50 protein-coding genes (1 of these 50 only partly in view) are annotated in these 57,671 nt (G+C 40.5%); 33 read left to right on the plus strand and 17 right to left on the minus strand.

Annotated features, from left to right (window positions below):
• Positions 1-260 precede the first annotated feature (260 nt).
• Both rpmB and H710_RS01400 read left to right on the plus strand, forming a co-directional pair.
• Positions 261-557, plus strand: coding sequence for a 50S ribosomal protein L28 (rpmB, locus tag H710_RS01395; protein WP_041849076.1), 297 nt, complete (start codon positions 261-263; stop codon positions 555-557).
• Between the two features lie 124 nt (positions 558-681).
• Positions 682-1,329, plus strand: a complete 648-nt coding sequence (locus tag H710_RS01400; RefSeq protein ID WP_041849077.1) for a VUT family protein — start codon at positions 682-684, stop codon at positions 1,327-1,329.
• A gap of 214 nt (positions 1,330-1,543) precedes the next feature.
• Here H710_RS01400 and cobT read toward each other — a convergent pair whose 3' ends face one another.
• From cobT to H710_RS01415, 3 genes are all read right to left on the minus strand, one after another.
• A complete protein-coding gene (cobT, locus tag H710_RS01405) occupies positions 1,544-3,439 on the minus strand; it encodes a cobaltochelatase subunit CobT (RefSeq protein WP_041849078.1) in 1,896 nt (631 codons plus the stop codon).
• 14 nt (positions 3,440-3,453) lie between these two features.
• Positions 3,454-4,440: a cobaltochelatase subunit CobS gene (gene cobS, locus H710_RS01410; RefSeq protein WP_041849192.1), complete on the minus strand. Its 987-nt coding sequence runs from the start codon at positions 4,438-4,440 to the stop codon at positions 3,454-3,456.
• A 270-nt stretch (positions 4,441-4,710) separates the two neighbouring features.
• A complete protein-coding gene (locus tag H710_RS01415; protein ID WP_041849079.1) occupies positions 4,711-5,331 on the minus strand; it encodes a J domain-containing protein in 621 nt (206 codons plus the stop codon).
• A gap of 117 nt (positions 5,332-5,448) precedes the next feature.
• Between H710_RS01415 and H710_RS01420 the strand changes: the two genes are divergently transcribed.
• Positions 5,449-5,727, plus strand: a complete 279-nt coding sequence (locus tag H710_RS01420) for a BolA family protein (protein ID WP_041849080.1) — start codon at positions 5,449-5,451, stop codon at positions 5,725-5,727.
• A gap of 41 nt (positions 5,728-5,768) precedes the next feature.
• Here the strand turns inward: H710_RS01420 and H710_RS01425 are convergent, their stop codons facing one another.
• Positions 5,769-6,737, minus strand: coding sequence for a tyrosine recombinase XerC (locus H710_RS01425; protein ID WP_041849081.1), 969 nt, complete (start codon positions 6,735-6,737; stop codon positions 5,769-5,771).
• A 2-nt stretch (positions 6,738-6,739) separates the two neighbouring features.
• A complete protein-coding gene (locus H710_RS01430) occupies positions 6,740-7,549 on the minus strand; it encodes a SapC family protein (protein ID WP_041849082.1) in 810 nt (269 codons plus the stop codon).
• 131 nt (positions 7,550-7,680) lie between these two features.
• Here H710_RS01430 and rimM point away from each other — a divergent pair, with 131 nt between their 5' ends.
• The 7 genes from rimM (at position 7,681) to H710_RS01465 (ending at position 13,696) form a co-directional block, all read left to right on the plus strand.
• Positions 7,681-8,229 carry a ribosome maturation factor RimM gene (rimM, locus tag H710_RS01435; RefSeq protein ID WP_041849083.1) on the plus strand — a complete coding sequence of 183 codons (549 nt, stop codon included), beginning with the start codon at positions 7,681-7,683 and terminating at the stop codon, positions 8,227-8,229.
• 76 nt (positions 8,230-8,305) lie between these two features.
• A complete protein-coding gene (gene trmD / locus H710_RS01440) occupies positions 8,306-9,004 on the plus strand; it encodes a tRNA (guanosine(37)-N1)-methyltransferase TrmD (protein WP_041849084.1) in 699 nt (232 codons plus the stop codon).
• 205 nt (positions 9,005-9,209) lie between these two features.
• Positions 9,210-9,650 (plus strand): 50S ribosomal protein L19, encoded by a 441-nt coding sequence (rplS, locus tag H710_RS01445; RefSeq protein ID WP_041849193.1) that lies wholly within the window; start codon positions 9,210-9,212, stop codon positions 9,648-9,650.
• A 591-nt stretch (positions 9,651-10,241) separates the two neighbouring features.
• The gene (sdhC, locus tag H710_RS01450) at positions 10,242-10,643 is read left to right on the plus strand and encodes a succinate dehydrogenase, cytochrome b556 subunit (protein ID WP_041849085.1); all 402 of its coding nucleotides are present in this window, start codon (positions 10,242-10,244) and stop codon (positions 10,641-10,643) included.
• A gap of 19 nt (positions 10,644-10,662) precedes the next feature.
• Complete coding sequence (gene sdhD, locus H710_RS01455; RefSeq protein ID WP_041849086.1) at positions 10,663-11,049, plus strand: succinate dehydrogenase, hydrophobic membrane anchor protein; 387 nt, start codon at positions 10,663-10,665, stop codon at positions 11,047-11,049.
• 4 nt (positions 11,050-11,053) lie between these two features.
• Positions 11,054-12,901 carry a succinate dehydrogenase flavoprotein subunit gene (gene sdhA / locus H710_RS01460; RefSeq protein WP_041849087.1) on the plus strand — a complete coding sequence of 616 codons (1,848 nt, stop codon included), beginning with the start codon at positions 11,054-11,056 and terminating at the stop codon, positions 12,899-12,901.
• A gap of 15 nt (positions 12,902-12,916) precedes the next feature.
• Positions 12,917-13,696, plus strand: coding sequence for a succinate dehydrogenase iron-sulfur subunit (locus H710_RS01465; protein ID WP_041849088.1), 780 nt, complete (start codon positions 12,917-12,919; stop codon positions 13,694-13,696).
• Positions 13,697-14,164: 468 nt separating this feature from the next.
• Here the strand turns inward: H710_RS01465 and H710_RS01470 are convergent, their stop codons facing one another.
• Positions 14,165-15,412 (minus strand): ubiquinone biosynthesis hydroxylase, encoded by a 1,248-nt coding sequence (locus tag H710_RS01470; RefSeq protein WP_041849089.1) that lies wholly within the window; start codon positions 15,410-15,412, stop codon positions 14,165-14,167.
• 172 nt (positions 15,413-15,584) lie between these two features.
• On the opposite strand from H710_RS01470, the gene H710_RS01475 reads away from it, so the two are divergent.
• The 5 genes from H710_RS01475 (at position 15,585) to H710_RS01495 (ending at position 23,433) form a co-directional block, all read left to right on the plus strand.
• The gene (locus H710_RS01475) at positions 15,585-18,005 is read left to right on the plus strand and encodes a DNA translocase FtsK (protein ID WP_041849090.1); all 2,421 of its coding nucleotides are present in this window, start codon (positions 15,585-15,587) and stop codon (positions 18,003-18,005) included.
• Positions 18,006-18,288: 283 nt separating this feature from the next.
• Complete coding sequence (locus H710_RS01480) at positions 18,289-18,921, plus strand: LolA family protein (protein ID WP_041849091.1); 633 nt, start codon at positions 18,289-18,291, stop codon at positions 18,919-18,921.
• Between the two features lie 5 nt (positions 18,922-18,926).
• Positions 18,927-19,742, plus strand: coding sequence for an exodeoxyribonuclease III (locus tag H710_RS01485; protein WP_041849092.1), 816 nt, complete (start codon positions 18,927-18,929; stop codon positions 19,740-19,742).
• Positions 19,743-20,194: 452 nt separating this feature from the next.
• Positions 20,195-21,427: an efflux RND transporter periplasmic adaptor subunit gene (locus H710_RS01490; protein ID WP_041849093.1), complete on the plus strand. Its 1,233-nt coding sequence runs from the start codon at positions 20,195-20,197 to the stop codon at positions 21,425-21,427.
• A 2-nt stretch (positions 21,428-21,429) separates the two neighbouring features.
• The gene (locus tag H710_RS01495) at positions 21,430-23,433 is read left to right on the plus strand and encodes a MacB family efflux pump subunit (protein WP_041849094.1); all 2,004 of its coding nucleotides are present in this window, start codon (positions 21,430-21,432) and stop codon (positions 23,431-23,433) included.
• A gap of 481 nt (positions 23,434-23,914) precedes the next feature.
• Here H710_RS01495 and H710_RS01500 read toward each other — a convergent pair whose 3' ends face one another.
• The 5 genes from H710_RS01500 to H710_RS01520 all read right to left on the minus strand — a co-directional run bounded on the left by H710_RS01500 (position 23,915) and on the right by H710_RS01520 (position 29,242).
• A complete protein-coding gene (locus H710_RS01500) occupies positions 23,915-24,523 on the minus strand; it encodes a YdcF family protein (protein WP_041849194.1) in 609 nt (202 codons plus the stop codon).
• A 136-nt stretch (positions 24,524-24,659) separates the two neighbouring features.
• Complete coding sequence (locus H710_RS01505) at positions 24,660-25,634, minus strand: cell division protein FtsX (protein WP_041849095.1); 975 nt, start codon at positions 25,632-25,634, stop codon at positions 24,660-24,662.
• The gene (ftsE, locus tag H710_RS01510) at positions 25,627-26,286 is read right to left on the minus strand and encodes a cell division ATP-binding protein FtsE (RefSeq protein WP_041849096.1); all 660 of its coding nucleotides are present in this window, start codon (positions 26,284-26,286) and stop codon (positions 25,627-25,629) included. The genes H710_RS01505 and ftsE overlap by 8 nt, the downstream gene beginning before the upstream one ends.
• Before the next feature lie 162 nt (positions 26,287-26,448).
• Positions 26,449-28,407, minus strand: coding sequence for an acetate--CoA ligase (acs, locus tag H710_RS01515; RefSeq protein ID WP_041849097.1), 1,959 nt, complete (start codon positions 28,405-28,407; stop codon positions 26,449-26,451).
• A 154-nt stretch (positions 28,408-28,561) separates the two neighbouring features.
• Complete coding sequence (locus H710_RS01520; RefSeq protein WP_041849098.1) at positions 28,562-29,242, minus strand: YggS family pyridoxal phosphate-dependent enzyme; 681 nt, start codon at positions 29,240-29,242, stop codon at positions 28,562-28,564.
• A 323-nt stretch (positions 29,243-29,565) separates the two neighbouring features.
• Here H710_RS01520 and leuS point away from each other — a divergent pair, with 323 nt between their 5' ends.
• On the plus strand, positions 29,566-32,193 hold the full coding sequence (gene leuS, locus H710_RS01525; protein ID WP_041849099.1) for a leucine--tRNA ligase: 2,628 nt from the start codon (positions 29,566-29,568) through the stop codon (positions 32,191-32,193).
• Positions 32,180-32,758 (plus strand): LPS assembly lipoprotein LptE, encoded by a 579-nt coding sequence (gene lptE, locus H710_RS01530; RefSeq protein ID WP_041849100.1) that lies wholly within the window; start codon positions 32,180-32,182, stop codon positions 32,756-32,758. Before leuS ends, lptE begins: the two co-directional genes overlap by 14 nt.
• Before the next feature lie 352 nt (positions 32,759-33,110).
• Here lptE and fsa read toward each other — a convergent pair whose 3' ends face one another.
• On the minus strand, positions 33,111-33,764 hold the full coding sequence (gene fsa, locus H710_RS01535) for a fructose-6-phosphate aldolase (RefSeq protein ID WP_041849101.1): 654 nt from the start codon (positions 33,762-33,764) through the stop codon (positions 33,111-33,113).
• A gap of 538 nt (positions 33,765-34,302) precedes the next feature.
• Here fsa and H710_RS01540 point away from each other — a divergent pair.
• From H710_RS01540 to ispG, 10 genes are all read left to right on the plus strand, one after another.
• A complete protein-coding gene (locus tag H710_RS01540; protein ID WP_041849102.1) occupies positions 34,303-36,540 on the plus strand; it encodes a primosomal protein N' in 2,238 nt (745 codons plus the stop codon).
• Positions 36,541-36,670: 130 nt separating this feature from the next.
• On the plus strand, positions 36,671-37,303 hold the full coding sequence (locus H710_RS01545) for a hypothetical protein (protein WP_041849103.1): 633 nt from the start codon (positions 36,671-36,673) through the stop codon (positions 37,301-37,303).
• A 258-nt stretch (positions 37,304-37,561) separates the two neighbouring features.
• Positions 37,562-38,146 (plus strand): F0F1 ATP synthase subunit delta, encoded by a 585-nt coding sequence (locus H710_RS01550; RefSeq protein WP_041849104.1) that lies wholly within the window; start codon positions 37,562-37,564, stop codon positions 38,144-38,146.
• Complete coding sequence (gene atpA, locus H710_RS01555) at positions 38,146-39,681, plus strand: F0F1 ATP synthase subunit alpha (protein ID WP_041849105.1); 1,536 nt, start codon at positions 38,146-38,148, stop codon at positions 39,679-39,681. Before H710_RS01550 ends, atpA begins: the two co-directional genes overlap by 1 nt.
• 16 nt (positions 39,682-39,697) lie before the next feature.
• Complete coding sequence (locus tag H710_RS01560) at positions 39,698-40,606, plus strand: F0F1 ATP synthase subunit gamma (protein ID WP_041849106.1); 909 nt, start codon at positions 39,698-39,700, stop codon at positions 40,604-40,606.
• 20 nt (positions 40,607-40,626) lie between these two features.
• Positions 40,627-42,237 (plus strand): F0F1 ATP synthase subunit beta, encoded by a 1,611-nt coding sequence (gene atpD / locus H710_RS01565; protein ID WP_041849107.1) that lies wholly within the window; start codon positions 40,627-40,629, stop codon positions 42,235-42,237.
• A gap of 47 nt (positions 42,238-42,284) precedes the next feature.
• Positions 42,285-42,701, plus strand: a complete 417-nt coding sequence (gene atpC / locus H710_RS01570) for an ATP synthase F1 subunit epsilon (RefSeq protein WP_041849108.1) — start codon at positions 42,285-42,287, stop codon at positions 42,699-42,701.
• A 24-nt stretch (positions 42,702-42,725) separates the two neighbouring features.
• Positions 42,726-44,336 (plus strand): MFS transporter, encoded by a 1,611-nt coding sequence (locus tag H710_RS01575; protein WP_041849109.1) that lies wholly within the window; start codon positions 42,726-42,728, stop codon positions 44,334-44,336.
• Between the two features lie 28 nt (positions 44,337-44,364).
• Positions 44,365-45,366: an HlyD family secretion protein gene (locus H710_RS01580; protein WP_041849110.1), complete on the plus strand. Its 1,002-nt coding sequence runs from the start codon at positions 44,365-44,367 to the stop codon at positions 45,364-45,366.
• Positions 45,367-45,907: 541 nt separating this feature from the next.
• Positions 45,908-47,164, plus strand: a complete 1,257-nt coding sequence (gene ispG / locus H710_RS01585; protein ID WP_041849111.1) for a flavodoxin-dependent (E)-4-hydroxy-3-methylbut-2-enyl-diphosphate synthase — start codon at positions 45,908-45,910, stop codon at positions 47,162-47,164.
• 305 nt (positions 47,165-47,469) lie between these two features.
• Here the strand turns inward: ispG and H710_RS01590 are convergent, their stop codons facing one another.
• Entirely contained in the window at positions 47,470-48,372 is a 903-nt protein-coding gene (locus H710_RS01590) for a polyprenyl synthetase family protein (protein WP_041849112.1), read from the minus strand.
• A gap of 137 nt (positions 48,373-48,509) precedes the next feature.
• On the opposite strand from H710_RS01590, the gene H710_RS01595 reads away from it, so the two are divergent.
• Positions 48,510-49,166 carry a biosynthetic peptidoglycan transglycosylase gene (locus H710_RS01595; RefSeq protein ID WP_244875575.1) on the plus strand — a complete coding sequence of 219 codons (657 nt, stop codon included), beginning with the start codon at positions 48,510-48,512 and terminating at the stop codon, positions 49,164-49,166.
• A 187-nt stretch (positions 49,167-49,353) separates the two neighbouring features.
• Positions 49,354-49,539, plus strand: a complete 186-nt coding sequence (rpmF, locus tag H710_RS01600) for a 50S ribosomal protein L32 (protein WP_041849196.1) — start codon at positions 49,354-49,356, stop codon at positions 49,537-49,539.
• A gap of 323 nt (positions 49,540-49,862) precedes the next feature.
• Here the strand turns inward: rpmF and H710_RS01605 are convergent, their stop codons facing one another.
• The 3 genes from H710_RS01605 to H710_RS01615 form a co-directional block, all read right to left on the minus strand.
• Entirely contained in the window at positions 49,863-50,441 is a 579-nt protein-coding gene (locus H710_RS01605; protein WP_041849113.1) for a CarD family transcriptional regulator, read from the minus strand.
• Positions 50,442-50,733: 292 nt separating this feature from the next.
• Positions 50,734-51,072, minus strand: coding sequence for a ferredoxin FdxA (gene fdxA / locus H710_RS01610; RefSeq protein WP_041849114.1), 339 nt, complete (start codon positions 51,070-51,072; stop codon positions 50,734-50,736).
• 21 nt (positions 51,073-51,093) lie between these two features.
• The gene (locus H710_RS01615) at positions 51,094-52,671 is read right to left on the minus strand and encodes a hypothetical protein (protein ID WP_041849115.1); all 1,578 of its coding nucleotides are present in this window, start codon (positions 52,669-52,671) and stop codon (positions 51,094-51,096) included.
• A 488-nt stretch (positions 52,672-53,159) separates the two neighbouring features.
• Between H710_RS01615 and H710_RS01620 the strand changes: the two genes are divergently transcribed.
• Complete coding sequence (locus H710_RS01620) at positions 53,160-54,068, plus strand: RNA polymerase factor sigma-32 (protein ID WP_041849116.1); 909 nt, start codon at positions 53,160-53,162, stop codon at positions 54,066-54,068.
• An 80-nt stretch (positions 54,069-54,148) separates the two neighbouring features.
• Here H710_RS01620 and H710_RS01625 read toward each other — a convergent pair whose 3' ends face one another.
• On the minus strand, positions 54,149-55,573 hold the full coding sequence (locus tag H710_RS01625; protein ID WP_414946129.1) for a M48 family metalloprotease: 1,425 nt from the start codon (positions 55,571-55,573) through the stop codon (positions 54,149-54,151).
• A gap of 259 nt (positions 55,574-55,832) precedes the next feature.
• On the opposite strand from H710_RS01625, the gene H710_RS01630 reads away from it, so the two are divergent.
• The 3 genes from H710_RS01630 to H710_RS01640 form a co-directional block, all read left to right on the plus strand.
• Entirely contained in the window at positions 55,833-56,468 is a 636-nt protein-coding gene (locus H710_RS01630; protein ID WP_041849117.1) for a thiamine diphosphokinase, read from the plus strand.
• 429 nt (positions 56,469-56,897) lie between these two features.
• Entirely contained in the window at positions 56,898-57,272 is a 375-nt protein-coding gene (locus tag H710_RS01635; protein ID WP_041849118.1) for a glycine zipper 2TM domain-containing protein, read from the plus strand.
• 27 nt (positions 57,273-57,299) lie between these two features.
• Positions 57,300-57,671: the start of an ABC-F family ATP-binding cassette domain-containing protein gene (locus tag H710_RS01640; protein ID WP_196295837.1), read on the plus strand. The gene runs 1,461 nt beyond the window's last position; 372 of the gene's 1,833 nt are visible here — the first part of the coding sequence; the start codon lies at positions 57,300-57,302; its stop codon lies off the right edge, out of view.

Raw genomic sequence — 57,671 nt, forward strand, 5'->3', positions numbered from 1 at the left:
AACATGAAGAATTCTTAAAGAAGTATTGTGTATATTTTTTTAAAAAAAGATAGTCGAATGGACTAAACAAGCTGTGAAGAAATCTTGATTTTATAAAAGGCTTGACCTTCTATTACTAACAACTTATAAAAATGCAACTTTCCGACGCTGATTATTTAAGGCAATAGAGTGCTATTCGGAGCAGTGTATGTGTGCGATGTGTCCATTTTATTTTGCTATGTTGGGAATTTAAGGGTTTCTTGAAGTTAAGGGTGAAGTTTATGTCTCGTGTCTGCGAATTGACAGGAAAAACGGTTCAATATGGTAATAATGTAAGCCATGCAAACAATAAAACACGTCGTCGTTTTCTACCAAATCTTTGCAATGTGACGTTGATTTCAGAAGTTATGCAGCAAAGTTATCGTTTGCGTATTTCAGCAAATGCTGTGCGTTCTGTTGAACATCGCGGTGGTCTTGATAATTTTTTGACAAAAGCTGATGATAAGGAATTGTCACAACGTGCACGTTTATTGAAGCATCAAATTGTGAAGAAAAAAGCTGAACAAGCAGCGGCTTAAAGCCCGCGATTAGATTCTAATTCTGAACATTTTCTCATTTAAGTGGTTTGTTCACCTGAGAGACGTGCGTCTTCTCCTTGGTCGTTAGCAACGGCAATTGTGTTTGATACTTCAGGTTAAAAAAATGTCTTCATCAAAGAGATTTTTAGCAAAACAGTATAAGGGCAGGCATATTATTGTTGCTAGTTTTGCTATGTGTTTCACGGTAACGATTTCTAATTTTTTGGTTCAATATCCGGTTCGTTTTGATATGCATGAGCTCTTGACCTACGGGGCTTTTACCTATCCGCTTGCTTTTTTGATCAATGATTTGACAAATCGTTTTTCTGGTCCAACTGTTGCGCGGCGTGTAGTTTATGCTGGTTTTATCGTTAGTTTTGTTGTCTCTTGGGTTGTGGTGACACCACGGCTGGCTATTGCTTCGAGTGCAGCATTTTTATTTGGGCAATTGCTTGATATTATTGTGTTCGCCCCTTTACGGCGTCAAACATGGTGGAAAGCACCGTTAGCAGCAGCGATAACAGGCTCAGCTTTAGATACGGTTTTATTCTTCGCGATTGCTTTTGCAGGCTCTTTTAGCTTTATTGATCAGATGACAGGTTATGTTAGTAGTTCTATCATTGATCATACAGTGTTTTTTGGGTTTGACGTTCCTGTTTGGTTATCTCTTGCTTTTGGTGATTTTTCAATCAAAATCCTGATGAGTTTATTGATGCTTTTCCCTTATGGTGTGATAATAAATGTTTTAACACTTTCTCATTTACTAAAATGAGGTGGAGAGGATAAACTTCTTTGGTCTTCAGCCAATTTTCTCCTTATTTTTCATTGTTATGAGGAATCAAATCTCATATCATGCATGTATAGGCGTTTGAGATATGTGCAAATATTTTGATGGGCTTTTTTAGAGTTTAAAAAGCGTAATATAGGCCGATCATTTATTTTTATGTTTTTCTTTTTTAAAGTTTCTGTCAGCAATTTGGCTTTTGCTAGTCAAAGAGTGTTGCTAATTGTTGAATGATAGCATTGGCGAGTTCTTCAGCATTTGGAATGGTGATTGCGCGTTTATAATGACGCGTTACATCATGACCAATCCCTATAGCCATTAATTCTATAGGAGAATATGTTTGAATTTCTTGAATAACGGCACATAAATGCTTTTCAAGGTAATTGCCAGGATTAACAGACAAGGTTGAATCATCAACAGGAGCTCCATCAGAAATGATCATCAGGATACGGCGATGTTCATGCCGTGAGAGAAGGCGTTGGTGCGCCCAAATAAGAGCTTCACCATCGATATTTTCTTTTAATAAACCTTCTTGCATCACTAAACCTAAATTGCGTCGTGCACGGCGCCAGGGTGTATCAGCACTTTTGTAGATGATATGGCATAAATCATTCAAACGTCCTGGATGAGGGGGTTTATTTTGCTTTTCCCATTCTTCGCGCGATTGTCCACCTTTCCAAGCTTTAGTGGTAAAGCCCAAAATTTCGACTTTAACACCACAACGTTCAAGAGTTTGCGCCAAAATATCAGTACAACTTGCTGCAACCGTGATGGGATGTCCTCTCATGGATCCGGAATTATCAATCAGTAAGGAAACAACGGTATCACGAAATTGTGTTTCATATTCCTTTTTAAAAGAAAGAGGATACACCGGGTCAATAATAAGGCGTGGCAGTTTTGCTGTATCAAGATATCCTTCTTCAAGATCAAAATGCCAAGCACGGTTTTGTTGTGCCATGAGGCGTCGTTGAAGGCGGTTTGCTAAACGTCCAACAATATTTTGAAAATGATTAAGTTGTTGATCAAGAAGATAACGCAAATGGTTTAATTCGCTCTTAGAACAAAAATCTGTTGCTTCCAAAACTTCATCAAATTTCTGCGTAAAAATTTTATAATCAGCAAGTTTCTGCATAGACTCAGATGTGTGGAGAGTCTGTTTGAATTCACTCGGTTTTTTTTGCCAAACACTGGTATGCTCTTGTTCAATACTTTCATCTGTGCTTGATTGAGTAGCGTGGGCTTTTCCTTCATCTTGTACATCATTTGTTTGTTCAGTTGTTTTTTGTTCCTCACTTTGCGTGTATTTTGTCTTCTCGTTATATTCTTCGTTTGTTTGTACGTGTGTATTTCCCTCCTTTGTTTGTTTTTTCACATTGGTATCATCAGACACATCATCTAGTGCTGAGGATATTTTTAAAGAAAACAGTATGTGACGGACAACACGTGCAAAAGCCTTTTGGTTATAAAGATGATGCGTGAGTTCGTGGAGTTCAGCTGCAGCTTGTTGTTCGATAGTGTGGCGCCATAAGTCCAGGATCGGGCCAGCTTCTTTTGGGGGAGAACGCTTTGTTATTTTTTCGCGTAATAAAAGAGCAATAGCTTCTTCTATAGGCGCTTCGTCTTGTGTACTAATTCTTTGATAATGGGCTCTTTGATATTTATCAGCGAGCATGATTTCAAGATTTTGTGCTATCCCTTCCATAGTCAAAGTGCCAATGGCTTCGATACGTGTTTGCTCAAGAGCGTCAAAAATAGCGCGTGCTTTGAGTTCTTGTGGGGTGAACTGGGTGTGAATATGGGGGTCATGCCACGCTTTGCGTAAGCCCATGGAATCACTTAATCCACGGGTTACCGCAACATCTTTGTGGGTTGCTTTGGCTGGGATCTCTGGTAAACGCACATGTGTATGACTCATCGATGGCTTATAATGACCAAAAATAGTCTGAAGAGTGGATGTGCCAGCAATGGCACGCATGCAAGTAGACATAGCTCTTTTAAAAGCTTCAGCATCAAGTTTAAAAGCTTCGCTATTAAGGGAGCTGTTGGGTAAGTGATGTTTCAGATTTTGGCTATTATTATCGCTGGCTTTTGAGGCCATGATCAAGGATTTCCTTAAGGCAAGACAGTGTGAATCAGTGATTCGGGAAGCTCTTCTCCAAAAGCACGCTGATAAAATTCCGCGACAGTTGCTCGTTCCAATTCATCGCATTTATTCAAAAAGGTTAAGCGGAAAGCAAAACCAACATTTTGAAAAATTTCAGTATTTTCTGCCCAAGTGATGACAGTACGCGGGCTCATCACTGTTGAAAGATCCCCATTTATGAAAGCTTGGCGCACCATATGGGCAACATGCACCATTTTTGAAATTGTTTTCTTTCCTTCAGCTGTTTGAAAAGATTTAACTTTTGCAGAAATAATGTCTACCTCATGATCATGGGAGAGATAATTTAAGAGTGTCACAATAGACCAGCGATCCATTTGTGCTTGATTAATTTGCTGTGTACCATGATATAATCCTGTTGTGTCTCCAAGGCCAATGGTATTGGCTGTAGAAAAAAGACGAAATGCCGGATGCGGAGTTATAACACGGCTTTGATCAAGTAAGCTCAGTCGCCCAGAGGTTTCCAACACCCGTTGGATCACAAACATAACATCGGGTCTTCCTGCATCATATTCATCAAAGACAAGAGCGACATTATTTTGGTAAGCCCAGGGCAAAATGCCCTCTTGAAATTCAGTAATTTGCAGACCATCCTTGATAACGATAGCATCTTTTCCGACTAAGTCGATGCGGCTAACATGGCTATCGAGATTAATGCGAATACAAGGCCAACAAAGACGTGCGGCTACTTGTTCAATATGCGTTGATTTGCCTGTACCGTGATAGCCAGAAACCATAACGCGGCGGTTAAAAGCAAAACCTGCCAAAATCGCCAAAGTTGTTTGCGGATCAAAAAGATAATCGGGATCGACATCAGGAACATGTGGGCTTTTTTGACTAAAAGCAGGCACTTGCATATCCGTATCAATCTTAAAGATATCACGAACGCAGAGCGTGATATCAGGCATGTTTTTGTTGGCAAGATTCGTTTGTGTCATTGTTTTTGAAAGGCTCATTATTTTCGCTTTAAAAAGCATACAAAACATAGAGTATTTATGCAATGCTCACTAATAAAATGAGGCTTCAATGCACAAGGAGCCCTTAATATACATAGTAGTAAGGACAAAGGGTAAGAGGGATAATGGGTAAGAACAAAAGGGGAAGAGGCTTTGTATTTTATAGTGTTGGTAGAAATTAATTATTGCTCAACGTGAAAGCAGGACTATTTGCACAAAAATTGTTTTTTAATTTGTTGATTAACTTATTTTTTAACATAAACCAGATTTTTTCAGCAAATTATAGGCGTTCAGAACATCACTAAAACGTTCCTCTGAAGAGCGGTTGCCACCATTAGTATCAGGGTGGTGCTTTTTGACCAGCTCTTTATATTTTATTTTGATATCTTGAGCTGAAGCATTTGCTTGTAAACCTAAAGTTTCAAAAGCTTTAGTTTCTAAGGGTTTTAATTTTCGTGTATTTGTTTTGGCTGCATGGCGTTGATTAAAAAGACTAAAGGGATCACGTATACGATTTTGATAAGCAGCTGTTCCAGAGCGAATCGTTGCATAGTGAGTAGCAGCTTTTTTTGACGTGCTATTGTTCAATCCGCTAGACCATGTTGGGCGATGTCCTGTAAGGGCATCTTTTTGAAATTTTGCGATATCTTTATCACTAAGGCCTGAAAAATAATTAAAATTCTTATTGTAAGCACGTACATGATCGATGCAGAAGAACAAATATTGCCCTTCGCGATTGCGGCCTGCCGGTGCTTTGTGTGCACCTGTTTTTTCACAACTTTCCCATTGACACTGTTGTGTTTCTAATTCAGCCTGTTTTTTTTTATTGGAGCTGATACGAATTGAATCAAATAATTTAGATGTAATTGTCATATTTTTGGTTTATGCAAAATCAACTTGTTTGACAAGAATTGACTTTTAAAAAATTTGTTTTCACATGTATTTTATCTGAAAAAAAATAGCGATAATCTCTATTTTGTGTAGGAAAAGATGTCCACTGAAGTTCAAAAAAGAATCGAAATAAAATTATGTGAGGCTTTTTGTCCACAAAAGCTTGAAGTGATCAATGAAAGCCATCTTCATGCCGGACATCATCATGGAGACCATGCTTTTGATGGCCAAGGTGAAACACATTTTCGTGTGAAAATTCTGTCTTCTTTTTTTTCTGATATGACTCGGGTAGAAATACATCGGGCGATTTATAAAGTTCTACAAAAAGAATTAACGGAAAATATTCATGCTTTGGCGTTAGAGGTTGAAGGTATGTAATCCTCCGTTTGTGCAAAGCTTTTGTTAAGCTAAAATTTTTATTAGGCACGAGGATGCGCTTTTTGATAAATGTCTAATAAGCGGTCTGTGTCAATTGCTGTATAGACTTGCGTTGTTGATAAAGAAGCGTGGCCGAGCAATTCTTGAATAATACGCAAATTTCCTCCACGCGACAAAAGATGAGTTGCAAAAGAATGGCGCAATGCGTGTGGTGTTGCAGTTTTTGGTAATCCAAGGCGAGTACGTAAATTTTGTACGGCGCGTTGAATGATGGCGGGTTGCAAGGGACCGCCTTTAGTACCGCGAAACATAGGTTGATTGTCTCCTAAAGGGTAAGGGCAGCATTTGAGATAAGTCTCGACACTTTCATAAACAGCTTTGATAACAGGGACAAGGCGTGTTTTCCCACCTTTTCCAACGATGGAGAGGCTTGTTACGTTTGGATCAGAAAATTGTTTTGGAGTGAGTGCTAGGGCTTCCGATATGCGCATGCCACAGCCATAAAGTAGTGTTAAGACAGCAGCATTACGTGCCGTGATCCATGGTTCATCTTCTTGTTGATTGCCTTGTTTAACGATATTGAGTGCAGCTTTTATCGTTAAAGTTTTGGGCAGTGATTTTGCATATTTGGGTGTTCGGACAAGTTTAGCAGCAGGGACATCAACAAGATTTTCTCGGGATAAATAATTGAAAAAAGAGCGTATACTTGCCATATTTCGGCTTAAAGAGCGAGAGCTTACCATTTGTTTGCGACGATGGGCCATGTAAGAACGTAAATCAGCTACCTGTAAATTGGCAAGGTCATGATATGTTGGCTTTTGCCCTAAATGTTGACACAGAAAAGATAAAAATTGCCGTGTATCACGCTCATAGGCTGCTACTGTTCGTGTTGCCATGCGGTGTATGTGAACAAGGCTCTCGAGCCAGCTTTGCCTTGCTGCTAAAACAGCGTCATCTGCTGGGACGAGAGAAATATTTTGGCCCTTTTTGCTGTCATTTTTAGGAGTCATTTTTAGTTTAGAATTTTTTTTCTCTGTTCAAATTTTGTATCATAAACATTATTCTGTTGCACGGGATGAGAGGTTTGATTTTCAATCTTTCGCGACAGTATTTTAACAAGATTATTCATTGACATAAGGTGAGCAAAAATTAATCCTAAAAAGCCATTTTTATGCAATTTAGCGAGTTGATGAGCAGATAATTTATTAAGTTTTTCTTCATCAACAATCCAAAAATCTTCTAATTGTGCAGATATCCCTTTGTCGTTTTTAATGTGGATTGTTTTTTGACTAAAAAGATTCATCTCAACGAGAGCGTCAGTAAATTCAGCCGTTTTTTCCATGGCTATTTTAAAACTTTCAAGAAAATGAATACGTTCTTCCATAAAGGGTGAAAGAGATCCATCTGAATTGAAAAGATTGGTTCCTTCAACTTCGTTAAATGTTTCCGGCTGTTGGTCAAAACAAACAGAAAGTTCTTTTTCATTGTGGATTTGTGCAAGAATAAAAGGATAGCGACGAACAAAGGCGGGGATATACATGTTGTGTTGCCAAGTTTTATCGGCTGTAATGAAGTCATTTTCTTCATTTGAAAGGCCTACAAGAGCAATGGATGTGTAGTGCCGTTTTTGTTGTTCATCTTGTGCACTCATAAACAGGATAGGATAGTCTAATGCTGCTTGAAAATATTCACTGCTTGCTAAAGGAAGCCAATGAGTATTCTTTGCGAAAGACATATTGTTTAAACTATTGAATTTAAGGTTTTTATGAGTCACCTTATTGAGAGGAATAATATTTTTATAAAAAAGCATAACGTTAGCCATAAGACTTCTCCTTCTTATTGCTTTATTACCATAGAAAGAGGATTTTTCATAAGGTTATTGAATAACAATAAATCTCATAAAAGGTAACAATTGTATAATAGTTTTTCATTTTTTAATAGATAATATTGCACATGGAACATAACAAAAAAGAACTTAATAAAGCAGTTTTGCTTGCTGTTATTAGAGCTGCACATGGCATAAAAGGAGATGTTATTGTTAACTTATTGGGTACTGAGCCGCAGCGTTTGAGGACTTATGGGGTTCTTTATGATGATAAAGGGCAACTTTATGAAATTGTATCCATGCGTGTTCACAAAAATAACGTGATTGTGCGTTTTAAAGGGGTCAATGATCGTAGTGCTGCGGAGGCTTTAAAGGGAGTTCAGCTTTATATTGAGCGGGACCAATTCGCCGATGATTTAGACACGGATGAATTTTACCAAATAGATTTAATCGGGCTTCGTGTGTATGACAATACTAATCAGCTTCTTGGGAAAGTGAGTGGTTTTTTTAATTTTGGAGCAGGCGATCTTCTTGAAGTGCGTCTGATTTCTCACAAAACAGAATTTATCCCGTTTAGTAAGACAGCTGTGCCGAAAATTTGCGTTGCTTCTGGTTTTCTTGTGGTGGATCCAGTGGCCGCTGGTTTGTTCAGTGATCTTCATTCATTCAATGATTGAGCATCACATGATCTAGAAAAAGGATAAAAGAGGACATGCTTTGAGCAAATTATCAAAGAAGAAGCAGGTATTGGGAATGACATTTCAAGCACATATTGTAACACTTTATCCTGAAATGTTTCCAGGATTGCTCGGGCATTCTTTAGCAGGGCGCGCTTTAGAACGGGGAGTATGGTCTCTGAATACGGTGCAGATTAGGGATTTTGCTTTGGATAAACACCATAGCGTTGATGACACACCCGCTGGTGGGGGAGCGGGTATGGTGATGCGGGCAGATATTTTAACCGCTGCGATTGATCATTGCCCCTCCGATTTACCAAGAATTTTATTAAGTCCGCGCGGGCGTCCTTTTAACCAAGCTTATGCGCGCTCTTTGGCTTCTGATAGGGGTGTGGTTTTGGTATGTGGTCGTTTTGAAGGCGTGGATGAACGGGTGATACAAGCGCGAAAATTGGAGGAAATTTCCATCGGTGATTATATTCTTTCAGGTGGAGAAACGGCGGCTTTGGTTCTTTTAGATGCTCTTGTGCGGCTTTTACCCGGTGTGATGGGGAATCAAGCTTCTGGAGAGTATGAAAGTTTTGAGAATGGATTGCTCGAACATCCTCACTATACACGTCCTCCTGTTTTTGAAGGGTTTGAGATTCCGCTTGTGCTAACATCAGGTCATCACAAAGCAATTGCAGACTGGCGTCAAGAGCAGGCTGAAATGTTAACACAGAAACGTCGGCCAGATCTTTACGCTATTTATAACAAAAATCGCCGGAAAACTTGATTCATTTTAAAAGATAGTGTACCGTGTAATTCATTTTAAGAAATGCTTTATGATAAAAGGCTTTCTGTGTATCCAAAAATCAAGAGATAGTGTATTCGCTCCTGTGAAAGCATAGCCTACCGAATGTCTTTGTTGTGTAAGAAGAATTTTTTCGGCGAGAGTTGAGCGCTCTGACTGTTCGAGAAGAACATGAAGGATGAAAGAAATGAATATTATCGCGCAGCTTGAAGCTGAACAATGTGCAAAAATTGCAGAAAAACGCCAACTGCCAGCTTTTCAAGTCGGAGATACCGTTCGTGTTATGGTGCGTGTGACAGAAGGAACGCGTACACGCGTGCAGGCCTATGAAGGGGTGTGCATTGCACGTTCAGGATATGGCTTCAATGAAAATTTTACTGTCCGTAAAATTTCTTATGGTGAAGGTGTGGAACGTGTATTTCCATTTTATTCCCCTTTGATTGAGGGCGTTGAGCTTGTTCGCCGAGGGAAAGTGCGTCGTGCAAAGCTTTACTATCTTCGTGCTTTAAGAGGGAAGGCTGCGCGTATTGCTGAAAAGAGAGACTACCGTAAGAAAAATGCACAGATAGTTGAGAAAGAGGTTGCTCCAGATATTGAAGCAAATGTTGAAACAACAACAGCCGAATAATTTACAAAAGTTAAATTAGTTTTTTCTAAAAATTGACATCAAGGGCAGTGTTGGCTGCCTTTTTGCTTTGAGAGACAGGGATATTCAAAAAAGGCTTTTAGAAGATAAAGAAAATCCTTATTTCGTACTCTGTGGTGAGTAGTGATCTCATGGTCACGGGGGCAGTTTATCGTTTCATCGAATCGGCATTTTGTAAAGCGATTCAGGATAGCAAGGATGTTATGTTATTTTCGTTGCGAGAGTGGTTATAACTGGAGCTACTGTAATTGTGAGGTATTTTTTGATATTTAAAATGTTCTTCACTGTGTTTTAAAAAGTATTTCTGAAAAAATATATATTTATGTTCAAGAAATAATGTTCATCCTTTGACGTGGAGATAAAATTGTACTAAACAGATTTTGCAGTTTATAGCTGTCTGATAATCGGTTTTTTGTGCGTGACCTTTAATCCCGTCATTTAAGTAGCCGACCTGTAATGTGAGCCTTTTATAGGTATCAAATAAGTGGAAATGGCAATGCACTTGGTTGTGTTGTACGAGTTTTTTCGCTTATGATTGAAGAATGTATTGAAAGCCAGGTCAGGATATATTGTATGACAGAGATAATCACGATGAAGGATCGTCCTCGTTCTCCCCATGTAACTATTTATCGTTGGTCTATCACAATGGCGATGTCAATAGCACATCGTATAACCGGCATAGCGATTTATTTTGGAATTTCTCTCCTTGCGATTTGGCTTATGGCCATTGCTTGTGGAGAGGATGCATTTAAAACAGTTAATGAAATTTATGGGTCTTTTTTTGGGCTTTGTGTCTTATTTCTTTGTACATTTGCTGGGGTTCATCACATGGTGGGCGATATTCGTCACCTTATTGGAGAGTTGAAGCCTTGTCTTCTCGATAAAAAACAGGCCAACTTTATTGCTTGGGCGAATATTTTTATTTCCTTTAGTGCCACTGTTGTTATTTGGGTTATTGGATATAGTGTTGCTTAGCAGGGGTTTAAAGAGAAGTATGAAAAAAAAAATTCGAACAGAACTTGGAAAAGTGCGTGGTTTAGGGAGTGCGCATAAGGGAACAGAGCATTTCTGGGTGCAAAATTTAACAAGTTGGCTCAATATACCGCTTTTAATATTTTTTATTATTTTGATGATTTTATTGGCTGGAGAAGATTATAGCACAATTCATGCTCGGCTTTCACATCCCGTTATTTTGGTTTTTATGGTGTTAATGGTTTTTTCAAATCTTTATCACATGAAACTTGAAATGCAGGTTGTCATTGAGGACTATATTCCGCATAAAATTATCCGGATGTTCTTTCTGATTTTGAATATCTCATATTGTTGTCTTATGGGCAGTTTAATTATTTTTGCCCTGTTAAAAATTGCATTAGGGGTTTAAGAGCATGACAAGCAAGAAGGCATCATCTCAGGGTACCAAAGCGAAAAATGCCCCTTATCGCTATGTAGATCATGAATTTGACGTTGTTGTTGTCGGTGCAGGTGGTGCTGGTCTGCGTGCAACTTTGGGTATGGCTGAGCAAGGTTTAAAGACGGCGTGTATTACAAAAGTTTTTCCCACCCGGTCGCATACGGTTGCAGCACAAGGCGGTATTGCAGCGTCGCTTGGGAATATGGGGCCTGACAATTGGCAGTGGCATTTATATGATACGGTAAAAGGGTCTGATTGGCTTGGTGATACGGACGCCATGGAATATTTGGTACGCAATGCACCTGCTGCTGTTTATGAGCTGGAACATTATGGGGTTCCTTTTTCACGCACGCAAGAAGGAAAAATTTACCAACGTCCTTTTGGGGGGCATACGACGGAATTTGGGGAAGGGCCACCGGTTCAGCGCACATGTGCTGCAGCTGATCGTACTGGACATGCTATTTTGCACACGCTTTATGGGCAAAGCTTAAAACATAATGCGCAGTTTTTTATTGAATATTTTGCGCTTGATCTCATCATGACCGATGGTGTGTGTACAGGTGTTGTTGCCTGGAATTTGGATGATGGTACAATCCACCGTTTTTCTGCCAAGATGGTTGTTCTTGCTACTGGTGGGTATGGGCGTGCTTATTTTTCAGCAACATCAGCTCATACATGTACGGGCGATGGTGGTGGAATGGTTGCGCGTGCTGGGTTGCCGCTACAAGACATGGAATTTGTACAATTTCACCCAACAGGGATTTATGGTTCTGGCTGCTTAATTACAGAAGGAGCACGCGGTGAAGGAGGGTATTTGATAAACTCTGAAGGTGAGCGCTTTATGGAGCGTTATGCACCTTCCTTTAAAGACCTTGCTTCACGCGATCTGGTTTCGCGTTGTATAACGCTTGAAATTCGTGAAGGACGCGGTGTTGGAGCTAAGAAAGATCACATCCATTTGGTGCTTCACCATATTGATCCTGCTATCTTACATGAACGTTTGCCAGGAATTTCTGAATCAGCGCGCATTTTTGCCGGTGTAGATGTGACAAAAGATCCAATTCCCATTCTACCGACGGTTCATTATAATATGGGTGGTATACCTACCAATTATCATGGGGAAGTTTTAAATCCGACATCTGATTCACCTGATCATATTCAACCAGGGTTGATGGCAGTTGGTGAAGCAGGATGTGCATCTGTTCATGGTGCTAACCGTTTGGGTTCAAATTCGTTGATTGATCTTGTTGTGTTTGGGCGCGCAGCGGCAATTCGTGCTGGTCAAGTGATTGATCGTGGTGCAAAGGTTCCTCCTATTAATGAGGAGGCTGTCGACAAAATTATGGCGCGTTTTGATAAATTGCGCTTTGCGAATGGGCATATCCCAACGGCTGAGTTGCGTGAAAAAATGCAACGCACAATGCAGGAAGATGCTGCCGTATTCCGTACGTCTGATTCTTTAAAACAAGGATGCCAGCGAATCAGTAAAATTTGGGAACAGCTTTTTGATCTTAAAGTCACCGATCGTTCAATGATATGGAATTCTGATTTGGTTGAAACATTAGAGCTTGAAAATTTGATGGCTAATGCTGTCACAACTGTTTATTCCGCAGAAGCACGTTTAGAAAGTCGTGGTGCGCATGCGCGTGAAGATTATCCAGAGCGTGATGATAAAGAATGGCGTCGTCATACATTAGCGCACTTGTCCAAAGATGGAGAGGTAACATTATCCTACCGGCCTGTTCATGTTGACCCGTTAACAGCTGAAGAGGATGGTGGGATTGATTTGAAGCGCATTGTGCCTAAAAAACGTGTTTATTAAAGGGGAGAATGAGTCATGGTTCAAATTAAACTTCCCAAAAATTCTCAAGTAAAAGCTGGCAAGGTTTGGTCAAAGCCTGAAGAGGCAAAACAGCTAACAGAATTTCAGATTTATCGGTGGTCACCGGATGATGATGAAAATCCCCGTCTTGATACCTATTATGTAGATCGTTCTGCTTGTGGTCCGATGGTTCTTGATGGTCTTTTATTTATTAAAAACCATATTGACCCGACGTTAACACTGCGTCGGTCATGCCGTGAAGGTATTTGTGGTTCATGTGCTATGAATATTGATGGAACCAATACGCTAGCCTGTACCAAGGGGATGGATGATGTTAAGCATCCGATAAAAGTTTATCCACTCCCTTCTATGCCTGTTGTGAAGGATTTGGTGCCTGATTTAAAGCATTTTTATGCACAGCATCGTGTGATTGAGCCTTGGTTGCAAACGGTTTCTCCTGAACCTGCTAAGGAGTGGTTACAAAGCCATGCCGATCGTCAAAAAATTGATGGTCTTTATGAATGTATCCTTTGTGCGTGCTGTCAAACTTCGTGTCCGAGTTATTGGTGGAATGGGGATCGTTATTTAGGGCCTGCTGTTTTGTTACAGGCTTATCGCTGGATTGCAGATTCACGCGACGAAATGCGTGGTGAGCGCCTGGATAATTTAGAAGATCCTTTCCGACTTTATCGCTGTCATACAATTATGAATTGTATGCAAACATGTCCGAAGGGCTTAAATCCAGCGAAAGCAATTACTGAGATTAAAAAGCTTATGCTTGAACGCCACCTGTAAAATTTTTTGTTACAACATAAAGTTTTTGTCACAATAAAAAACAAAAGGCTAAAATCTTGCTCAAACAAGAATGCTGCGATGGGTAAGTTTATGGCTTAAACAGCTCTCTGTAGGTTTTTTTCTGATTGGTTAAAAATCAGAGGGTTGAAATTTTGCTCAGGCCATTATTGAGCTTAAGAAGCTTCTATTTAAGCATATGCCTTTAAAGCTTTTCTGGCTATATGAAGCTAGAGAGGTCAAATCGTTTTTATGCATGGGCTTGTGTAATGTAGTGTACACATTTTCTTTTTTCTTTTGAGGTCTCATGTTGAGAGACGACACTCAGATTTGTTTTAAGTGGTTCTTTTAGGCCGTATCACACAAGCGTTTGACCCCTCTAATTACAGGCCTTGAATTAATCCTGATGGAGCAGACAGTGTCATGAAATAATAAGGGGAGGTATGAAATGAAGGGATCATTTATGCTGATTTAGAGCGGCAGTCCTTGTAAAAGGCGTGGCATATTGGGGGTAAGACCGGCGGCTTCCTGAATGACCTTTTGTTTTATTTTGGGCATCTGATTAACCAATCCAAGGCCGATATCACGGAATGTGCGCAAGACAAAAATATCATTAGAAAAAAGTTTATTGAGCCAATCATTACTGAAGGCCATCCGCACAATTTTAGAGCGTCGCCAGCTTTGATAGCGCTCAAGAGCGACAATTGATCCGATATCAAGACCCAATCGTGCTGTTTCAATAATGATTTGCGCTAAAGCAGCACTGTCGTGCAGCCCTAGATTTAGCCCTTGTCCAGCAAGAGGGTGGATCGTGTGGGCTGCATCACCGATGAGAGCAAAGCGAGGAGTGATGCAATGGCGTGCTAAGGAAAGAGCTAAGGGAAATCCTTGGCGTTCGCCATTCCAAGAGCTTTTTCCAAAGCAAGACCCAATGCGTTTTTCAAGTTCTATTGCAAAAAGAGGGACTTCCGCTTTAAGATAATATTGAGCAGTTTGATGATCTTCAGTCCATATAATGGTGGATCGATTGCCTTGAAGAGGTAAAAGAGCAAAAGGGCCAGCTGGAAAAAAATGTTGGATGGCTTGACCGTGATGAGGTTTTTCATGGTCAACTGTGCAGAGGATGGCTGTTTGTTGATAAAGGTGAGAAAAGCTTTTAAGCCCTGCTTTTTCACGCAGTTTTGAACGTGCTCCATCCGCTGCAATGAGTAATTGCGTTTGCCAAATATTTCCATTGCTTAAGGTCACAGCCATGTGTTGATCTTTAAGGCGAAAGTCAACAACATTAACATTTTCAATGAAAGGGATCTTCAGGTCTTTTGCGCGTTTTCTCAAAGAATTGATGAGCCTTTTATGCTCAATCACAGCAGCAAAGGCTTCGTTAGGGGCAATATCGCCCTCGAAAGTTAAAAAACTTTGTTTGATGGGATCATTTGGACGTGCATCAGTGATTATCATTGAATGGATGGGTTGAGCGTAGGGTTTGATCGATTGCCAGCATCTTAACTGTTCAAACATACGAATAGAGGAGGCCGTGATGGCTAGTGCCTGTATGTTTCTAGAGGATGTATTTTTTTGAGAGCGTGCATCAACAATGTTAATGCGCAATTCAGGTGCAGTCTGCTTGAGTGCGACTGCGAGAGTTAGACCAACGGCTGCACCACCTGCAATCAGGAGATCGCAATATTGTGTATTTTCATTAACATCAGAAGAGATCATACTCTTTTCCTCTTGTATGCAGCTTGTTAATTTTGAGATTTAAAGTAGGTATTCATATCATTTTTTCGCAGTCTGAAAAAGAAATTGTTATGAGGATGGTTGTGTTTATATTTTTGTGTTATAAATTTTGAGCTAAAATTCTTTGTAAAGGGTTTTGCATTTGGGATTGTTTATGCGCCAAGATTCTTCTTCTCATGATTTATCGGCCAACCAATATGGCCAAAGTTCGCGCCTTGTTAAAATATTACTGTACCAAATTGGTGCTTTCATTGGACTTGGGCTTTTTAGTCTTATCATTTTTTGTGTTGTCTCTTTAGCAACATGGAATGTTGCTGACCCATCATTGACGCGTGCTAATATGCATAAGATTACAAATTTGATGGGATGGCCTGGTGCTGTTTTTTCAGATCTTTTTATGCAATTTTTTGGTTTAGCTAGTCTTTGCGTTTTGTTACCGCCCTTTTTTTGGTCACTTTTGTTGATGGTCTACAAAGATATTCAAAATTTTATGGTTCGCCTTTGCTGGTGGGTGGTTTCAATAATTTGTTTATCTGCTTTTTTCTCTCTCATAACACCTTTATCATCTTGGACGCATTGGCCATTGCCAATAGGCCTTGGGGGTATTGTGGGTGATAAAGTTATACAGATTATCTCTTCATTATTTCCTGTCTTGCCTTCTTTTTTGCAGTATGTGTTATGGAGCTGTTTTTTTGTATTTTCGGGTTTTCTGACAGCTGTTCTTGCTGGCAATGTAGTATGGCGAAACAAAAACAATAAAAGCAAAAAAACTCGGGGGGTTAAAGCTGTAGAGCCAATCTTTGATATGCCAGAAGAAGTTGAGCATACGGCTAATGAGACACGGTTGAGTTTTTTCGCTACAATTTTTGGCGCTATTTTACATTTATTTTATTATCTACAAGCTTGTTATAGCCGTCTTTTTTTGCTTAGCAGAAAGTCTGACGAGAAAAATAAAATATTGAACCGCGTTGACCCCGTTTTCTATGATGAAGAGAAAGAGCCTGATTACAAGAAGGTGCCTGTTTCTGCTTCCAAGAGTTCTGTTAAATCTATAAGGGTTTCTTCAAAAGGTAATTTTACACTTCCTTTTTTGGACTATCTTGCCATTTCTCCATCTGCTGAAAAAAGTACAAAACCTTCCGCTAAAGCGTTAAAAGAAAATTCTCATGAACTTGAAGCGATTTTGTTGGATTTTGGGGTAAAAGGTAAAATTATTGATGCGCGTCCTGGTCCGGTTGTCACTTTATATGAATTCGAACCGGCTGCGGGTATTAAGTCTTCTCGTATTATTGGCTTGGCGGATGATATTGCCCGTTCTATGCGTGCGATTTCAGCGCGTGTTGCTGTGGTTCCAGGGCGCAATGTGATTGGTATAGAATTGCCCAATGCAACGCGTGAAATGGTTTATTTGCGTGATATTTTGCAATCTCAGGAATTTTTACATAGCAAAGCAAAGTTGATTCTTGCTTTAGGAAAAACAATCGGTGGAGAAACAGTGATTGCGGATTTGGCAAAAATGCCACATCTTTTGGTTGCCGGTACGACAGGGGCAGGGAAATCTGTTGCGATTAATACGATGATTTTGTCATTACTTTATCATATGACACCTGAGCAATGCCGTTTAATCATGGTCGATCCTAAGATGCTTGAACTTTCAGTGTATGACGGCATTCCGCATTTGTTAACGCCTGTGGTAACAGATCCTAAAAAGGCGGTGATTGCTCTTAAATGGGCTGTGCGTGAAATGGAAGAACGCTATAGCAAAATGTCCAAAATGGGTGTGCGCAATATTGATAGCTTTAATGCCCGTTTACAAGAGGCAAAAAATCAAGGTGAAACGTTAACACGTACCATTCAAGTAGGGTTTGATCATGATACAGGTCGGCCACTCCATGAAACAGAGACACTGCATTTAAGTCCTATGCCTTATATTGTTATTATTATTGATGAAATGGCCGATCTAATGCTGGTTGCTGGCAAGGAAATTGAAGGGGCGGTACAACGTTTAGCACAAATGGCGCGTGCGGCGGGGATCCATGTGATTATGGCAACGCAGCGGCCTTCGGTTGATGTGATTACGGGGACAATTAAGGCGAATTTCCCAACACGTATTTCTTTTTTCGTTAGTTCGAAGATCGATAGTCGGACAATTCTTGGCGAACAAGGGGCTGAGCAATTATTAGGGCAAGGGGATATGCTTTTCATGATGGGAGGAGGGCGTATTCAGCGTGTTCATGGGCCTTTTGTGGCTGATAATGAGGTAGAACAAGTTGTTGCGCACCTCAAAGCGCAAGCACAACCAGATTATTTAGAAACAATTACACAAGAAATGACAGATCAGAATACAAATGTTACACTTGATTCTTCTTCAGAAAATGACCCCTATACGCAAGCTGTGGCGGTTGTTCTGCGTGATCGTAAAGCTTCAACTTCTTATATTCAGCGCCGTTTAGGGATTGGCTATAATCGCGCTGCTTCATTGATTGAACGCATGGAAGAAGAAGGGATTATTAGTCCAGCTAATCATGCAGGAAAACGAGAGATTTTGGTGCCTCCTGAAGAAGAGATTCTATAAAAGTGTATGGAGACATTTTTAAAAAAATTCTTATAAAATAATGGTAAATCCTTCAAAAGTTGCGATAACAACAGCATAATATTTCCCAAGATCATTCCTAAAGTCTATTGTTATAGCTCTTGTACAATAAGAATTTTTGTGTCATTTTTTAAACACAATTTTTGAAAGATTTATGCTGTATTCATTCCATTCTGCTTAGAGTGAAAGTGGGTCCCTGTTATTGTTAAAAGATGTTATTATTTCGCAGATTATGGCATCATTGAGTAGATTAGGAGAACGATCTATGAAGGTGTCTTGCTTATCCCTAAACAGAGTTTTAATTGTTTCGGGTATCCTTTATTTTGTTTTGTTCCTGTTTCCCGCTTTTTCGCAATCTGCTAATCAAGTGGCGCGTGCGCAGGCTATCGCGAATCATTTTGCTGCCATTAAAACGATGACAGGAGATTTTGTTCAGTTTAGTCCAAAAGGTAAAACGACAAAAGGAACATTTTATCTAGAACGTCCGGGAAAGGTTCGTTTCACTTACCAAGGAGTGCCTTTACAGATTATGGCAGATGGCCAATCTGTAGGGATTCAAAATCGCGCTCTCAATACTTGGGATCTTTATCAGCTTTCGCAAACGCCAATGAAATTATTGCTCGGGGATACAATTGATATCTCATCAGAGAATTTATTGGCTTTTCGTCAAGATTCAAAGGTTATAGAAGTTATCTTGCGTGATAAAAGTCTTGGTAAGGGGCAGATCAGGATGATTTTTGATGCCAACACTCACGCGTTGCTACAATGGACAATTGTTGATCAGCAAAATTTAGAAACTACTGTTCAGGTTATGAATGTGCGCACTGGGGTTCGGTTTGCTAAGGATATGTTCACGATTCCTTATCAAAATATTGCTATGTCACGTCGTCGGAATTGAGATGCATGTTTTTTCGTATTGCGACTTGGAATATTAATTCTATTCGTTTTCGTCTTGAACAAGTTCTTCGTTATTTGGAATTATGTGCTCCGGATATTTTGTGTTTACAAGAAACCAAATGTCTTGATAATTTATTCCCGCGGGAGGTTTTTGTATCCGCAGGGTATAAGCATATTACACTAAGTGGTCAGAAAGCTTACCACGGTGTGGCGATACTGTCGCGCTTGCCTTTTATCAGCGTTGAAAAGCGTTTTTTTTGTCAAAAGGAAGAATGTCGTTACCTTTCGGTTGTTGTTGAACCCTATCAGCAGGCTATACGGATTCATAATTTTTATGTTCCTGCTGGTGGTGATGAGCCTGATGTGCAGGTAAATGAGAAATTTCGTCATAAACTCGATTTTTTAGAGGAAATGTCTTCTATTCGAGCTGATCAAGGGGATGGTTTATCATCTCTTTTAGTGGGTGATTTGAATATTGCACCTTTGGAAGATGATGTGTGGTCTCATAAACAATTGTTAAATGTTGTTAGCCATACACCCATTGAAACTGAGCGTTTAAAAGCTCTCTGTTCTGAGGGGGGATGGGTTGATTTAATGCGCATGAAATTTCCAGTTCCCACAAAGCTTTATACATGGTGGAGCTACCGTGCACGCGATTGGGTATTAGCTAATCGTGGACGGCGGCTTGATCATATTTGGTCCTCTCCAGATTTAGCACCTTTTGTTGAGGATCTTTCGGTTTTTCGTGAAGCACGAGGATGGTCAAAACCTTCAGATCACGTGCCTGTGCAATCTGTATTTAATTTTTCACGCAAGGTTTAAAGTCATTCTGCAAGGCATAGAAATAAGGTAAGGTTTGGAATAAATTGTGTGAAGAAAAAAGAACAGGTTACAATGTAAGACAAGCAAGTGTAAGCCAAATAGCAGAAAGTATAGATCGCTGATGAGTCTTTCAAGTGATGGTTAAAAAAGCTTTTATTTGCGTAGTTTTTTATATTTTCATTTTTATAAGCTAAAGATTTCTATTCACTCTTTAACAGGGGTGTTATGCACAAACATCTTATCTTGGGTGTGGAGGATAGGAGTATTTAAATAATTTTGTTTTTAAAAATTGGTATAGATGCAGTATTTTGGAAATAATATTTTGAAAAATGAAGCTATTGCTGTAATCAAAAATAGTTGTGTAAAATATATGCTGATATAAGATGAGGAATAGGACCTTGTCTTCCGTTAAAGAATTCATAAAACGACAGGTTCGTTCAAAGAGTGAGTGCATGAAATCCAGTTCAATTATACAATCAATCAGAAAATTGATCAAAAAACGCAAAAAACTTTCTTTTTTTGGGGGTGTTTTTCTTTTTATCATCTTTATATCGACGATTAATTCTTTTTTCAGCACAGATACGCCTGTTTATATGACAGCAGTGGTGAGGCGTGGTGATATTGAAGACACTGTTCTAGCCTCTGGTCTTGTTCGCCCTTATCGATTGGTTGCTGTTGGTGCGCGTGTAACAGGGCGTGTGGTAGCGATGCATGTTACACCTGGAGAAATTGTGCAAGAAGGCGATTTGTTAGCAGAAATTGATTCAACAGATCAAGAAAATGATCTGAAGAGAAAAAAATCTGTTTTGTCTAATGCTCAGGCTCGTTTGGCCGAGCAGGAATCTTACCTCAAACAAGCGCAGGAGACGTTGAAGCGTCAAGAAGACATGATTAGGGAACACGCCATTTCGCGTGTCAATTTTGATGATGCTGTTGTGCAAGTGAAGATACGTGAAGCTCAAGTTGCTCAATTACAAGAACAGGTTGCGCAAGCACGCATAGATGTGGATAGCGCAGAGGTCAATTTAAGTTATACGCGGGTAACGGCACCTGCAAAAGGAACAGTGTTAGCAACCGTTGTTGAAGAAGGGCAAAATATTAATGCCTCTCAGTCAGCACCAACAATTGTTATTTTAGGCGATTTGTCTAAAATGACAATTAAAGCGCAGATCTCAGAAGCGGATATTCTCAAAGTTCGCGCTGGACAACCTTTGTATTTCAAAGTTTTAGGCAATTCACAGCGCCGCTATGAAGGAAAGTTAGAGACAGTAGAACCAGCACCAGAATCTATCCGTATGGATGAGAGTATTAATCCTGGTATAGGAACTTCTAGCTCTTTGTCATCACTAGCAGTTTATTATAATGGACTTATACATGTCAATAATGAGGATAATTTTTTACGCACCTATATGACAGCTCAAATGCATATTATCTTAGATAGTGCTAAGAATGTTTTGTTAGTTCCAAGTGATGCTTTGCATGATGAAACACAGGAGCGCAAAGCGTGGGTTCAGGTTCTGGTTGGTGCAAACAAGGTAGTAAAAAAACAGGTTGTTGTTGGCATTAACAATAGAGTTATGGCTGAAATTGTTTCAGGGCTTGATGAGGGGGATACAGTGATTATCGGTTCACGTGACGGGTTACAAACAGCATCTACTCGCTTACAGATTGAAAGAGAAATGTAAGCATGAGAACAGAAGGTGTGGATGCTGTCCTTGTTTTAGAGGATGTAATGCGTGAGTTTCAAGCAGGTGAAACGTCTGTTCCGGTATTGAAAAACATCAATCTAACCATTCAGCGTGGTGAAATGGTGGCGATTGTTGGCGCTTCTGGTTCAGGAAAATCAACGCTCATGAATATTTTGGGGTGTCTTGATCGACCAACTTCAGGCCGTTATTGGGTTTCTGGAAAAGAAATAGCTTCACTTTCAGTCGATGAATTGTCGGCTTTGCGGCGTAATCATTTTGGATTTATTTTTCAACGTTACCATTTATTAGGCGCATTAACAGCGCTTGGCAATGTTGAAATGCCAGCGATTTATGCGCGATGTGCCCCCGAGGCAAGAAAAATACGTGTACAAAGCTTGTTAACTCGCTTAGGCATGAGCGATCGGATGGAGCATTATCCAAATCAGCTTTCCGGTGGGCAGCAACAACGTGTGTCTATTGCCCGTGCTTTGATGAATAATGCAGACATTATTCTTGCTGATGAACCAACGGGTGCCTTAGATAGTCAGAGTGGTGAAGAAGTTTTGCGTATTTTGAGTGAGCTTCATCAAGAGGGGCACACCATTATTATTGTGACTCATGATATGCGTGTGGCTGAAAGAGCAGAGCGTATTATTGAGATTAGAGATGGGGAAATTATTGCTGATAATGTGTCATCAGTTCAAAAGATACAGGAAGAAGATAAAATAACGGATGATGTTCAGTTTTTTAATGCAGTAGACTCTGTGCACACTGATAAACCGCTTGGTTTTGTGCATTTTTTTGTCGATCTTTTTCGTGAAGCTTTTATGATGGCGTTGTTAGCTATGAATGCACACCGGATGCGGACTTTTTTAACAATGCTTGGGGTCATTATCGGTATTTTTTCTGTTGTTGCAATGGTTGCATTAGGAACGGGGACACAACAGCAGCTGCTTGAAACTTTTAAAGGGATGGGGACAAATACATTAACAATTATGCCGGGGAAAGACATATCCGATAGGCAGTCAGGAAAGATCACTAGTTTGGTTGAGGCCGATGCAGAAGCATTGTCTCAGTTACCCTATGTTGCAGGTGTAACACCCCAAATTGCAGCAAATTCAACGGTTAATTATGGTTCTATTGAAGTCAATTCTATGGTGATGGGTGTAAGAGAACAGTTTTTTCTGACACAAGGGTTCAAACTTGTTGAAGGGCAGATATTTGATCGGCAAAGTGTTCATGATCGGGCTGTTGATTTGGTTATTGAAAAGGAAGCTATTGCGCTTCTATTTCCTCATAGTGATGAAAGCCCTATTGGGAAAATAGTCCTTGTGGGGCAAGTGCCAGCTCGGATTATTGGTGTTGTGAAACCGGCTCAAGAGTCTCATTCAGTTTCCAATACAATACAGATTTATATGCCTTATACAGCTCTGCAAACTCGTTTTCTTGGAACGACAGAGGTGCGTGCTATAATGCTTAAGATTGCGGATCATGTTGATACAAAATTAGCGGAGGAAGCTGTCGAACGTTTCTTAACGGGACGGCATGGTCAGAAGGATTTTTTTATTAGAAATTCAGCATCATTTATTGAGCAAATTATGACAGGGACAAGAATTGTTACGGCTTTAATCACCTCCATAGCAACCATTTCATTAATCGTTGGGGGGATTGGGGTCATGAATATCATGTTGGTAACTGTTGCAGAGCGGATCAGTGAGATTGGTGTACGTATGGCTGTTGGTGCACGTCAGAGTGATATTTTGCATCAATTTTTAATCGAAGCTATTTTGGTTTGTGCTATCGGAGGGGGAATAGGAATCTCTTTAGGACTTGCCCTTGGTGGGTTATTTACCTTTTTTAATTCACCTATCCATTTGATGTACACGCCCAGTTCCATCATTATAGCTTTTGTTTTTTCAGCATTTATCGGAATATGTTTTGGTTTTTTCCCAGCGAGGAAGGCTTCTCAGCTTGATCCTATTGTTGCTCTTGCACGTGATTAATCGGCCAATTTAAAACAAGATAACAGGCGGGTGAGTTTTAAATTATAGGGTTGCAAGGATAGGATATATTGGACAGCATTAGGAGTCTTTTTGTGGTGACATGGATAAGAATAAACCCGTATTGCATACCGATATTGTAATATGCGATGCCGACAATATTGTAATAATTGAGTATAAGCATTCCAATAAGAAATTTTGACTAAAATCTGTAAAAATCAATGTCTAAGAGAAGAAGAGTTACGTGGCTTTCTGACACAAACTTGATGACCAAATTTGCTTATTTTCTCAAATAAGGAAAGCAGGGAGCTCTCTTGCTTTTCAAATCATTGCCTCAATAGAGCAAAGGAAAGGATTATTAGTTATAATAGAAGGAAAAAATTCAAGCTTTATAGGAGGTGAAGAAAAAGTTCAACTTTTAGTCTTCTTAAGAGCGTATAAAAGAGTCAGTTCTTAATGTCTTGCAAGAAAAATTCTGGCAAGATTAGTTCTGTGTAGATTGGAAAGCAGATCTGATTTGAAAGCCAATATTTTTTATATATTCAGAGGCCAACATACGTATTTTATTGAGTTGTTTAACCTTGTCTTGGGTAACATTTTCCTTAATAGGGTAAGCAATGAAATTTATATCAGGCATTAAATATCTCAGTTCAAGCAGAGAGCGTGCTATATGATAATCATGAGTGACGATATAGAGCGTTTTGTAATTGTGTTTTTTGATCCAAACAGCACTTTCTTCAGCATTGCTTTTCGTATTGGTTGCTTGGTAGCCCAGGTCAACACAACATTCAAAAAGCTGTGGGTCAACATGCATGTTTTGGACAAATCTGTTGGGATGAAATGTTGCGTTAACCCCGCTGATTAAGAGTCGCGAACCAAGGCCTTGTTTCAGCAGACGCAATCCTGTTTCTATACGTCTCTCTCCACCTGTCAGAACAATAATGGCATCAGCTTTGGATAATGAAACAGGGGGATAAAGTTTGTCGACTTTTTCAGAAAAAATAACGAAATGTGTACCCATGATAAGAAAGAGACTTAAAAGACAAAAAGCTGCTGGTGGGCAATAACGAAAAAAGTGCTTAAAAAATTTCATAATTTCCATGGGATATTAGAGGATATTGAGGATGAGAATCTTTTTAGAATGAAAAAATCTTACTATCAGAACAATGATGGCACCAGCAGGAGTATCGGTTATTGATGAGAGATTTCGTATATTGTGAAGCATGGCATTAAAATAAACTATTTGCGGATTGGTTGATTTTTTTTAGTTGTGTTAAAATGGTAATGCGGCTGGTTAGCATGGTGAGAAGAGACACAACAAGAATAAGGCTAAAAATTTTCCCATAAGTAGTGAAGGTGATAGAAACATAGCCAAATAAAGCGGTGATCTGCTCACTTTCGGCTGTCCCCAAATTGTGATGTGTCCAAAAAGAAAAAATATGAAAGAGCACTAAGCTTGCTACGCCGCCATGAAAGGCACCACGCAATGCAGTTTTAAAGAAATGTCTGTCAAACTGTTTCGCAATGAAGTGGGGTTCAGCACCAATGAAATATAAGACATGGATAATGTGAGAATTTTCTGCAAGAGCATTGCGTGTTGCAAAGATAATCGTGAGCATTAATGAACCCAAGACCAGTGTTAAAAGTGCAAAACCGATAAAAACAGTTGTGTGTGCCATTTTTGTAAAATGATGCACCCAGGAACGATGATCATTAAATTGACCTCCTGGGATTTTTGTTTTAATGGCTTCATTGATTGCGTGAAAATCAATATTTTCACCCTTGTTCAGTGTGACGATAATTAGCCGAGGTAAGGGCAATTGATCAAGCGCTAAGTCTGTTCCAAACCAAGGTTCAAGCAATTTTTCAGTAGCAGCTTGGTCCATAATGATGGCATTTTGTACACCATGAAATGTTTTGACCAATTGAACGGCATCACGTAGATTTTGTTCTATATCGATGGTATCAACAGGGTGTATTTGGATCGTTGCTTCATGACTGATTTGATTGCTCCAATTGTGAGCTGTACGCTGCACCAAATCAACACAGTTTAAGGTAAGACTTGAAAGAAATGTCATGATCGCAATAACAGCAACCAAAGCTTGTCCAGAAATATTGCTGTTAGGAACGATTGGCGATTTTGTTATCTTATCATGTTTAAAAATTGCTTTTTGCAAACCGAAAGTGCGAAGAGATTTATTCATGAATAGTCATCCGTCCCTCATGGAGAATCATGCGTCGTGCTTCAACTTGTTCCATCAAGGAAACATCATGTGTTGCAATGATGATAGCTGTTCCGAAACGGTTTAATTCAATAAATAAACGCAAGAGGCGTTTTGCTAAAGGCAAATCAACATTTCCTGTTGGTTCATCGGCTAAAAGGATTTCAGGTTGATCAATGATCGCACGCGCAATGGCAACTCTTTGTTTTTCACCTCCTGAAAGAACGGGGGGTAAAACATGGATCTGATGACCAAGCCCAACCCATTTTAAAAGATCTTCTACTTCACTGCGATAGGTTGCTTCTTCTTGGCCTTTAATGCGTAAAGGCAAAGAGACATTTTCATAAGCAGTCAGATGATTGAGTAAATGAAAATCCTGAAAGACAACACCAATGCGTTTTCGCAAAGCAGGCAGTTCTTTTTCTTTAAGGAGGGCTGTGTCTTTTCCAAATAAATCAATATGGCCGCGGGTTGGTTTGATGGCAAAAAACATGAGGCGCATCAATGATGTTTTGCCTGCTCCAGAGGCTCCCGTCAGAAACTGAAAGGACCCACGGGGAATGTGAAAGCTCATATCACGCAAAACTTCAGGCCCCATTCCATAGCGCAGGCCAACATTTTCAAAACGAATCACTTTGAGGCCTCATTTTTTTATCTTGAAACATTGTTGGTGTTTCTTTGATTTTTTTCACCATTTTTATTATTTCCATTTCACGGTTTTGAATTTTTTCCCTCTTTTCCTTTTGTTTACATTGTTGAGAGGAAATACTTAATTTTAATTAAGCGTGCTGATGTGTTAAGCGGTTTCCTTTATATTTTGGCGATTGGCAATAAGGTTATCAATAATTTGTGGTTCAGCAAGCGTTGAAATATCGCCTAGATTATAAAAATCATTAGCAGCAATTTTGCGTAAGATGCGTCTCATGATTTTTCCCGATCGTGTTTTGGGTAAGTGAGGCGCAAATTGAATTTTATCCAATGTTGCAATAGATCCAATTTCCTGCCTAACATGCTGAATCAGATTTTGATGTAACGTTACACTCGGTTGTGTTCCGGCCATTAAGGTTACAAAGCTATAAATGCCCTGCCCTTTAATGGGGTGAGGATATCCAACAACCGCTGCTTCTGAAACAGCAGGGTGTGAAATGAGCGCTGATTCAATTTCAGCTGTTCCTAACCGGTGTCCAGAAACATTGAGAATATCATCAACACGCCCTGTAATCCAATAATAACCATCTTTATCACGCTTACACCCATCCCCTGTAAAATATTTTCCTTTATAGGTAGAGAAATAGGTTTCAACAAAGCGTTGGTGGTTATTATAAAGGGTGCGCATTTGGCCAGGCCATGAATCGACGATACAGAGATTGCCTTCTGCTTCTCCTTGTAGGACATTTCCTTGCAGATCAACAAGTTGAACTTGAACGCCAAAGAAGGGGTGTGTAGCTGATCCTGCTTTGAGTTTTGTTGCACCCGGCAAGGGTGTGATAATATGGCCCCCTGTTTCTGTTTGCCACCATGTGTCAAGAATAGGGCAGCGGCTGTCGCCAACTGTGTGGTAGAACCATTTCCATGCTTCCGGATTAATGGGTTCTCCCACTGTCCCCAAAAGACGTAACGATGTTCTTTGAGAGCGTTTGACAAAAGAATCCCCTGCACCCATTAAAGCACGGATAGCCGTTGGTGCCGTGTAGAATATATTGACTTTATGCTTATCCACGATTTCCCAAAATCTTCCTTCATCAGGAAAGGTGGGGGAGCCTTCAAACATTAACGTGGTAGCACCGTTACATAAAGGCCCATAAACTAGATAAGAGTGACCGGTGATCCACCCAATGTCAGCGGTACACCAGTAAATTTCACCAGGGTGATAATCAAAAACATACTGATGGGTCATCGAGGCATAGACGAGATAGCCGCCTGTCGTATGCAAGACACCTTTTGGTTTTCCTGTTGATCCTGAGGTATAAAGAATAAAGAGAGGATCTTCAGCATTCATGTGTTCTGGTGGGCAATCGAGTGTAGCATGGGGCATTTCTTCATGATACCAAAAATCACGTCCATTAACCCAGTGAATGATTTTGCTTGTGCGCCGTATCACCATGACTTGAGTCACATTCACATTTTGGCGTGCTGCGATATGAATGGCACGATCCACATTATCTTTTAAGGGAATCATTTTATCACCACGCAGAGCATGATCAGCGGTAATGATAAAGGTGGATTGTCCATCAATAAGGCGCCCTGCTATTGCTTCAGGAGAGAAACCAGCAAAAATAACTGAATGAATAGCGCCAATGCGAGCACAAGCGAGCATGGCATAGGCTGCTTCAGGGATCATGGGAAGATAGATGCTCACTCTATCACCTTTTTTAACTCCATGGTTTTTTAAAATGTTCGCAAAACGGCAGACATGTTCATAAAGTTCATTATAGGTTATTTTTTTATCAAAATAAGGATTGTCACTCTCCCAAATTAGGGCAATCTCATCACCACGATCCTTTAAATGACGGTCAATACAATTATAGGCAACATTGGTTATGCCATCTTCATACCATTTAATCGAAACAGTGTCGTCAAAAGATGTGTTTTTGACTTTTGTATAGGGTTTAAACCATTCAATGCGTTGGCCGTGCTTTTCCCAGAAACTTATCGGATCCTCGATACTTTTTTGATACCATTTTTGATAAGTATCCTGGTCAATTAAGGCGTTTTTTTCAATATCAACGGGTATTGGATAAATTCTTTCAGACATAATTTTTCCTCCTTGAGGCAATGTAGACTACGCTAGGGAGGTTTAAAAGGTAAATTTTATTGTAATCTGTTAAGGGAGTGTTTTCGTGATATTTCCATATGTTAAAAGATGATCTCATGAATTTATGTTTGATGATCTGATAAACGAAGAATCCTTAGCTAGGGCGTTGCCCAAACAAGGCTGATCCAATACGCAAGACATTTGAACCAAATTGAAGAGCGGTTTGAAAGTCATTGGACATGCCCATGGAGAGTTTTGTCAAACCAGATTTTTTGGCTAATTTTGCTAACAGGGCAAAATAAGGTCCGGGGTTATCTTGGATCGGGGGGATCGCCATCAGGCCAACAATATCAAGCCCATAATGATTTTTGCAGTGCGCAACAAAATCAACCACATCTTCTGGGAAAAGGCCGCTTTTTTGTGGTTCTAACCCAATATTAACTTGAATATAGCAAAGGAGATGCTTCTTTTGTTTGTCCATTTCTTCGCTTAAGCTTTTGGCTATTTTTTCACGATCAACCGTTTGAATAACATCGAAAATTTTGACAGCCTCTGCTGTTTTATTGGATTGTAGGGGGCCGATAAGATGCAGTTCAATGGGGTTAAATTGTTGGCGTAGACGCGGCCATTTTTCTGTTGCTTCTTGTACGCGATTTTCCGCAAAGCGAGACTGGCCTGCTTGCAAAAGGGAAATAATCTTGTTTGCAGGTACTGTTTTTGAAACAGCAATGAGCTCCACACTGTCTAAAGAACGTTGATATTCTTTACAGCTGTTGGCGATTTCTTGTTTAATATTTTTCCACGCGTCAATGGATGTTTCATGCATTTCATTCATGATAGTCTCGTGCTTTTAAATTTTTTTCAAGGTCTAAAGAATTTAGCTTGTCTTTACAGCTCTTAGCAGTCTCTTGTTAAATGTTTTTCCACGCAATGGATGTCGCATGAATTTTGCTTATGGCGATCTCGTGTTTTCATTTTTTATTCAATGGCTGAGAATTGTTTCTATAAAGGCAGTCCTTTGATAAAGGGAATTGTTTTATAAGGGCAATTCTCTCTATAAAGCTTGTAAAATATTCATTGAAAAGGTTGACGATAACGTTAATCCATGGGAAGCATTAAAATACTTTTTAGTTTAATTTTGTAAAGAGTATAATAGAAATGACGATCGAACGCTATAATCCACGTGCACAGGAACAAAAATGGCAAGCGATTTGGGATGAAAAGAAGATTTTTCAAACCTCTCATGAGGATGAGGGAGAAAAATATTATGTTTTAGAAATGTTTCCCTATCCTTCAGGCCGCATTCATATGGGGCATGTGCGTAATTATACAATGGGAGATGTCGTGGCACGTTATAAGCGTGCTAAGGGGATGAATGTGCTACACCCGATGGGGTGGGATGCGTTTGGTATGCCGGCTGAAAATGCAGCGATGCAAAATAAAGTGCATCCAAAGGCATGGACCTATCAGAATATTGCCGCTATGCGTAAGCAATTACAGAAATTGGGGCTTTCTATAGATTGGTCGCGTGAATTTGCCACTTGTGATGTAGATTATTATCACCGCCAGCAAATGATTTTTCTCGATCTTTACCAAAAGGGGCTTGTTGTACGCAAAGTTGCTAAGGTCAATTGGGATCCTGTGGATCAAACCGTTTTGGCTAACGAGCAAGTTATCGACGGTCGGGGTTGGCGCTCTGGTGCTTTGGTAGAACAGCGAGAATTAACCCAGTGGTTTTTCAAAATCACAGAGTTTAGTGAAGATTTATTAGCAAAATTGGACGACTTGACAGAATGGCCAGACAAAGTTCGCGTTATGCAAAAAAATTGGATTGGCAAGTCACAAGGGCTCTACATTCGTTGGGCTTTAGACAAAACACAACTTCCCTGTGATGATGTGTGTGAGGGTTTTGACGAGATCACCTGCTATTCGACTCGTCCGGATACTTTATTCGGTGCATCTTTTTTAGCCCTTTCCGTTGATCATCCAGTGGCACAAGCCTTGGCGCAAAAGAATGAAGAGCTTCGTGCTTTTATTGAAATGTGTCGGTGCGGGAGTACCACAACAGAGGCCCTAGAAACAGCCGAAAAGCAAGGATTTCAGACAGAGATTTTGGCTGTTCATCCGTTAAATCCAGCAGTGCGTCTTCCTATTTACATCGCGAATTTTGTTTTAATGGATTATGGTACAGGGGCTATTTTTGGATGCCCAGCGCATGATCAACGTGATTTGGATTTTGCCCGCAAATATGATCTGCCTGTGCAAGTGGTGGTTGCACCAAAAGAGGCTGAGGAGCAAGATTTTACACTTTTCGACACAGCCTATACCGGTGATGGCGTGATGATCAATTCAGACTTTTTGAATGGTTTAACGCCGAAAGATGCTTTTGAAGTAGTCGCACAACGCCTTGAAAAACAGGTTTTAAATGGTCAACCTCAAGGGCAAAAAACAGTACAATTTCGATTACGAGATTGGGGTATTTCACGGCAGCGTTATTGGGGATGCCCCATTCCTATGATCCATTGTGCGGCTTGTGGGGTAGTGCCTGTTCCGCGTGCTGATTTACCTGTCGTCTTGCCGGAAGATGTGACTTTTGATCGCCCTGGGAATCCCCTTGCACGCCATGAAACATGGCAAACCGTGACCTGCCCTTCTTGTGGTCAGCCGGCAAAACGCGAAACAGATACAATGGATACATTTGTTGACTCTTCCTGGTATTATGCCCGTTTTACTGCCCCTTGGGCACAAGAGCCAACCGATCCAGACATAGCGGCGCAATGGCTGCCTGTGCAACAATATATTGGCGGTATTGAGCACGCAATTTTGCATCTTTTATATGCGCGTTTTTTCATGCGGGCTATGAAATTGGTTGGTCATGTCAATGTGGATGAGCCTTTTACAGGGCTCTTTACCCAAGGTATGGTTGTGCATGAAACCTATCGCGATGCGCAGGGGTGGGCTTCGCCAGATGAGGTATCTATTGTTGAACAAGATGGCAAACGCCGTGCTTATAAGCTGACGGATCAGAGCGAGGTGACAATTGGTTCGATTGAAAAAATGTCGAAATCAAAGAAAAATGTAGTTGATCCTGATGATATTATTTCTTCCTACGGGGCTGATACGGCGCGTTGGTTTATGTTGTCAGATTCTCCGCCTGAGCGTGATGTGATCTGGTCAGAGTCTGGGATTGAAGGGGCGCACCGCTTTGTCCAACGTGTGTGGCGTTGTGTGGCGTTGAGCGCACCAATTTTAAGCACCATTGAGCCTTGTGCAGGGCACCAGGGAGAAGCTTTGGAGCTTTCAAAAGCAGCACATCGCACGCTTTGTGCTGTGGAAGATGATTTAGAAAAGCTGGCCTTTAACCGGGCTGTTGCACGTTTATATGAATTTTTGAATATCATGGCCCCTTTATTAAATACGGTGGCCGATCTTGATGATGAGATGAAGGCTGCTCTGCGTCAAGCGATGGATTTTTTCTGTGCTATGATTGCACCGATGATGCCGCATTTGGCTGAAGAATGTCACGCGGCTTTAGGGGGAAAAACACTCATGTCTGAGTGTGCATGGCCTGTTTATGATAAAGCTTTAACTGTTGAAGATTTTGTCACTTTGCCGGTGCAGATCAATGGTAAAAAACGTGGTGATGTCACAGTTCTTGCGACAGCAGATCAAGCAGAGATTGAACAAGCCGTTTTGGCTCTTTCTTTCGTACAAGCACAGTTGGCAGGAAAATCGGTGAAGAAAATGATTATTGTTCCAAAAAGGATTGTTAATGTTGTTCTTTAATCGGTTGTCATGCGTTGTTTGCACTTTTATGTTGGCACTGCTTTGTGGCTGCACAATTGAACCGCTTTATCGCCAAGCCCCGCAATCGTTGACAGCGATGGGTTTTGGTTTTGCAGGGCGTGCAGAGGAAGTTCCTTCTGGCCTTGCGGCAAAGCTGGCCATGATTGTGGTTGATGAGCCTTCTGATCGTTTTAACCAAATGGTGCGTAATCACTTGCTTTTTTTGATGCATGGGGGTGGGGAAAAGCCTGCTACGCCAAAGTATCAATTATCTTTACACACATCTGTAATGACGCACACATCTTTGCCGGTAGAGAGTGATCCTAGAACGGGAAGAACGTGGCGTTTTTCTGTCGGGACAGTGGTCAGCAGGGCCTCTTATTCGTTAAAAGATATGAAGGATAATGTGATTGCGCAAGGGAAAGGAACCATGCGTGCATCATTTGATCGACCTCATCAGGAATATGCGACACTTCAGGCTGAAAAAGATGCTGAAAAACGTGTCGCTACAGAATTAGCGGAACAAATTTTTATGAGGCTTGCAAAAGATCTGGCGAAACTTTAATGGGGTCTTTAACAGGGGAGTGAAGCGACTTTTTAGCTTAGTGTTCTGGCAGCAGTGCAGAATAGGGTTCGCCTTTGTGAATTGGTTCACCTTTGTCGGGTTTCAAGGGAGTGCAACTAGAGCTTTCAAGAATTTGGCGGCAAAGAGTTAAACGCACAAAGCGTAGTAACTAAGCTTGAAAAGTCGTCTTAAAGATCTTTTGATCTGTTTGTTGCATCGATAAAGAAGGGTGTTAACTTTTGTAGGTTCTAATCAATCCGTATTATAAAATGACTACTATGTGTATAGAGTTCTCAGGGCTTGGAAGGCAAGTTTGAGAGCAGGGTGTGGTAACAAAGCGTGCGGGTATTTTTTAAGCGATCTTTTGGCCCGTTTTTGCCCAATCCGTTAAGAATGTTTGCAAGCCTTTATCGGTTAAAGGGTGTACAGCCAGGCTTTTTAAAACTTTGGGAGGAACGGTTGCAACATCTGCACCACTTAAAGCGGCTGCTTTCACATGGGTTGTTGTGCGAATAGAAGCAGCTAAAATTTGTGTTGCAAATCCATAAGTATCATAAATAGTACGAATTTCATGAAGCAGGTCTATGCCATTTGTGCCACAATCATCAATTCTACCAATAAAGGGGGAAACAAATGTTGCCCCTGCTTTAGCCGCAAGCAAAGCTTGAGTAGCAGAAAAACATAAGGTGAGATTTGTTTTAAACTCTTGTTCGCTAAGGGCTTTACACGCTTTTAAACCATCGAGCGTTATGGGCAGTTTGATGCAAATATTATTAGCAATTTTTGCTAAAACCGCAGCTTCTTTCATCATGGTGTCAAAGTCGGTTGCTGCAACTTCAGCAGAAACAGGCCCTTCGACCAGGGAGCAAATTTCTTGTATAACCTCGAGAATATTGCGCCCAGATTGCAGGATAAGAGAAGGATTGGTGGTGACACCATCGACCAGACCTAAATTTTGTAATTCTTGGATATCTTCGCAATTGGCGCTATCCACAAAAAATTTCATTTCCGATCTCCTCTGTTATGAAAAGCTTTTATACTAAAAGTTTCTAATGATTCACCTTATTTACATTATGCGCTATTGTTGCACGAAAAAACAAGGGATGAGTCGATAATAGATATGCGGAAAAGTCTATGAAATTGATTTAAAAGCAAGTGTAGGGAAAAGCCTGTTATCCAGGATCACTCAAAAATTTCTCAAGGATCACGTAGGATTGCTTAAAGGGAGGCCCCAAGAGTAGTTTAAGGGGTGAAAAGTCGCATAAGAGTAGCCCAAAAGGCAGCCTTGTTCAGGATTATGAATAATTTTAAGCTGATTTTTTCTTTGTAAATTGAAAGAAAATAAGAAAGGGTGAAAGCAGATGGTCTACCAAAGATTAAAGAGTATTTTGCTTTCGCTTCTTATATTGCACGCTTATCATTATTGGGGGCATCTTTTGAGGATCTGATCAGGATTAGCAAGTATGTTGAAAACTAAAGAGTCCTGAGATCAGATAAGGTGCATATGTAAGACTAAACTGAGTGAAAAGATAAGCTATAACAAAATGCAGGAACAAAAGGTGAAATCAAACGGACCAGAAATAAAGAGTGTTTCGGTTTTGGTGCCACTTCCTGTGCCTCACGCGTATCATTATAGGGTGCCGTCTTCTCTGACGGTAGAGGTTGGTTCTTTTGTTCGGGTTCCTGTTGCGGGGCGGACTCTTTGTGGTTTTGTCGTTTCGCTTGATGAGCAGACTTGTGAAAATGAACAGGAGGGGTGTTCTGTTTTCCCAGATAAATTGCGCTTTATTGAGTGTGTTTTTGATTGTCCACCCTTAAAGGCTGAAATGATCGCTTTTCTGCGTTTTGTCAGCGACTATACGATGACACCTTTTGGTCTTGCCGCGCGGTTGGTTTTACGTGTCCCGGCAGCGTTAGAGCGCGAAGAGCCAATGATGGGGTTGCGTTATTGTGGTGGAGAGGTGCATCGCTTAACACCAGCACGATCGCGTGTTTTAGAATTGGCACGCAAGGGAATGGTGTGGACACGTTCTGGTCTTGCGCATGCAGCAGGGGCCTCTGTTTCGGTGGTTGAGGGGTTAAAGGAACTTGGTGTTTTTGAAGAAGCACCGATACCGGTCTCTCCCCTTGTGGCAACGCCTGACCCTAATTATTGCTCACCCGTTTTGGAAGATGCGCAAAAATCAGCAGCTGATTTTTTGCAACAAGGGGTATTGTTAGCAAAATTTCAGGTATTTTTGCTAGATGGGGTGACGGGGTCAGGGAAAACAGAAGTTTATTTTGAAGCTGTGGCGCAAGCGTTGAAGGGCGGTAAGCAAATTTTAATTTTGCTGCCAGAAATTGCTTTAACACAACAATTTTTAGATCGGTTTTACGCGCGTTTTGGTACGGCAGTGGCTGAGTGGCATTCAGATTTAGCCCAGCGTCATCGTGAACGTGTGTGGCGTCAGGTTGCAGAAGGGAAAATCCGTGTTGTTGCTGGGGCCCGTTCGGCGCTTTTTTTACCATTCTCAGATCTGGGATTAATTGTCGTTGATGAAGAGCATGATAGCGCTTATAAACAGGAAGAGCGGATTTTTTATCATGCTCGTGATATGGCGGTTGCACGTGGCTCTTTTGAGCCATGTCCTGTTATTTTGTCTTCAGCAACACCTTCAATTGAAAGCCAGGTCAATGTTTTGTGGGGGCGCTATCAACGGGTGCATTTGCCATCGCGTTTTCGGGCGGCAGCATTACCGCAACTGCGGGTGGTTGATATGCGTCAAGGGGGAGTGGAAAAGGGGCGTTTTATTTCTTCCGCTCTTGAGTATGCGCTTAGACAAACTCTTGAAAAAAGAGAGCAGGCTCTCCTTTTTCTCAACCGGCGTGGTTATGCTCCTTTAACATTATGCCGGATTTGTGGGTATCGTTTTCATTGTACGGAGTGTTCAAGCTGGCTAGTCGAGCACCGGTTGCAAGGGCGCTTAAAATGTCATCACTGTGGCTATCATCAACCTATTCCTGAGGCCTGTCATGAGTGTGGAACTCTTGATCATTTGGTAGCGTGCGGACCTGGGGTGGAGAGAATTGCTGAGGAGACACAAGGGTTGTTTCCACAGGCGCGGCTGCTGATTTTGTCGACAGATTTAAAAGGTGGGATTAGCCAGTTACGAAGTGAGTTGGAAGCTATTGCTAACAGGGATGTTGATATTATTATTGGGACGCAATTAGTGTCTAAAGGGCATCATTTCCCAGGGCTCTCTCTCGTTGGGGTGGTTGATGCTGATCTAGGGCTTGCCAATGGTGATTTGCGCGCAGGGGAGCGTACGTTTCAGCTTTTGTCTCAGGTAACGGGGCGTGCAGGGCGTATGGGCTTAGAAAGTTTGGGATTGTTGCAAACTTATCAACCGGACCACCCAGTGATGAAAGCTTTGCTTTCACAACAGCGTGAGGATTTTTACACGCGTGAGCTTGCAATGCGAGAGCAGCATCATTTGCCCCCTTATGGGCGATTTGCTTCTTTGATTGTGTCGTCAAAAAATCGCCAAGCAGCAGAAAATTATGCGCGTGTCTTACGCCAGGCGGCCCCTGCTGTGCACGATGCTTCCTTGGGGGCATCTTTAATGGGGCCAGCAGAAGCCCCGTTGGCCCTTGTGCGTGGACAATATCGTTTTCGGCTTCTTTTGCATGGGAAGCGTTCTTTTGATGTGCAAGGGTTTATCCGAGCCATGCTAGTGCGAGCTACCAAGAGGCCAAGTTCAGTTCGGGTGCAAATTGATATTGATCCACAAAGTTTTTTATGAAAAAACATAAAATACGCGTTTCTTTGTGAGTTAAAATAAAAGTTTTTTAAATAAAAGGCTCTGTGAGAATAAAAGATACTGTCTTGGATAAAGCGTATTTGCAGATAGGATATTTTGCGGGGGGTGGTTTGTGAAGAAAATCATTATTTATTTTATTTTGAGCGTTGCTTGGCTTTTAGGCGCAAGAGCATACGCATCGGTTGCAGATATCATTAAACATGATGAAACAAAGGAAATGCACAGCATTGATACGACCGTTTTTGCTTTTATCTATCAATTAATGCGCAAAACAGAGAAAATTTTTCAGCCTATGATTGCTGCTCCGCAAGAAACAATGCAATCTCTGTGTGGTTTTCCAGTGCTGTATGCGCGACAAGTCATTTATGATTATGCAGTTTTTCATGATGATAAACTTGCACAAGATGTGATGATTTTTAGCAGAGCATTAAGTCTGCGTGGCACACAGATAGTTGGGCCGTTAACTACACAAATTTTACAGCATTTACGTGCCCATCGTGATTTGATGGAAAGGATTCATAGGCTTGATCTTTCCGCAGATGTTGTACAAGCTCTTTTAATGGATGAAACTTTTAAGGTGGATTTGTTATTGTCTAAGGTGGGAGCAGAGATTACTGCTACAGTTTTTGATACGTTTCACACAGGGGATACAGGAAAATTGGATAATTTGTCTGATGAGATCAAAATAGGACTGCAAAAACGCTGTGTGTCTGTTTCATCATTTGAAGATTTTAGGGATCAATAATCATCAATATACAAATTTCCCAATATTTATGATATTGAAAAGGGTTGTGAGGGAGGATCTGAAGAAGAATTTAAAAGAATTTGCGATTATTTGTCTAAAACTTTCAAAAGCATTATTGCGAGTCAGTTATGTCTATGCTAGAGACAAAAAAGTCTTTTTATTCTGAATTTTAAGAAAAAGTTCTTGAAGTCTGGAATCTGTGGTCCATTTCATTTGGTCAAGCTCAGGGAGCTTCTTAAGGGAAAGAGGCGAGATTTCGTGTCTAATTCATTTTCTCTTCCACCACTTTCGTTGATGAATCAGCGCTATGCACACGCATTGTTTGATTTAGTTCAGAAAGAAGGCTATATTGGAGATGTGGAAAAAGCATTAGCGTCTTTTCAAGTTATTTTAGAGCAAGATAAAGCCTTAAAACACTTGGTGAAGAGCCCATTTTTCTCAGTAAAAGAGCAAGTTAAAGCGGTTTGTGCTGTTTGTGAAAATCTTGGGTTGGCTCATAAAAAGACAGGGCAGATACTTCGTAATTTTTTATGTGTTGTTGCTGCTAACCGTCGGCTTTCCGCTTTATCTGGTATTTTACAAGCTTTTCAGCGTCGTGTTGCCCTTTCTCGTGGAGAGGTGTCGGTGCAGGTTATTTCTGCGCATCCATTGGATGCTGACCAAAAAAAGGAATTATGCGTGGCTTTAGAAAGTGTTATTGGAGGAAAAGTTATGCTTCACTTATCTGTTGATCCAACGATTCTCGGTGGACTTATCGTTCGTTTAGGATTGTATCAGATTGATACGTCCCTTGCGGCGCAATTATCTTCCCTTAAGCTTGCATTGAAAAAAGAGGTTAGCTGATGGACATTAGACCGTCTGAAATTTCAAAAATCCTAAAAGAGAAAATCAAGAACTTTGATCAAGAGGCTGAATTTTCAGAGATTGGTTGGGTTTTATCTGTGGGGGATGGTATCGCCCGCGTTTATGGTTTGGATAATGTTCAAGCGGGTGAAATGGTTTCTTTCTCTAACGGTGTTCAGGGTATGGCACTGAATTTGGAAATGGATAATGTTGGGGTTGTGATTTTTGGATCAGACCGTGATATCCGCGAAGGGGATACTGTTAAACGGCTTGGATCCATTGTTGATGTTCCCGTTGGTCCTGAATTGCTTGGGCGTGTTGTTGACGCATTGGGAAATCCCATTGATGGCAAGGGGCCATTAAATGCAAAAAATCGTCGCCGTGTTGATGTGAAGGCGCCTGGTATTATTCCACGTCAATCTGTGTATGAGCCAATGTCAACAGGTTTAAAAGCTATTGATGCTCTTATTCCTATTGGGCGTGGTCAGCGTGAGTTGGTGATTGGTGACCGTCAAACGGGAAAAACAGCCATTTTGCTTGATACATTTTTGAACCAAAAGCCTTTTCATGAAAATGAAGCTGGAAGCGATCAAGATAAAGTCTATTGTATTTATGTTGCTATTGGTCAAAAACGTTCAACGGTGGCACAATTTGTTAAAGTTTTAGAAGAGCGTGGCGCTTTAGATTATTCAATTATTGTTGCGGCGACAGCTTCTGATCCTGCTCCGATGCAGTTTATTGCCCCTCTTGCTGGGTGTGCTATGGGAGAATATTTCCGTGATAATGGTCAGCATGCTTTGATTGGTTATGATGACCTTTCAAAACAGGCGGTGGCTTATCGTCAAATGTCTCTTTTGCTGCGTCGACCGCCTGGTCGTGAAGCTTATCCAGGGGATGTGTTCTACCTGCATTCTCGTCTTTTAGAGCGGGCTGCAAAGTTAAATGCTGATAATGGCTCTGGGTCTTTGACTGCGCTACCAGTGATTGAAACACAAGCCAATGATGTTTCTGCTTATATTCCTACGAATGTGATTTCGATTACGGATGGTCAGATCTTCTTAGAAACCAATTTATTTTATCAGGGAATTCGCCCTGCTGTGAATGTTGGTTTATCTGTGTCACGTGTTGGTTCTGCTGCGCAGATTAAAGCGATGAAACAGGTTGCAGGGTCGATTAAGGGTGAGTTAGCACAATATCGAGAAATGGCTGCTTTTGCTCAATTTGGTTCAGATTTGGATGCTTCAACTCAGCGTCTTTTAAATCGTGGTGCACGTTTGACAGAGTTGTTAAAGCAACCGCAATTTTCGCCTTTGAAAACAGAAGAACAGGTTGTTACTATTTTTGCTGGTGTGAATGGGTATCTTGATGCGTTGGCAGTTTCTGATGTTGGTCGATTTGAGCGCGGCCTTTTGGCTCTTTTACGCAGTGACCATCAAGAGCTGTTGAATGCGATTGCTAATCAGAAGCAAATCACAGATGAGCTTAAGGGTAAGTTGGTAGCGATCCTTGATCGTTATGCAAAGAATTTTTCTTAATTGGTGGAATGCTTGAATGGCGTCGCTGAAGGATCTAAGAGACCGTATCGCCTCGGTTAAGGCAACACAAAAAATTACCAAAGCCATGCAAATGGTTGCAGCAGCAAAGTTGCACCGTGCGCAAGAGGCGGTGGAGGCAGGGCGTTCTTATACGCGGCGTATGGATGCTATTGTCACCAATATCTCTAAAGATGTAGACCTTGTTGATGCTCCACTGTTAATGCGTGGTACAGGGAATGACCATGTGCATCTTTTGGTGGTTTGTACGGCTGAGCGTGGTTTGTGTGGAGCTTTTAATACGCAAATTGCACGTCTCGCGCGTGAGCATATTCACAAGCTTCATGCTGTAGGTAAAACGGTTAAAATTTTAACTGTAGGCAAAAAGGGAGCAGATATTTTACTGCGTGATTTTAAATCCTTGATGATTGATCATGTTGATTTGCGGTCTGTAAAGAAAATTGGTTTTGCTGAGGCAGCAAAAATCAGCAAGCAGCTTATTGATTTATTTGATGAGGGTGCTTTTGATGTCTGTACGCTTTTTTATTCTCGATTTGTTTCAGTGATTACTCAGCGTCCAATGGCTTTGAGTTTAATTCCAGCAGGGCAAAGCTCTACTGATGAAGGACAAGGTTTTGCTGATCAACTAGAAAATTGTGAGGCTTCGCAATCGGCTGTTTATGAATATGAGTCTGATGTAGCTTCTCTTTTAAATGATCTTATTCCACGTCATATTTCTGTACAGATTTTTCAGGCATTACTTGAAAATGTTGCTGGTGAAATGGGAGCAAAAATGAGTGCTATGGATAATGCATCGCGCAACGCGGGTGAAATGATTAACAAGTTGACAGTGACCTATAATCGTCAGCGTCAGGCGCAGATTACCACAGAATTGATTGAAATTATTGCAGGTGCTGAAGCGCTTTAAATATTAGAAGGTAAGGATTGATGGCAAAAGAAGCGACGTCGAAAAAAGAGGCATCGAAAGTTGAAGCAAAGAAACCAGCTGCTCGTTTGGGCGCAAAGACAACGGTTTCGAAGCCTGCAGAAAGCGCAAAGGTTTCTCAAAGCGTGAAGAATTCTCTTAGTCGCACGGATTCTTCTTTTACTCAAAAAGGGGGTAAAGGAGCGGTTGGTGAAATTAAGCAGGTAATTGGTGCTATTGTTGATGTGCAATTTGAAGGAGAGTTGCCTAATATTCTCAACGCATTAGAAACAGATCGTTTGGGCAATCGGTTGATTTTAGAAGTTGCGCAGCATTTAGGTGAAAATACAGTGCGCACCATTGCTATGGATACAACGGATGGTCTTGTGCGCGGCCAAAAGGTATTTGATACAGGAACGCAGATTTGTGTGCCAGTTGGGGAAGCAACGCTTGGCCGTATTATGAATGTGATTGGTGAGCCTGTTGATGAGGTAGGTCCTATAGTGACGACGAAAACACGCTCCATTCACCAGAAAGCTCCTGAATATATTGAGCAATCAACCGAATCAGAAATTCTTGTTACCGGTATTAAAGTTGTTGACCTGTTAGCGCCTTACTCGAAAGGGGGTAAGGTTGGTCTCTTTGGTGGGGCTGGTGTTGGTAAGACTGTTTTGATTATGGAATTGATCAACAATATTGCAAAAGCTCATGGTGGCTATTCAGTCTTTGCTGGTGTGGGAGAAAGAACACGAGAAGGCAATGATCTTTATTATGAAATGATCGAAAGCCGTGTGAATGTAAACCCGAAAGAAAATGATGGTTCAACCAAGGGGTCCAAATGTGCGCTTGTTTATGGACAAATGAATGAGCCACCAGGGGCGCGTGCACGTGTTGCTCTTTCTGGTTTGACCATTGCAGAAAATTTCCGTGATGAAGGCCAAGATGTGCTTTTCTTTGTGGATAATATTTTCCGTTTTACACAAGCAGGTTCAGAAGTTTCCGCTCTTTTAGGGCGTATTCCTTCAGCTGTAGGATATCAGCCAACTTTAGCAACAGATATGGGTGCTTTGCAAGAGCGTATTACCAGTACCAAAACAGGGTCTATTACGTCTGTTCAAGCAATTTACGTTCCCGCTGATGATTTAACCGATCCTGCACCTGCAACATCATTTGCACACTTAGATGCGACAACAGTTCTTTCTCGTTCCATTGCGGAAAAGGGGATTTACCCTGCTGTTGACCCGCTTGATTCTTTTTCGCGCATGTTGGATCCATTAGTGGTTGGTGAAGAACATTATGCAGTTGCATGTCAGGTTCAAACGATTTTGCAGCGTTATAAAGCTTTGCAGGATATTATTGCTATTCTTGGTATGGATGAATTGTCAGAAGAAGATAAATTGCTGGTTGGACGGGCGCGTAGAATTGAACGTTTTCTTTCACAGCCGTTTCATGTAGCTGAGGCCTTTACGGGTTCACCTGGAAAGCTTGTATCCTTAGAAGATACCATCAAAGGCTTTAAAGGTTTGTGTGCAGGTGACTATGATTATTTACCAGAAGCTGCTTTTTATATGGTTGGTTCCATCGATGAAGCCATTGAAAAAGGAAAACGTTTAATGGCAGAAGCGTCTTCGTAAGAAGGGCTTTGTAGTGAATGTTTATGTAAAGAGAACAAGAGGTTCCTGTGGAAGATAAAAGAGCAGAGCATTTTTTATTCGAACTTGTTTCGCCTGAAAAACTTGTTTTTTCAGAAAAAATTGTGTCGGTTGTTCTGCCTTCGGCTTCAGGATATCTAACAGTTATGGCAAATCACGCACCTTTAGTGGCAAGTCTTATCCCGGGAAGTGTTCGTGTTGTATCTTCTTCTCGGGAATGGTTATTTGCTGTTGGCGGAGGGGTGGTTGAAATTACGCTTTCACGCTGTTCTCTTTTGGCTGAATCGGTTCTTGCTGTTGATCATTTTGCTTTTGAAGAGCTTGAACAACATATTATGAATGTTCGGGCAACATTAGAAAATGCTTTGGGTGAGAGAACTGGCCACACAGCGGAAGATTTTTTACATCAATTAACAAGAGTTTGTGGTGTATCAACAAGTGCATAACAGATATTGATAGGAAGAACAGATATGCACGGCAAGGGGAGCGCGGTTGTATCTGAGGGAGCTAAGTCTTCTTTGGGTTTTGGTGCTGTTTTTGCTGAGCCTTTGCCTAAATGCTTTGTGTATATTTTTGCCTCTTTTATTTTGCAATGGGCCTGTGGCCTTGGGGCGAATATGATTCAGTCCAACATTGGTCAGCTTGCTGGCGATTTTCACGCAACATTGCCTGAGATGACATGGTTGGTCGCTGTTTATATGGCACCTAATGTCAGTGTGACGATTATGTTGGTGAAAATCCGTTATCAGTTTGGGTTGCGGGCTTTTGCTGAGTTATCGATCTTGGGATTTGTTCTGGTTTGTGCTTTGCAATTATTGGTCACGGATCTGCGTTCAGCGCTTATCATTCGCTTTTTTTCTGGAATTGCCGCTGCTCCTATGGCCTCATTGGCATTTATCTATATGATGGAGGTCTTTGTTCCCGAGAAAAAATTCACGATTGGTTTGAGTTTAAATTATATGAATGCAGCTTTAGCGGTTCCTTTGTCGCGTTTAATTTCTCCTCATTTGATAGAAAATGGTGGATTTTCTGGTCTTTCCGCTATGGAAATGGGGCTTGTCTTAATCAGCTTGGGGTGTATCTATTTTCTTCCACTTGCACCTGTTGCGCGCAGCAAAGTAATTACCAAGCTTGATTGGGTGAGTTATGGTTTGATTGCGTTTGGACTTGGTTTAAATGCTATCGTTATGTCGGTTGGCAAGCTTTACTGGTGGTATGAGACACCTTGGATCGGTTGGGGGTTAGCGCTTGCCGTTTTATTTTTAAGTATTGCAGTTATACTTGAGCTTAATCGAGACAATCCATTGATTGATTTACGCTGGCTTGTCAGTAAGGAAATGCTGCAGGTTGTTTTGGTGTTATTGGTTTTTCGAATTTTTTTATTAGAACAATCCACTTTAGCAGCAGATTTTTTTAGTCTTTTTGGTTTGTTAAATCATGATATGGCGCCTATGTATGTCGCTATCACTATCGGAACTCTTTTAGGAGGAGCGGTCTGTGTCTTTTTTTTACGTGCAGGGCGCGAAGATTATTTTTATCTTGTGTCTGTAAGCTGTTTGGCACTTGGGTCTTATTTAGACAGTTATGTGAATGAATTAACTCGTCCAGTTGATATGATGGTGAGTCAAGGGCTGATAGGTTTTGGCTATGCTCTCTTTTTGCCACCTGCTCTTTTTAATGGGTTTGTGACAGCGAATGCACGGGGTCCTCGTTATGTTTTGAGTTTTATTGCTGTTTTCTTGCTAACACAGGTAACAGGTGGACTGATGAGTGCAGCCTTTTTCGGTAGTCTGCAATTTCTTTTTGCTCATAAGCATTTTGAATTCTTAACGCAGAATATTATGATAACGGATCCGCTTATTGCCAATGAGATTGATAATAGTATTCTGAGCATGGGTGATATACAAAGCGTATCTAGTTTGATTGAGCATCTTAAATTGACAGCCAATATTTTGGCTTATGATGATGTTTTTCGGCTTTATTTTTATATTGCAACTATTGTATTGGTTATTTTCATTGTCAAAATATTTTATAGATCACGCTTTTTTGCACTTTGGAGGAAAATCCAAAAAGCAAGATAATAATATCCGTGAAGAAAAGTAAACAAAGATGATCCGGGCATTACGGTCAAAGTCGACAAGTGTCGCATTTATATCAGGTATTGTTGGGATTCTACTGATTTTATGGGCTTGGCAACTTCCGCCATTTGTAAGTGCAATTCAGGTCACGAATAATGCTGCAATTAAGGGAAATGTGACACCGATTAGTTCGCAGATCTCTGGAGTAATTGCACGTATTCATGTGCAAGATTATCAAAGGGTTGAAAGGGGACAAGTTTTGTTTGAATTGGATGATGCTGTTTTTCAGCAACAGTTAGTTCGAGCAAAGGCAAACCTTGATTCAAAAAATACAAAACTTGCACATATTCTATTAAAGGTTGAAGCTCTACAAGAGGAAATTAAGATAGCAGAAGCTGAGCTTGCTCATCTTCAAGAGGTATTGGCTTCTAAGTCTCAAGTATTAGACACTAACAAACCGTTTCATACAGTCCCTTCTCTTTCACAATCGTTGGCGACACTTGAAATGAAATATCAATTGCAAAAACAACTCGATCTTGAACAGCAAAGTTTGCAATTTGATATTATGGGAGCACGCGCTGGAGTTGAATTAGCAGAGCTTAATCTTTCTCATACGAAAATTATCTCTCCTGACACGGGTTATATTGGGTTGGTTGGTGTAAAGGTGGGGCAATATGTTATGCCGGGGACGCAGTTGGTCATTGTCATTTCTGATGATATTTGGATTCTTGCTCACTATAAGGAAACACAATTGTCTCGTATGCGTGTTGGGCAACCTGTTGTTTTTTCTGTTGATGCGTTAAATAATCAAAAATTAACGGGTCGTGTGGTGAGTTTTGCTCCTGCAACGGGTTCGGAATTTTCATTCTTAAAAACAGATAAGGCGATTGGCAATTTCATCAAAGTTGCTCAGCGTGTTTCTGTTCGCATTGCTTTGGATCCGGAGCAATCGAGAATTGATCGGCTTATCCCTGGGATGTCTGTGGTGACCTATGTTGATACTGCCGCGCAAGCCACGTCTCTAGAAGAATGATCCTCTGTCCCTGTTGATTCATATTAAGGAGTTGATCCATGAAGGGTTAACCTATTTTGTCTATCCATATCAAAAGTTGATTTATCAAGACACCAAGATATGTGATGATCGATCACGTATGCTTGAGTTTTATCCCCCTTTAAGGCTTTTCTTATGGTCTTTTCTCTTTTCTATTCCAAGAGAAGGATGGTTCTTTATTGCTGTGTTTTAAACAGTTAGATATGTTATAAAAAATCGTTGTTGTTGTGAGAATACCAATGGTTAATTTCTGTGTGCTTATTGTTTAAATGTACGGTGCATTTTTAATTTTTGTCTTCTTGCATCAAGGGTATAAATAAAATAGGTGTGTAGCTTTACTTGTTCCTAATTGAGGCTGTTGCGTGAAGGTCATAAATAATGAGTGATCACTCCAATCTATTTTTGAAATAGACATGATAGCTATTGCCGTGAGAGATAGTTATAAAAATGGGGTTATAAGAATTGCCATAAAAATAATGTGAAGGAGTCATGAGGATTAGAGTTTGGGAGCGATGAGGAGCTAATGAGCACGGCCTATTATTTATCGAAGCTTTCAGAACGTCGCCGGTCTGTTGCGGTGATGGTTGGGGATGTAGGGGTTGGCGGTGATCATCCAATTGTTGTTCAATCTATGACCAATACGGACACGGCTGATATTGATGCCACGGTGATGCAAGTCAGTGCACTCTGGCGTGCAGGGTCGCAATTGGTGCGGATAACTGTTGACCGTGATGAAGCCGCCGCCGCTGTTCCTAAAATACGGGAGAGGTTAGAACGATTGGGCATTTTTGTTCCTTTGGTGGGAGATTTTCATTATATTGGGCATAAGCTTTTGGTTCAGCATCCTGCATGTGCGCAAGCGCTGGCAAAATATCGGATTAATCCTGGCAATGTCGGTTTTGGTACCAAAAAGGATCAGCAATTTAGTCAGATTATTGAGATTGCTTGCCAGTATAATAAACCCATACGCATTGGGGTGAATTGGGGATCTTTAGATGAAGCGTTGTTGACGCAGCTTATGGATGAAAATGCACAACAAGAAAAGCCTTTATCAACGGCAGAAGTCATGCGGGAAGCTGTGATTCAGTCTGCGCTTCATTCAGCTTTTGCTGCTGAAAAGATGGGTTTGAGACGGGATAAGATTATTCTGTCAGCAAAAGTAAGCGATGTGCAAGATCTCATTGCTGTATACACTCTCTTAGCGAAGCGTTCTGACCATGCCCTTCATGTTGGATTAACGGAAGCAGGTATGGGAACCAAGGGAGTAGTTGCTTCTTCTGTGGCTTTGGGAATTCTATTACAGCAGGGAATTGGAGATACGATTCGCATTTCGCTAACCCCTGAACCAGGGGGAGATCGTACTCGAGAAGTCAAAGTATGCCAAGAGCTTTTGCAAGTGATGGGATTTCGGCAGTTTATGCCTGTGGTTGCGGCATGCCCTGGATGCGGGCGGACAACCTCGACGGTTTTTCAAACATTGGCGCAAAGAATCGAAGCTGATTTACGTAAAAATATGCCAATTTGGCGTGAAAAATACCCTGGGATTGAATGCTTAAAAGTGGCTGTTATGGGCTGTATCGTCAATGGACCTGGGGAATCAAAACATGCTGATATTGGTATTTCCTTACCTGGAACAGGAGAGTTGCCAGCAGCCCCTGTATTTATTGAAGGAAAAAAGGTAAAGGTGTTGCGTGGTCACCATATTGCAGAAGAATTTGAAGAGATTTTGAGTAATTATATCCATACTCGCTTTGGACAGCATGAATACAAAAGGGCTTAAGAAGAGCTCAATCAGAAGATAGAAGATTGCTTTAACGTGTTAGCTCTTATCACCATTTTGGTATGTTAGTTTTGGTCGCACATTTTTTTAGTGTGCAAGATTGCTTTGATAGGATGCTTGATAACCCTTTAGGTGTGTTGGTTCTTGTATTTCCATTATTCTATTCTTTACCTATTTGTACGGCATGGTATATGAACAGATACAGTTTTTAAATATTTGTGTGTTGCAATTAAAATAGACAGTTTGTTGCAGGGGAAGAGCTTTGTTACCAAAAGGGTTAAGAAACTTTACGGTTTTAAAAGTCTTTAATGTTTGCGTGTTGCAATAAAATAGGCGGCTTGTCGCAGCGGGAAAGCTTTGTCACCAAAAGGGTTAAGAAACTTTACAGCGTCATGGATTAGTGTATCTCGTTTTTTTTGTGTTTCTGCAATGCCATCAATATTAACCAGTGTCGCTTTGTTGGCAACTTTATCTTTTCCAGCAGTTTTTCCTAGAATTTCAGTGCTGCTGGTGACATCGAGAAGATCATCTGTTAATTGAAATGCGAGGCCAATTTGTGTACCAAAATTGGCGAATTGTTGGGTTATGGGTGCGGAAGCACCGCCCATTATGGCGCCGGCTTGGCAAGAAAAACTTATCAATGCGGCTGTTTTCATACGTTGCAAAGTGAGGATTTCTGTGCGGTCTCTCGGTTTTTTTTCTGCTTCAAGGTCAAGGATCTGACCGCCAATCATGCCGCCAAGTCCTGCGGCTTGTGCCAGAGCTGTAATGAGGTTCAGTCTGGTTTGAGGGAGCAGGGCACAGGCTTTGTGTGCAATAATTTCAAACGCAAAAGTAAGTAGGGCATTGCCTGCAAGAATTGCTGTGGCTTCGTCAAAAGCTTTATGAACAGTAGGTTTACCACGTCGTAAAATATCGTTATCCATAGCAGGAAGGTCATCATGAATGAGCGAATAACAATGGATGCATTCTAACGCTACGCCGACATCAAGCGCATGTTCGGAGGGAACATCAAAAAGTGCAGCACTTTGGATAACAAAAAAAGGACGCAAGCATTTGCCACCATTCAAAACACCATAACGCATGGCTTGCAGTAAGAGCTCGGGGCGAGCAATTTCACCCTTTTGCACGTGATTGTTTAAAAGCATGTTCAGCCTTTGTTTCACAGCGTCAGCATGTTTTGCAAGAAGGGTTGTGAATTCATGCATGATTGCTTCCTTTATTTTTTGTAAAGTGAGATCACTCTTTTTATGATAGGAAGACAAAGAATGGAATGGTTATTTTCATGGTCTTGAGCTTTGTGAAAAAAAGACAAGATGATTCGCAAAAGCGGTGGTGTTGTAAAGTGCGTACTTTCGTTGTTTATCCTCTTTTGTGTTTGCTGTTTTTACCGATTATCTTATTACTAATCTATCGTTTGACTTTCGTTCACCCTGTTTCTACTTTGATGATGCGTGATATTTTAACACGAGATTCTTATCAGCGTGAATGGGTTGCCCTTGCTGATGTTTCTTTTGCAGGGCCTGCAGGGATCGTTGTGTCTGAGGATGGGAATTTTTGCCGTCACTATGGGGTAGATTGGAGTGTGTTGATGACCATTTTAAGGGATAAAACAAGGCCCTGGCGAGGTGGGTCAACCATCACCATGCAAGTTGTTAAAAATCTTTTTCTTTGGTCTCATCGCTCCTATGTACGCAAGGGGTTCGAGATTTTTTATTCTCTTATTGCTGATTTTCTTTTATCCAAAAAACGCATTATGGAAATTTACATCAATATTGCAGAATGGGGGCCTGGAATTTATGGGATAGAAGCTGCAGCCTTTTATTATTTTAAAAGGTCTGCACGTGCGTTAACTGTTCAACAGGTTGCCGCTTTGGTAGCTAGTTTGCCAAATCCTTATGCACGCAACCCACATCAACCTACAGATCATTTTTTGGCTTTGTCTCGGATGATTGAGCAGCGTATTATTTTTTCAGGGGCCTATACACATTGTCTTCGTTAAGAATAAGGCTTTGGTAGTAAGACTTGAAACTTTAGGGATTTATAAATTATGCTAACCAGATAAAAAATTAAATGAAAGTCTGGTCAAAAGGCTTTAATCAGTGTATAGAGGAATAAAATTTATTACATTATGTCCAGAAGCTGCTATCGTTGAGCGCTGTCTGTTTTTTTATTTGGAGTATCCATTTATGGCTGTACCTAAACGAAAAACTTCTCCGTCAAAACGTGGTATGCGTCGTTCGGCTGATGCCCTTAAAGCCCCGACTTATGTTGAGGATAAAGATTCTGGTGAATTGCGGCGCCCTCATCATATTGATTTGAAAACGGGTATGTACCGTGGACGTTCGATTTTAATCCCTAAAAATTCAGTATAAGCTTGCCTTGAATGTGCTTTTAGTATCTTTTAATTCAAGAAGACATTCATGGGGGTTTTTGAGAGATACTGATCAGAATTGTATATGAAAACGCAGACTTTTGTCTTGCGTAAAGCTCTTTCTATAAAAAGCTTACTGTTTACAGGAAAAGTGTTTGCATATTTCTGCCTTATAGGGGAGAGATGTGCAAGTTTACGACTCAAAAGATCTTTTTTTCACTGCTAACTTCAAAGTTAAATAAAGTATTTATAAAGAATGTGAAAACCAAACGCTCACAAAAAATCAGCTATTAATCTATTTGATTTTGTTGATTCCACAGTTTTCTATGCTGCACAGACAGCTTTGCTGTTTTCATCTGCTTCATCTATTTTAGCTTTAAAGCTGCTTTTTTGTCCTTCGTTCAGATGCTTCTCTATCAAATTAACGGCCTCTGTTTCAGAGAGGTTATTGATGACAGAAATTTCGCGAGACATCCGGTCAAGAGCTGCAGCATAAAGTTGACGCTCAGAATAAGATTGTTCAGGTTGCAGGTCTGAACGAAAAAGATCACGCACCACTTCAGCGATAAACATGAAATTTCCTGAATTAATCTTTGTGTCATATTCTTGTGCGCGACGTGACCACATGGTGCGTTTTACCCGCGCTTTCCCTCGTAGGATTTTAAGGGCTTTTTCAACAGAAGCTGCTTCAGATAATTTACGCATTCCAGTTGAAAGGGCTTTTGCGATAGGAACCTTTACATCCATTTTGTCTTTTGCGAAATGGATAACAAAAAGCTCCAATTTATGTCCTGCAACTTCTTGCTCTTCAATCGCTATAATCTGTCCCACGCCATGGGTAGGGTAAACGATATATTCAGAAGTGGAGAATCCATGAGAGGTCTTTTTTTGCTGGGATACCATATTTTCATTTACTCCCTTTGTTACCAACTGGACCGTTGGAAAACAAGTTAAAATGCTTAGAAGCTGAGTGTTCTGAACTGTATCTGTTATTTATTTGATGGAGCATAAAAGTTAAGTGCTTTTAATAACAAGAGAAAAGTCCCAATTTGATAACAAAAAAGTCAAGAGTGAATATTTAGGAAATTTAAAGTATTGTTAACACCTTTAATGAAAAAAATCAATCATTTCGGTTAATATTTTTCATAGAAAAGCTCTTGAATTTTGTAGAAATATTTCTAGCATTTCGTCAATATTATTGATCATTGCCTGGATTTTCTGAAAAATACTTTTCTAATTTATTAGGAATACCATCCATTTCTTTTGCGTTTGGCAGAGGAGGTTTTTGAGTGCTTAAGTTAGGCCATTTGGTTGCGTAGTTAAGATTAAGCTCTAGCCATTGTTCTAGCCCTGGTTCTGTATCAGGCTTAATCGCTTCAGCAGGGCATTCTGGTTCGCATACACCACAATCGATACATTCATCTGGATGAATGACCAGCATATTTTCTCCCTCATAGAAACAATCAACAGGGCAGACTTCAACACAATCTGTGTATTTGCATGCAATACAATTATCAGTAACAACATAAGTCAAGATTAAACTCCATTTCCCATTCTAATCATCTTTAAAAGGAGCGTTGTTTGCTTTCTTATTGCTTATGAACTGGTTACGGAGTACCGCTAATTTTGCAAAAGGTGAATCAGGATCGGGGTCATTGCGCTCATGTGAGAATTTTTTCTTCGAGAAATCACCTTGAAAATTGTTCTTCTCATAGCTGCGTTTTTTATGCGGTGCATCTTTATGGATAAACAATGCGTCTTTTTGAGGATGCGATACGTTGTTATGAAAAATTTTATTTGTTGTATTGTTCTTTGTTTTAAATGCTTTTTTGTATTGATCCTGTCGTTTTTGTCCAAATTTATTATGGTTGTTTTGTGTGTGATGTGTGCGTTGGTGATTATAACGCCATAATAAAATAATTTTATTACTTTCTGTCGTGTGTTTATAATCAGCGAAATTGCCAATGGGCTCTGCTTCTGGAAAAGCTTCTACAGCACAAGATGATTTGTCAGCATCTTTTTCATTGTTCTGTGGTGTGTCTGACATTGCTATTATTTGCCATTGATCACCAACAAACTCTGCTTCAGGACAACTCTGTGTGGTTAGGGGATCATTGTCAAAAGAAGAGAGAACTTTTTCAAACATATCAGGGCTGCAAGGGTGTGACTGATAGCTAAGACCTTGGAGAATTTCTTCCATATCGGTGCCATTAGCCCCAAGAATAGACATCATCGTTGGGGTGACAAAAAAACTTTTGCCATCGTAAGCCCCTTCAGGTCTGGGACCGGTACCAGGTTTCCACTTAAGCGCAAGGCGGATAAGGCTAGCGAGACGTTCTAAAATATCAATGCGTACAGCGCGCTGTTTTAAAATTTTATATCCGGCCAGGGCGTATAATTTTGGATTATAAGTCGAATCAACGACTAATGAGGTGCGTCCAGCGGCCAAGGCAGCAAGGATTTCACTAAAACCTATGGGGTTACAGGTATCATTTTTGAGATTCCAGAGTAAAGCCATGGCTTGAACCGAAGCGGGTTTGAGAATGGCTGTGACATAAATATGAAAAGCACCAAAGCGTACACCAAGTTGCCGCAGCACGGCGCGTGATTGTTGATCAAGATTTTTAACATGCTCAGCAACTTTCCATCGTGGTAAAATTCCCAAAGAATTGGCAAGTTGTATGGCAAGACCACGTGTTGAATCCGTTAGAGTTTCAGCATTACGTAGATCAAAAAGAGGTTTTAGAGTGCTTTCAAAGTGAAAGATCACAAAACGTTCTAACCGTGTAACGACTTTATCTCGATTTTCCCCGTTTAATTGCGTATCGGCTAAAAGAATGACTTTGGGTTTTAAAATATCTTCTGTTGGGGCAAGTTTTCCAACGGTTTGTCCGATCCAACGCACAATGCCATCAGAACTGATGGTAAAATCTCCATTCGCTGAAGCACAAAAGCGTGTAGCACGTTGAGAAAAAGCAAGTTCTAAATCTTCATCACTTGCAGGATTATGCTCCTGTTCTGATTGAAATTCTTGTGTTGCACTTGGGTGGGCGTAAAAACGAAATCCTTCAAATCTGCCCTTTTCATGTTTTTCAGTTAAAACATTATTCTTTTGAGTTATTTCGTTATTCATGAGTGTTTTTCTTTCTAAGTGCCTTTAAACAAAAGGCTGCTTTCAACAATGAAGAGCCTATTGAATTCCTTATTGCCCCTTTAACATATTTATAGCATTTTCTTCAATCACTCTTACGGTGTTTTGACGTTTCTTTAAAGTATTTTGACTTTAGGAATTATCTTTTTGTGTTTTATGGCATTTGATATCCATAAAACACTCATAGGTTGTTTAAAATTGAATGATAAAAATAAATAATAAATTTCAAAATACACCGTTAAAGATATTTATTTAGCAAATAAGTCTGTTTTTATTCCTCATTTTTCTGATTTTTTATGATTTAGATTTTTAGAAATCGTGACGTATTGTAAAAATAAAAACAATTTAAGATTGTAAAAAACACTTTAAAGTAGTACATGATCATCTAAACAACTTTTGCGTTCTTCTATGAAGATAGCGGATGCATTGTTGTCGGATCATGTTTGATAATTTCAATATTGAGGATTGTCATGGGTAGTCTTTCGAATGCTGGGTATAGAAACAGCAAAAATTATGATACTGATGGAAGTTTAGGAAGAGATATGGTGCGTTCTGCCATGCAGGCACCTTATCTAGAGCGCAAGAAAGAGTATGATTTAGCACTGCGCTGGAAAGATAAACGTGATGATGAGGCAATGCACCAAATTGCAGCCGCGCATATGCGTTTGGTAATTTCAATCGCAAGTCGTTTTAAACGGTTTAAAATGCCTTTAGGGGATTTAGTGCAAGAAGGTTATGTCGGGCTGTTAGAGGCTGCTGCACGTTTCGAACCAGATCGGGAAGTTCGTTTTTCAACTTATGCGACATGGTGGATACGGGCTTCTATTCAAGATTACATTTTACGCAATTGGTCAATTGTTCGTGGGGGAACCAGCTCTTCACAAAAAGCTCTGTTTTTTAATCTTCGGCGTTTGCGAGCTCAATTGGTTCAAGAGGATAGTACTTTGACGAAACAAGATATCTTTCGTACCATTGCTGAAAAGTTAAGTGTACCAGTCAGTGATGTTGAGAGAATGGATTTCCGCTTTTCTGGGGCTGACAATTCTTTGAGTGTTTCTATTTCAGAAAATGAGGAAAGTCCAGTTACTAAAATTGATACTTTAGTTGATGAGCATCCTCTTCCTGATACTTTAATTGAAAAAACTATTGATGGACAGCGACGGACGCAGTGGCTTTATGATGCCTTACAAATTCTCAATGAACGTGAAATGGAAATTATTCGTTTTCGTCGTTTAAATGATGAAAGCGCGACTTTGGAATCTTTAGGGGAGAGACTTGGAATTTCGAAGGAGCGGGTACGGCAAATTGAAGTGCGTGCTTTGCAAAAACTGCGCCGTGCTTTGCTGACAGTTAATTCAGAAGAGGCTTATGATCTTTAAATATATAGGTTTCTCTCTTTGTGTGCCAAAACAGGGAGGTGGTTTTGGAAAACAAAGAGAGAAAGGGAGAGAGAGGATTTCTATTCAGCGATAATTTTTACAAAGCTTCCCACATGTAAGATTTCCTCTGAAGAGAGCCCATTAATAATACGGAAAAGCTCTTCTTGATGAGGTGTTTCTTGCATCTGATAAGCAAGGCTTGCGATACTGTTCCCTTGTTTAACACGAGTCACACGTATTTTGAGGGGTTTAAGCTTTTGTAAATCTTCCCGTGAAAGAGAACGGAAACTGTGCGTGATGTTGTGCGCAATAGAATGAAAATTTGATGATTGATGAGGGGCTGCTGTGATTAAACGGAAAACTTGATTATTCATCGAGATAACCACGACATCAAATTGCCAATTTTCATTCGATGCATAAGCATGCGCTGCCTTTAAGCCTTGAATGGTTATAGGTTGAATAGAAGATTCATCAAGGCCTGTCATCCACCCACTTTTGAGATAATCGCTTGCCGATATATTTTCTGCTAAAGAAACGGCATCAAAACGAAAGGCGATCTTGTTTGGACCACTAGCTACGACAGTGTTGGTGTGGGTTTCTATGGTGAAAGTGTTGGGGACAGAAAAAGTAATGCGCAATTGTGGATGGATGAAATTTTTTCCTCGGACATACCCCTCATGCAGGCTCCCACTAAAAATTATACCATCAATAGATTTTAGGAAGACACTGCGATCTGTGCTTGCAATCTTTGCTGTCTTAAAGGTACGAGCTTTTTCCATGGCAAGATTGATTCGCTTCGGTGTTGTTGGGTGTGTTGCTAAAAAATTTAAAGAAGATTGTGTATTACTTGATAGATTGCGAAAGGTGTTATAAGCTTCCATAGATTTAAGAAAGCGCGGTAACGCAAAGGGATCATATCCGGCTTGCGCAAGCATTTCGATCCCGATAGAATCGGCTTGAAGCTCTTGATTACGAGAAAATTGCGCGAGTTTTTGTTGATCATTCAGTGTGTCATGAGGTTTGGTATTTGCAGAGGGTAAAATATGTCTGGGAAGGTGATCTGCGCGTCTAAGTTCTGCTTCTTTTTGGAAGCGCAAAATGCCGTGATTAGCTGTGATATGGGCAATTTCATGAGCCAAAATCGCTGCAACTTCTGAAGAGTCATTGGCTAACGTTAGCATGCCACGGGTCACGTAGATATAACCGCCTGGTAAAGCAAAAGCATTAATATTTGTTGAGTCTAAGATCGTCATACGGTAGGTTTGGTTAGGATCATAGGAAACAGCGGCCAATTTGCTGATAATGTTGGCTAAAATATGCTCAAGTTTTGGGTTGCGATAGGTGCCTCCATGGGCTTGTAAGATGCGTGGATGATGTGCAGCCACTAATGTGGCATAGGTATCCTCCTCATTGGTGGTTTTGTGTGATGAAGATTCTGAAAAATCAAAAAGATTATTGACATGAAAATTGCTATAACAAGCGGGCAGAAAGAGTATGAAGCTCATGATCATGGCGGTATAAATTTTTCTGCAAAAAGAGAGTCTATACTGAAACAATTTCATGCTTATACTCATTATGCACTTCATTTGATTGGCTTTCTCTAAAGAATTTTGTTTATCTCTGTGCGTTTTTATGTTCTTGCTCACAATCTAAAGAATACCTCCCAAAATGCTTCCAAGAATGACACCAAGGATCTTTTTGGTTGCTTCAGATCATAGTCTATAAAAATCAATCAAAGAGGTTTAATGAAAGGCATAATATGTCATGAAAACATTTACAATATTGTTAGGTGGGGATATTTCTCCCACAGATCGGTTACGTACGCAAATTCGTGACAGTCGGGTGATCGCTGCTGATGGTGGAATGCGCCACGCTGCTCCATTAAATGTGAAACCTGAGCTTTGGGTGGGGGATTTTGATTCTACAAATCAGGCTTTATTTCAGCAATATTGTGATGTTCCCCGGGAGGTTTTTTCTGTTAAAAAAGATGCAACTGATGGGGATTCGGCATGTAAGAAAGCTTTAAGCCAAGGAGCGCAACGAATTATTTTATGTGGCGCTTTTGGTGGGGCAAGAAGTGACCATAGCCTTTCTCATATGACACAAGCAATTGCGATGACGGAAAAAGGCCTTTCTGTCTTATTAACCAGTGGGGATGAGGAAGGGTGGCCAATTGTGCCGCAACCTTTTTCGTGTGATTTACCCGATGGGTGTTTGTTTAGTCTGATTGGATTTTCTGATTTGCAGGGTTTAACCATGTCCGGTGTGCAATGGCCACTTTTTGAATATACCGTCTCTTTTGGGTCTTCTTTAACCTTGTCCAATCGTGTTTGTGGAACTTTTTCTTGTCAGTTACGCTCTGGTAAAGCCATATTATTAGCCTCGCTTCCTGTTTCGTAGTGTTATTTATTGTCTGCAATGAAGTGTGTTTATAAAATAGTGATGGGAAGAGAAAATTTATTCATGCAATAGTATGAACCTATTGTAAGTTTTGGCAATTTTCCTGTCATTGATATTTGATAGAACCACTATTGGTTCTTAAACTATACTTTAATAATATTGCTCTTATTTTATAAGGGAAGCGTGCCTACAAAACAAAGAAGAGGGGAGAAATTCCATATTGATATCGAGGCTGATATCAAAGCGCGGACCCTATATATGGGTGTAGAATTTTTCTTGTTATTTATATTTGGGTGAAGCATAATATTGCTGTCTGTCACTGTCTCTACAGAACTGTTCTTGTTTATAAATGAAACAGGGACAGTTAGAAGAAACAGCGCTGATGTCAAAAATATGATTATTTAGTTTTTACAAGGAAAGAATTTTGAGATGTTAAAACCAATTTTGACAATGATAGTCGTCTCGCTCGTTGGGTTAAGTTCTGTTGCCTGTACAATTGCTGAACGAAGAACCGCGGAATATGGTGCCGGGGGCGCTGCATTGGGAGCTATAGCAGGATCGGCGTTAACAGGTACAACAGAGGGAACAGTTGTTGGTGCAACACTTGGTACTCTTGTAGGGACAACTGCTGGGATTGCTAAGAACAAACAAAAAAAGAAGAAAAATGCACAAAAAGCGTCACCCATGTGTACCTATCAGAATAGCCAAGGGAAGCAGTATCAAGCCCCTTGTCCGCAATCTATCCAATTATGTAAATATTCTGATGGTCAAGGTCATTTTTATCAGGCACCCTGCTCGCAATAATCTTATCTTCAATAGTGATGAGTTTGCTTGATGGTACTGCTCCTGCGGCTTGACCGTATTGTTTTGACCTTTGGAACAACCCCCTTGCTCGACCAAGCTTGTTTATCAGTCGGGAAGGGGGAGCGTATTGCTCTTGTTGGGCGCAATGGGTGCGGAAAATCAACACTCTTAAAAATTGCTGCTGGATTGCTGGAGCCGAGTGAAGGCGAGATTTTTCGCCATCCTCGCGCTAAGGTCCATTATGTCTCACAAAATCCTGATTGTTCAGGATTTGACGATGTAAATGCTTATGTGCAAGCTGAGTTAAATGAAGCTCATGATGTGTCTTTTATCCAGACATTACTGCGCGATCTTGGTTTTTCTGGTAGCGAAAAGCTTGCTACCCTTTCTGGGGGGGAA

It is taken from the genome of Bartonella bacilliformis Ver097, assembly GCF_000709795.1.
Lineage (GTDB): Bacteria > Pseudomonadota > Alphaproteobacteria > Rhizobiales > Rhizobiaceae > Bartonella > Bartonella bacilliformis_A.

What these genes read in the sequence shown, in the direction of transcription:
- H710_RS01470 (WP_041849089.1), bottom strand. Translation starts at nt 15,412, where the DNA reads ATGATCTCTTCTGATGTTAATGAAAATACACAATATTGCGATCTCCTG.
- sdhA (WP_041849087.1), top strand. Translation starts at nt 11,054, where the DNA reads ATGACAAGCAAGAAGGCATCATCTCAGGGTACCAAAGCGAAAAATGCC.
- H710_RS01580 (WP_041849110.1), top strand. Translation starts at nt 44,365, where the DNA reads ATGATCCGGGCATTACGGTCAAAGTCGACAAGTGTCGCATTTATATCA.
- cobT (WP_041849078.1), bottom strand. Translation starts at nt 3,439, where the DNA reads ATGGCCTCAAAAGCCAGCGATAATAATAGCCAAAATCTGAAACATCAC.
- H710_RS01430 (WP_041849082.1), bottom strand. Translation starts at nt 7,549, where the DNA reads ATGGCTAACGTTATGCTTTTTTATAAAAATATTATTCCTCTCAATAAG.
- H710_RS01475 (WP_041849090.1), top strand. Translation starts at nt 15,585, where the DNA reads ATGCGCCAAGATTCTTCTTCTCATGATTTATCGGCCAACCAATATGGC.
- H710_RS01540 (WP_041849102.1), top strand. Translation starts at nt 34,303, where the DNA reads ATGCAGGAACAAAAGGTGAAATCAAACGGACCAGAAATAAAGAGTGTT.
- lptE (WP_041849100.1), top strand. Translation starts at nt 32,180, where the DNA reads ATGTTGTTCTTTAATCGGTTGTCATGCGTTGTTTGCACTTTTATGTTG.
- H710_RS01485 (WP_041849092.1), top strand. Translation starts at nt 18,927, where the DNA reads ATGTTTTTTCGTATTGCGACTTGGAATATTAATTCTATTCGTTTTCGT.
- H710_RS01630 (WP_041849117.1), top strand. Translation starts at nt 55,833, where the DNA reads ATGAAAACATTTACAATATTGTTAGGTGGGGATATTTCTCCCACAGAT.
- H710_RS01465 (WP_041849088.1), top strand. Translation starts at nt 12,917, where the DNA reads ATGGTTCAAATTAAACTTCCCAAAAATTCTCAAGTAAAAGCTGGCAAG.
- H710_RS01425 (WP_041849081.1), bottom strand. Translation starts at nt 6,737, where the DNA reads ATGACTCCTAAAAATGACAGCAAAAAGGGCCAAAATATTTCTCTCGTC.
- fsa (WP_041849101.1), bottom strand. Translation starts at nt 33,764, where the DNA reads ATGAAATTTTTTGTGGATAGCGCCAATTGCGAAGATATCCAAGAATTA.
- rplS (WP_041849193.1), top strand. Translation starts at nt 9,210, where the DNA reads ATGAATATTATCGCGCAGCTTGAAGCTGAACAATGTGCAAAAATTGCA.
- H710_RS01620 (WP_041849116.1), top strand. Translation starts at nt 53,160, where the DNA reads ATGGGTAGTCTTTCGAATGCTGGGTATAGAAACAGCAAAAATTATGAT.
- atpA (WP_041849105.1), top strand. Translation starts at nt 38,146, where the DNA reads ATGGACATTAGACCGTCTGAAATTTCAAAAATCCTAAAAGAGAAAATC.
- H710_RS01560 (WP_041849106.1), top strand. Translation starts at nt 39,698, where the DNA reads ATGGCGTCGCTGAAGGATCTAAGAGACCGTATCGCCTCGGTTAAGGCA.
- rimM (WP_041849083.1), top strand. Translation starts at nt 7,681, where the DNA reads ATGGAACATAACAAAAAAGAACTTAATAAAGCAGTTTTGCTTGCTGTT.
- H710_RS01575 (WP_041849109.1), top strand. Translation starts at nt 42,726, where the DNA reads ATGCACGGCAAGGGGAGCGCGGTTGTATCTGAGGGAGCTAAGTCTTCT.
- rpmF (WP_041849196.1), top strand. Translation starts at nt 49,354, where the DNA reads ATGGCTGTACCTAAACGAAAAACTTCTCCGTCAAAACGTGGTATGCGT.
- H710_RS01495 (WP_041849094.1), top strand. Translation starts at nt 21,430, where the DNA reads ATGAGAACAGAAGGTGTGGATGCTGTCCTTGTTTTAGAGGATGTAATG.
- H710_RS01420 (WP_041849080.1), top strand. Translation starts at nt 5,449, where the DNA reads ATGTCCACTGAAGTTCAAAAAAGAATCGAAATAAAATTATGTGAGGCT.
- H710_RS01625 (WP_414946129.1), bottom strand. Translation starts at nt 55,573, where the DNA reads ATGAGCTTCATACTCTTTCTGCCCGCTTGTTATAGCAATTTTCATGTC.
- H710_RS01500 (WP_041849194.1), bottom strand. Translation starts at nt 24,523, where the DNA reads ATGAAATTTTTTAAGCACTTTTTTCGTTATTGCCCACCAGCAGCTTTT.
- H710_RS01505 (WP_041849095.1), bottom strand. Translation starts at nt 25,634, where the DNA reads ATGAATAAATCTCTTCGCACTTTCGGTTTGCAAAAAGCAATTTTTAAA.
- H710_RS01480 (WP_041849091.1), top strand. Translation starts at nt 18,289, where the DNA reads ATGAAGGTGTCTTGCTTATCCCTAAACAGAGTTTTAATTGTTTCGGGT.
- trmD (WP_041849084.1), top strand. Translation starts at nt 8,306, where the DNA reads ATGACATTTCAAGCACATATTGTAACACTTTATCCTGAAATGTTTCCA.
- sdhC (WP_041849085.1), top strand. Translation starts at nt 10,242, where the DNA reads ATGACAGAGATAATCACGATGAAGGATCGTCCTCGTTCTCCCCATGTA.
- H710_RS01590 (WP_041849112.1), bottom strand. Translation starts at nt 48,372, where the DNA reads ATGCATGAATTCACAACCCTTCTTGCAAAACATGCTGACGCTGTGAAA.
- atpD (WP_041849107.1), top strand. Translation starts at nt 40,627, where the DNA reads ATGGCAAAAGAAGCGACGTCGAAAAAAGAGGCATCGAAAGTTGAAGCA.
- H710_RS01635 (WP_041849118.1), top strand. Translation starts at nt 56,898, where the DNA reads ATGTTAAAACCAATTTTGACAATGATAGTCGTCTCGCTCGTTGGGTTA.
- leuS (WP_041849099.1), top strand. Translation starts at nt 29,566, where the DNA reads ATGACGATCGAACGCTATAATCCACGTGCACAGGAACAAAAATGGCAA.
- H710_RS01490 (WP_041849093.1), top strand. Translation starts at nt 20,195, where the DNA reads ATGAAATCCAGTTCAATTATACAATCAATCAGAAAATTGATCAAAAAA.
- sdhD (WP_041849086.1), top strand. Translation starts at nt 10,663, where the DNA reads ATGAAAAAAAAAATTCGAACAGAACTTGGAAAAGTGCGTGGTTTAGGG.
- H710_RS01400 (WP_041849077.1), top strand. Translation starts at nt 682, where the DNA reads ATGTCTTCATCAAAGAGATTTTTAGCAAAACAGTATAAGGGCAGGCAT.
- acs (WP_041849097.1), bottom strand. Translation starts at nt 28,407, where the DNA reads ATGTCTGAAAGAATTTATCCAATACCCGTTGATATTGAAAAAAACGCC.
- rpmB (WP_041849076.1), top strand. Translation starts at nt 261, where the DNA reads ATGTCTCGTGTCTGCGAATTGACAGGAAAAACGGTTCAATATGGTAAT.
- H710_RS01605 (WP_041849113.1), bottom strand. Translation starts at nt 50,441, where the DNA reads ATGGTATCCCAGCAAAAAAAGACCTCTCATGGATTCTCCACTTCTGAA.
- ispG (WP_041849111.1), top strand. Translation starts at nt 45,908, where the DNA reads ATGAGCACGGCCTATTATTTATCGAAGCTTTCAGAACGTCGCCGGTCT.
- H710_RS01520 (WP_041849098.1), bottom strand. Translation starts at nt 29,242, where the DNA reads ATGAATGAAATGCATGAAACATCCATTGACGCGTGGAAAAATATTAAA.
- H710_RS01415 (WP_041849079.1), bottom strand. Translation starts at nt 5,331, where the DNA reads ATGACAATTACATCTAAATTATTTGATTCAATTCGTATCAGCTCCAAT.
- cobS (WP_041849192.1), bottom strand. Translation starts at nt 4,440, where the DNA reads ATGACACAAACGAATCTTGCCAACAAAAACATGCCTGATATCACGCTC.
- H710_RS01615 (WP_041849115.1), bottom strand. Translation starts at nt 52,671, where the DNA reads ATGAATAACGAAATAACTCAAAAGAATAATGTTTTAACTGAAAAACAT.